The sequence below is a fragment of the Mycobacterium sp. genome (assembly GCF_032159765.1).
Taxonomy (GTDB): domain Bacteria; phylum Actinomycetota; class Actinomycetes; order Mycobacteriales; family Mycobacteriaceae; genus Mycobacterium.
On sequence record NZ_JAVHWM010000013.1, the window covers coordinates 1 to 45,830 of the forward strand.

Genomic DNA, 45,830 nt, shown 5'->3' on the forward strand with positions numbered 1-45,830 from the left:
GCCGACGAAGCCTGTGACGTGGGCTCGGACACCGGGTCACCCACATCGACCGATTACGGCCCTCATGGCAACAAGTTCACGGGTTCGATCGATGTCGTGACGATCGACATCGGCGGGGACAGCCACGATCACCTGGTCACGGCGGAGGACAAACTCAACATTGCGATGTCGCGGCAGTAGAGGAGCGTGGCGGGCGCGAGCAAACCCGCCGAGGAAATTAAGCTGTCTGGGTGACGTCCCCGCTCGCCCCCCAAGAGGTTGCTGTGCTCGACACCGTCGAACACGCAGCGGCCACCCCGGACGTTCCCCAGCCGTACCGCGAGCTGGGCCTCAAGGACGACGAATACGCACGGATCCGTGACATCCTCGGGCGCCGGCCGACCGACGCTGAGCTCGCGATGTACTCGGTGATGTGGAGCGAGCACTGCTCCTACAAGTCGTCCAAAGTGCACCTGCGCTATTTCGGCGAGACCACCACCGACCAGATGCGGGCAGCGATGCTGGCGGGCATCGGTGAGAACGCCGGAGTGGTGGACATCGGGGACGGCTGGGCCGTCACCTTCAAGGTCGAGTCGCACAACCACCCGTCGTACGTCGAGCCCTACCAGGGCGCGGCCACCGGCGTCGGCGGCATCGTGCGCGACATCATGGCAATGGGCGCGCGGCCCGTCGCGGTCATGGATCAGCTCCGCTTCGGCGCGGCCGACGCACCCGACACCCGCCGCGTGGTCGACGGCGTCGTGCGCGGTATCGGCGGCTACGGCAATTCCCTTGGCCTGCCGAACATCGGCGGCGAAACGGTGTTCGACGCGTCGTACGGCGGCAATCCGCTGGTGAACGCCCTGTGTGTCGGCGTGCTGCGCAAGGAGGATCTGCACCTGGCGTTCGCGTCCGGAACCGGGAACAAGATCATCCTGTTCGGCGCCCGCACCGGGCTCGATGGAATCGGCGGGGTCTCGGTCCTGGCGTCCGACACGTTCGGCGGCGACGAGGAAGGAACGCGGACTGGATCGAAGCTCGATCCCGCGAGCGGATCTCGGAAGAAACTGCCGTCTGTCCAAGTCGGCGACCCGTTCATGGAGAAGGTGCTCATCGAGTGCTGCCTGGAGCTCTATGCGGCCGATCTGGTGGTCGGCATCCAGGACCTCGGCGGCGCCGGATTATCCTGTGCGACATCGGAGTTAGCGTCTGCTGGCGGCCAAGGCATGGCCGTCGAGCTTGACAAGGTGCCGCTGCGGACCGCGAACATGACGCCCGCCGAGGTCCTCGCCAGCGAGTCCCAGGAACGCATGTGCGCGGTGGTCGAGCCCAGGAACGTCGATGCTTTCCTCGCGGTGTGCCGCAAATGGGACGTGCTCGCCTCGGTGATCGGGGAGGTCACCGACGGCGACCGCCTGCACATCACGTGGCACGGCGAGACCGTCGTCGACGTGCCGCCGCGCACCGTCGCGCACGAGGGCCCGGTCTATCAGCGACCGGTCGCGCGACCCGACAGCCAGGATGCCTTGAACGCCGACACGTCGACACGGTTCCCCCGGCCCAGCACCGGACCCGAGTTGCGTGCAACTTTGCTTGCGCTGCTTGGCAGTCCGCACCTGTGCAGCCGGGCGTTCATCACCGAACAGTACGACCGATACGTCCGCGGCAACACGGTTCTCGCCGAGCATGCCGACGGTGGTGTGCTGCGCATCGACGAACAGACCGGCCGCGGAATCGCGGTGTCCACCGACGCCTCCGGCCGCTACACGCAGCTCGACCCGTACGCCGGAGCACAGCTGGCACTCGCCGAGGCGTACCGCAACGTAGCCGTCACCGGCGCCACCCCGGTGGCCGTCACGAACTGCCTCAATTTCGGATCGCCGGAAGACCCGGGGGTGATGTGGCAGTTCTCGGAGGCGGTCAGGGGACTGGCCGACGGTTGCGCCGCCTTGGGAATTCCGGTCACCGGCGGCAACGTCAGCTTCTACAACCAGACCGGCACGACGGCGATCCTGCCGACTCCGGTGGTCGGTGTCCTGGGTGTGCTCGATGATGTATCTCGGCGCATACCAACCGATTTCGGCACCGAACCGGGCGAATCGCTGATGCTGCTCGGCGATACCCGCGACGAGTTCGACGGCTCGATCTGGGCCCAGGTGACTGCCGATCACCTCGGTGGCCGGCCACCCGTCGTCGACCTGCAACGCGAACGGCTGCTGGCCGACGTCCTAGCCGCGGCTTCACGTGACGGGCTGGTGTCCGCAGCGCACGACCTCTCCGAAGGCGGCCTGATCCAGGCCGTCGTGGAATCTGCCCTTGCCGGTGAAACAGGATGTCGCATCGTCATTCCGGACGGCTTTGAATCAGGCACAGCTTCGTTTTCGTTCTTGTTCTCCGAGTCGGCGGGGCGGGTATTGGTCGCCGTCCCCCGCACCGAGGAGAGCCGCTTCCAAGCGATGTGTGAGGCGCGGGCATTACCCGTCGCCCGCATCGGCGTCGTCGACCATGAGTCGAATGCGGTCGAGGTGCAGGGACTGTTCACCGTGTCTCTCGACGAGCTGCGCGCCACCTATGAGCGTGTGTTGCCGGAGCTGTTCGGCTAGCGATGGACGCAGACGCGGCGCCTGATGTCGCGGCCGACGCCGCTGGACCTGATGTCGCGGCCGGCGCCGCTCCGCCGGCCGTCGACACCGTCGAGGACACGGCTACACCCGCAGCCGAAACCGAGGAGCAGCGCGGACGCCACCCCCTGGTCGCGTGGCTGTTGGGGCTGCTCCGGTTGAACTTCCTCGGTGTCGCCACCGGCGCGCTGTTCTTCTGCCTGTCGATGACCCCGTCGCTACTGCCCAGGAGCTTCCTGTTCCAAGGGGTGGTCGGCGGAATCTGCGCCTCGATCGGCTACGGCATCGGAGCAGTGATCGGCGAACACGGGCGTCGCTTCCTGCGCCGAAGGCACTGGTGGCCCGGTCGTCGAGTGTCGCTCTGGCTCAACGTCGTATCGGCGGCCTTGTCGTTGACCGCCTGCGTGCTCGTGGTGATCCCGTCGGCCAGGTGGCAGCGTCAAGTATCGGCGCTGATGGGTATGCAAGGCCCGTCCACGCTGAGCTACATGCGAACGCTGTTGGTGGCCCTGCTGGTAGGTGGCCTGATCGTCGGTGTCGCGCGGATCATCCTCGACGCGATCAAGACCATCGCCCGGTATCTCATCCGGCGCTGGCGTCTGCATGACGAGGTCGCGCTGTTCATCGGTGCCGCGATCGTCGTCGCGCTGATCGTCCTTCTCGTCAACGGCGTTTTGGTGCGCGGGTTCATCTCAGGTGCCAACGTCATGTTTCAACCGGACAACCGCGAAACCCGGCCCGGCATCGTGCAGCCGACCCTGCCGGAAAGATCCGGCAGCCCAGACTCGGCGGCGCAATGGGAAAGCCTCGGTTATCAAGGCCGGGTCTTCGTCGGAACCGGACCGCATGCCGCCGACCTCACAGCGCTCAACGGCCGTCCTGCCAAAGAGCCGATTCGCCTCTACGCCGGCCTGGCGACCGCCCACGACGACGACGCGCGTACTGACATCATCGTCAGGGAGATGGCGCGAACCGGCGCGTTGAGCCGCAAGGTTCTCGTGGTGGTGCCGACGACGGGAACCGGATGGGTCGACCCGGTCGCAGCGCGGTCCATCGAAGCGATGTACAACGGCGACTCCGCGATGGTGGCGATGCAGTATTCGTATCTGCCCAGCTGGATTTCGTTCATCGCCGACAAGGAGCGGTCGATGTCGTCGGGCAAGAGCTTGATCGATGCCGTCCAGCGGGAGTGGGCCAAATTGCCGCCCGACCGTCGGCCCAAGTTGGTTCTCTACGGCGAGAGCCTCGGCTCGATGGCCGGCCAGGCAGCATTCGATTCGCTCCAGAACATTGAGGAAAAAGGATTTTCGTCGGTGCTTTGGGTGGGGCCGCCGAACTCGAGCCCACTGTGGCGAGACCTCACTTTCCACCGGGACCCCGGCACACCGGAGATCGAGCCGCGCTACGACTACGGGCGTGTGGTGCGGTTCTCCCTCGGCTACGATGTCGCGGATATTGCCGCACCGCCGTGGCCGGGCACCCGAGTGTTGTTCTTACAGCACGCATCTGACCCCATCGTGTGGTGGTCGCCGAACCTGTGGTTCAGCCGTCCCGCGTGGCTGGCCGAACCGCCGGGTCGTGACCGCACCGCGACCATGCGCTGGTACCCGATGATCACCTTCTGGCAAGTCGGGTTCGACATGACGAACGCGGTGGATGTGCCCGGGGGACACGGCCACAACTACGGCACGACGGTGCTCGACGGCTGGGCGGCCGTCGCGCCGCCCGATGGCTGGACGGAGGCGGACACCGACCGGGTTCGGACCTGGCTGGAAAACGTGAGGAGCGCCGGCGGTCCGGAGTACTGATGTCTGGCAGCACAATTCGGAAAGTTCAAGCGTTGAGCCTTGCCGCCGGCCTGGTGGCGTGGAGCTTGTTGCCGATCCGGCGGGGTCCGCTGACACAAGCCGTGCTGGCCACAGGGCTCGCGGCGATCACCAAGGCGCCGTTGGGTTTACGGCCACCTGCCGTGTGGGCGGGCTTGCGAGTGGGTGCTGTGGCGGCGTCGACGGTGGTGCTGGCGGTTGCCGCAGCGACGGCGATACGCCCCGTGCGTGGCGCGATGGCGCAACGCACTCCTCCGGCAACGCCGGTGACGTGGATGGCATTTCGCATTCCCGTCGGAACAGTCTGGTCGGAGGAGCTCGCCTACCGGGGAGCGCTCGCGACCCTGGCCGCCCGAGGTTTCGGCCCGCGACTAGGCCGGCTGCTGCAGGCCACGGCCTTCGGGCTGTCACACATCGCCGACGCCCGCAGCACGGACGAACCGCTGGTCGGCACCGTGGTGGTGACAGGCGTGGCCGGCTGGGTCTTCGGATTGCTTGCCGAGAAATCCGGCAGCCTGGCCGCCCCGATGCTCACACATCTCGCGCTCAATGAAGCGGGAGCCGCTGCGGCGCTGGCGGTGCAGTCAAGGAAAGGCGGCAACGAAGGTGAGCACTGATCGTTTGCGATCCGGCACATTCGTCGTCACAGGTGCGGCGTCGGGCATCGGACTGGCCACGGCCCGCCGGCTCGTGGCCGACGGCGGCACGGTGATCGGAGCCGACCTGAGCGCGCCGCCTGGCGACCTCGGCGCAAACTTCATCTTCGTCAGCGCCGACATCACCGACGAAACCGCCGTCGGCGCCGTCTTCGCCGCGGTGCCGGACCGCCTCGACGGCGTCGTTCACGCCGCAGGCGTCGCCGGCGGTGGGCCGGTGCACCTGCTGGGCCGGTCCGAGTGGGAGCGCGTGCTCGCCGTCAACCTCACGGGAACGTTTCTCGTGGCCAAAGCATCGCTCGCGCGGATGGTGGAGCAGCCGCGCCTGTCCGGCGAACGCGGGTCGATCGTGACACTGGCGAGCATCGAGGGCCTCGAAGGCACGGCAGGCGGCAGTGTGTACAACGCCTCCAAGGGTGGAGTTGTGTTGCTCACCAAAAACATCGCTCTGGACTACGGTCCGAGCGGTATTCGGGCGAACGCCATCTGCCCGGGCTTCATCGACACGCCGATGCTCGACTCCGTCATGGGCTTCGAGGGTATGGAGGGCCCGCTGCAGTCCATCACCGAAGAGCATGCACTCGGGCGTCGGGGCAGGCCGGAGGAAATCGCTTCGGTCGCCGCGTTTTTGCTATCGCCCGACGCGTCGTTTCTCACCGGCCAGGCCATCGCGGTCGACGGTGGCTACACCGCGGGCCGCGATCACGGTGTGATCAAGCTCTTCGGCCTCCCGGATTGACCGTCAGACGTTTCGGCGGTCGGCGACCAGCTTGTGCGGCTCGGTGTCGGTGTCGTCGATCCCGAAACTGATCACCCGCTGCGGCGTGACCCGGATGATCGCGGAGTCGAGCGCGTCGCCGGCCTCAGCAGTGCGCCCGTCGCCGGCGGCGGCCTGCTCGGCGATCCCGCGGACTTCCAGGCAGCGAACCCGCCACGGGTTGCGCGAGGCGATGTCATCGACGACGAACGCAACTTTGTTGTTGGCCGCGATGTTGCGGTACTTCTGGCTGCGCGACATGTGGTAACCGCCGATGTCGATGGTTTGCAGCTCGTCGTTGTAGGTGAACCCGACGGGACTGACCTGGGGCGTGCCGTTGGGCTGGATTGTTGCCAGCCGGCCGAGCTCAGCGCTGCGGAGGTACGCGATCTCGTGTGGTTTGAAGATCATGCCGCCACGGTAGGACCTGAAGTTCGGTTGATGTCAATGTGCCGGGCCCTTTGCTCTTCGCGCAAGCTCTCATCGGCGCTACGATCGGCCGGCAATGCCCGCTCGCCGCGCCGCCGACCCAGCACAAACCCGCTCCGCGGTACTGGCTGTAGCGGATTGGCTGCGTGACGGTTCCCTCCCGGTGCCCGCGCGTGGGGAGCTCGCCCTCGCGGTCCGGTTGACCGCACGCACGCTGGCCGCGGCGGCGCCAGGAGCAAGCGTTGAGGTGAGGATCCCGCCTTTCATTGCGGTGCAATGTATTTCGGGACCACAGCATCGACGTGGGACACCCCCGAATGTCGTGGAGACAGACCCCCGCACCTGGCTGCAATTGGCCGCCGGTCTGCTGACGGTCGCTGCCGCCGATGAATCCGGCGAGTTGCGGCTGTCGGGGTCGCGGGCGGGCGAGATCGCGTCGTACCTGCCGCTGGTGCGTCTCGAGTGACGTCCTGCGCGAGCAGACGCGGAATCGCACAAATCATGTCCATGGAGGGCGATTTGCGTCTGCTCGCGGGGGAGGCGAGTGACCTCTGGGACTGCTGCGCCCAGTGGGAATTTCGAGGCCGGGAATCGCTGTTAAACGTGGCACGACGCGCGTGCGCCGTTTTCGTTACTAGACGGTGATGACCGTAGACTCGAGGTGTCACCGAACCCCTCTGGGAGCAGCCCTATCGTGACCGACCAGCAGACGGACTCGCTCGACTCCGAGCCGCTTGAGACTGCGCCGCAGGAAGAATGCGGCGTGTTCGGGGTGTGGGCGCCCGGTGAGGAAGTCGCCAAGCTCACGTACTACGGCCTTTACGCCCTGCAGCACCGCGGCCAGGAGGCCGCAGGCATCGCCGTCGCCGACGGCTCTCAGGTACTCGTGTTCAAGGATCTCGGCCTGGTCAGCCAGGTGTTCGAGGAGCAGACGCTGGTCGCCATGGAGGGTCACGTGGCGATCGGTCACTGCCGGTACTCCACCACCGGGTCGACCACGTGGGAGAACGCACAGCCGGTGTTTCGCAATACCGCTGCAGGCACCGGCGTGGCACTCGGGCACAACGGCAATCTCGTCAACACCGCCGAGCTGACGAAGCGAGCACGCGAGCTCGGCCTGATCAACACCCGTGGCAACAGCGTCGCCACTACCGACTCCGACATCCTTGGCGCACTGCTCGCGCACGGCGCCGCCGACTCGACTCTGGAGCAGGCAGCCATGGAGCTGCTGCCCAACGTCCGTGGCGCATTCTGTTTGACCTTCATGGACGAGAACACCCTGTACGCCGCCCGCGATCCGCACGGAGTGCGGCCGTTGTCTCTGGGCAGGCTGGACCGAGGCTGGGTGGTGGCATCCGAGACAGCGGCGCTCGACATCGTGGGCGCGTCGTTCGTCCGCGACATCGAGCCCGGTGAGCTGCTGGCCATCGACGCCGACGGGGTACGGTCGTCCCGGTTCGCGAACCCCACCCCCAAGGGCTGCGTGTTCGAGTACGTGTATCTGGCCCGCCCTGACAGCACGATCGCTGGCCGCTCCGTGCACAAGACCCGCGTCGACATCGGACGGGCGCTGGCCCGCGAGCACCCGATCGACGCCGACCTCGTCATCGGCGTGCCGGAATCCGGTACGCCGGCAGCGGTGGGCTACGCCCAGGAATCAGGAATTCCCTACGGCCAGGGCCTGACGAAGAATGCTTACGTGGGCCGCACGTTCATCCAGCCGTCGCAGACCATCCGTCAGCTCGGTATTCGGTTGAAGCTCAACCCTCTTCGCGAAGTGATCCGCGGCAAGCGGCTCGTCGTCGTTGACGACTCGATCGTGCGGGGCAACACGCAGCGGGCACTGGTGCGGATGCTGCGCGAAGCGGGTGCTATCGAGGTGCATGTGCGGATCGCGTCGCCTCCGGTGAAATGGCCGTGCTTCTACGGCATCGACTTCGCGACGCCCGCCGAGCTGATCGCCAACGCCGTCGAGAACGAGGGCGAAGTGCTCGAGGCGGTGCGCCACGCCATCGGCGCCGACACACTGGGCTACGTCTCGCTGCACGGCATGATCGCGGCCACTGAACAACCCGCGACGCGGCTGTGCTCCGCGTGCTTCGACGGTAAGTATCCGATCGAGCTGCCGAGCGAAACAGCGTTGGGCAAGAACGTGATTGAGCACATGCTGGCCAACGCGGCACGCAGTTCAGCGTCCGTGCAGGCCGACAACGACAACGTCTCCGCGCTGCGAAGGCCGTAAGCTTTCACGCGACACCATGTCGCGCCGATTTCTCATCGCCTGTGGAGTGGCTCTGGCCACTCCCATCATCGGTCTGGTGGTGCTGCTCACTCGTCCCTCGATCGACGGCCACTGGCAGCATCAGCCGTCGCATTTCTGGATAGTCATGGGCGCTGCTGCGCTCGCGGCCGGGCTCGGGTGGTCGGTCGGCACGTCAGCACGTCGTCGATCCGACGCCCGGCTGGTGCTGGTTTCGATGTCTTTCGTTGCGGCAGCGGCGTTTCTGGGTTTGCACGCGCTCGCAACACCGAGGGTTCTGATATCTCATCCGAACGACGGCTTCGTGGTCGCGGTCCCGGTCGGGCTTGCGGTCGCCGCGGTGTTCGCGTGGTGGTCAGCAACTCGTCTGGAGGGACCGCGGGGCCGGTGGGTGATCGCACACATCACGGCAATGCGGTTTGTCCTTCTGGCCGTAGTGGCGGCGTGGGCGGTCTGGTCGGTGCTGGAAATTCCGCCCCTGGATGACCCGACGCCTGTCGAGTCGGGTTCGCCGTTGATGCTCGCATTCGGTGTGCCGACTGCCCTGGCGTTCGCGGTCGCGGCATGGCGCTACCTGGTGATCGCTCGCAGTCGCGGGGCCGTGCTGCTGGCTGCCGTCGCTGCGGCCTGGGTGTTGCTCGCCGAAACTGCTGTGGCCGTTGCGATCACTGACAACTGGCGTGCGTCGTGGTGGATGTGGCACGTCCTGATGATCGCTGCATTCGCGGCCATCGCCACCGCGGCAGCGCGGATGCCCGTCGACGAGCGCTTCAGCGACATGTACCTTGCCGACGTTGCGGCCGGAACCCGCGATGTCACAGTGCTTTTCGCGGACCTCGAGGGTTTTACCCGGTTCTCGGAAGAGAACCCGCCCGATGCGGTGCGGACCATGCTGAACACGTACTTCGTAGCCGTGCTTCCGAGCGTTCGTGCGTCTGGCGGACGGCTCGACCGCTTCATCGGCGACGCGGTGATGGTGACGTTCAACGTGTCAGTCGAACAGCCCGATCACGCCGAGCGTGCCGCTCGCGCGGCACTGGCGTTCCAGCAAGCGGCCCGGCACGTCGCCAACGACCATCCCGACTGGCCGAAATTCCGGGCCGGTATCAACACCGGCTCGGCGATTGCCGGTGTGGTCGGCGATGGGCGGGAACGCGCCTACACGGTCTTGGGCGACACCGTGAACGTGGCCGCCCACATCGAGTCTTTAGCCCCAACGGGCACCGTGGCGATCAGCGACGCCACCTACCGAGCGCTGCCTGCCGCCAACGTTGTGTCGCTCGGCACGGCCACACTGAAAACGCGTACCGAGCCGCTGCAGATTTGGCGGCTGGACGCCCTGCCGTAGGGCGCTATCAGTCGATGACCGCCCGGTCCATCACGGATCGGAAGATCGCCCGAAACGCCTTGCGGTGCCTGGAAAGACCCGCATACCAGTAGGCCCGACCAGGAATTCCCTTGGGATAGAACGTCATTAGCTGGTGATAAGCACTACCTCGGCCCGATACGGCAGCAACGCGCAATTGCAGCCAAGAGACGCCGGCCCGGCTTTCTTTGCGCATGCGCAGCAGGCGACCGGGCTCGCGGCACGTCATGTGCCAATCATGTTGAGCAGAACTGCTTTCCACGACCTTCCAGAGTTCATCAGCAGTCAGAGGCGTCCAGCCTGAACGTTTGAGGGTGTACCCGACGGCACCTGCCCATTCTGGATCAGCAGGCGTCGGCTCCGACGGCTCTGCTGACGAGGATGCGTCGAGCAAGCCATCAGTAAGTTCCTTAAGGGCCAACGACACCGAGTCTCGATATCCGATCAGTCCGTCGGGTGGAGGCGCAATCATCGCGTCGATGTCGTGGTCGCCCATCACCGCGTCGCAATGCAGCGATTCCACCAGTGGGCGGGCCAGACCGGACGGTATCGGCGTCACCAGCCCCACCCACCAGCTGGCGATCGTCGGGGTGAGGAACGGCAGAACGACGATCATGCGTCGATGCAGACCCGCGACGTCGGCGTAGATCTGCATCATCTGGCCGTACTCGAGCGCGTCGGGCCCGCCGATGTCCCAGGTTCTGGATTCGGGGACGTCGGCCGTGGCCGCCTCTACGAGGTAGTGCAGGACGTCGCGCACCGCGAGTGGCTGAATCCGGTTGTGCACCCACTTCGGGGCGGTCATCACCGGAAGAACATCGGTGAGATGGCGGATCATCTCGAACGACGCCGAGCCGGACCCGACAATGACGCCCGCCTGCAACACGACGGTTTCGATTCCCGACGCCATCAGGATCTCGCCGACCTTGGTGCGGGAGCGCAAATGTGGCGACAGTTGCGCGCCGCCGGGATGTAATCCGCCGAGGTAGACCAGCCGCCGCACGCCAGCGTCGCGGGCGGCGGCGGCGACGTTCTGCGCGGCGTTTTGCTCTTCTGCGCCAAAGTCTTTAGCAGATCCCATCGAGTGCACGAGGTAGTAGACGACGTCGGCTCCCTCGAAGGCAGCGGCCAGAGATCCGGAGTCGCTGAGATCAGCCCGCACCACTTCGACGTCGTCACGCCATGGGGCTGCCAACAACTTGCTCGGCGTTCGTACCGCCGCGCGAACGTCGTAGCCCCGGTCGAGAAGGCGGGGCACCAATCGGCCGCCGACGTAGCCGGTCGCGCCCGTTACTACACAACGCACGGTCGGATTCCCTCTCGCTTCTCATGGAGATTCGGAGCTACGCGCCACTTGGATTGCCGAGAGGCCCGACGACCAAACCGCGCCGGTCAGCTGAACCCGCAGCCCGGGTTGGGCGCGTCCTCCGACAGCGGGCTACCCGCCGGCAGTACGTACAGAATCTGCATCACAAGGGGAGTGTCGCCGACGTTGCGGCCGATGTGGACGTGGTCGGAACCGCTCGGTTCGAACACGCTGGACCCAGCGGGGTACACGCCGTCGACGGCACAGTTGGCTTGGTTGTGGGTGAGCGTGCCTTGCTTGATGACGCCGTAGAGCCTGCCGTCGTGCCAATGCCAGCCCGTGCTGCCGCCCGGAGCGATCGTGATCTCCCGGAACACGTAGTCGACCCCGTCGGCCGTGCGCTGCCACAGCACCGTCGCACTGACGCCGTCAGCTGCTGTCGCCGAACTGGTGGCTGGCAGCACTATCGAGGCCATCAAAACACCGCACAACACACCACCTCGGGTCCACCACATACCGGTACCCTTGCACGCGATGGGCGAGTGCGGACGCGAGCGGCCAAAAATCACTTCGCATGTGAGGGACGGGACTCCGTGACCGAGCGAGTCGACGACCAGTGAGCGGCAGGGAAAAGGAGCGTCCCGTTTCTTCTGCGGACGCGAGGAGCAATAAAACTGGAGCGGACGCGAGGAGCAATAAGGCGTCTGCGAGGAGCAATAAGACGTACGCTTCCGCGGGGGTGGACATCGAGGCCGGCGAACGCGCGGTCGAGTTACTTAAACCGTTGGCGCAGAAGGCCACCAGGCCGGAGGTGATTGGCGGGTTGGGCGGTTTCGCGGGCCTTTTCGCGCTGCGGGGCGGCTACCGCGAGCCGCTTCTTGCGGCGTCGACGGACGGAGTCGGCACCAAGACCGCGATCGCACAGGCGATGGACAAGCACGACACCATCGGCCTGGATCTGGTCGCGATGGTCGTCGACGACCTGGTGGTCTGCGGCGCCGAGCCCCTGCTTCTACAGGACTACATTGCGGTCGGCAGCGTCGTGCCCGAGCGGATCGCCGCGCTGGGCGCAGGCATCGCTGAGGGCTGTGTGCAGGCCGGCTGTGCACTGCTCGGCGGGGAGACCGCGGAGCATCCCGGCATGATGGAGTCCGACAGCTACGACATCTCGGCCACCGGCATCGGGGTGGTGGAGGCCGACGACCTACTCGGACCCGATCGTGTTCGTCCCGGCGATGTCGTGATCGCGATGGCCTCGACCGGCCTGCATTCCAATGGCTATTCGCTCGCTCGGCATGTCCTGCTGGAGATCGACCACATGGATCTCGCCGGCCACGTCGAGGAGTTCGGCCGCACGCTGGGCGAGGAACTGCTGGAACCTACCCGGATCTACGCCAAGGACTGTCTCGCGCTGGCGGCGGACACCCAGGTCAGGACGTTCTGCCACGTCACGGGAGGTGGGCTGGCCGCCAATCTCGCGCGCGTCGTGCCCAACGGGCTGCAGGCCGAACTCGACCGCGGCACATGGATCCCGGCACCGGTGTTCAAGATGATCGCTCAGCGCGGCCGGATCGACCGTGCCGAAATGGAGAAGACATTCAACATGGGCGTCGGCATGGTTGCCGTGGTCAGCGCGGACGACACCGACCGCGCGCTGGCGATCCTCACCGCGCGCCATTTGAACTGCTGGGTGCTCGGCACCGTGAAGAAAGCCAGAAAAGGCAGCACTCGGGTTGAACTTGTGGGACGGCACACGCGGTTCTAACCGCAGCGCGTCACGATCCGACTAGCGACGCCAGTCGTCGTCGTCGTCCCAGGCTTCATTGCCGTTGGTTTCAATGCCTTCGCTACCGGACAGCTCGCGTTGGAGCCGCTCGAAATCGGTCTGCGGGGAGCTGTACTTCAACTCCCGGGCAACCTTGGTCTGCTTCGCCTTCGCCCGGCCGCGGCCCATGGGGGGACCCCCTCGCGCAATAACGGAGCGGCCCGATGTGAAGGCGGCTCCGATCTGAGTGTGTGTTTGTTTGTCCTGACACCACTTTACCGTGCCCGCGCGCGCTGCGCTGGCAGGGCTTCCCGGTGCCGCGTCATCGGTTACCGCGGGCCCCCGCGCAAGCGGTCCACCGCCGCGCGGCCAGCGCGGATGCCATCGTCGGAGGGGATGCTATCGGCGTCGATGCTCGCCGGAACAGGGGCGTCCTCACCCCCAACTTGCAGCGGTGTCTCGGCGGTCAGCGTGCGCTTGACAAGAGCGAGCGCGACCGGGCCGAGGTCCACATGGTCCACCACTGTGCCCAGGCGTCCGACAGGGCGCCCGTCCGCGGTGACCGCTGATCCGGTAGCTGGCCGCGACACCGATCCGTCGAGGTGGGTCAGCACCAGCATGCGGGGCGGGCGACCGAGGTTGTGAACCCGCGCAACGGTCTCCTGGCCCCGGTAGCAGCCCTTGTTCAGGTTCACCGCAGAGCCGATCCATCCGACCTCATGGGGAATCGTCCGATCGTCGGTGTCGACGCCCAGACGTGGACGCAGGGAGGCGACCCGGTGTGCTTCGTACGCCCACACTCCGGCGCGGCGCAATCCTGCCGCCTCGAGCCGCTCGAGCCAGGCCTGAACCTGATCGTCGGGCACCACCAGGTCCAACGCTATCGACGGCCCATCGGGATGCGTCGGCATCCGGCGCACGAATCCGCCGTCGGGAACCGGCAACGCGGTCAGGTCGGCAGGCAGCTCGTCCACGCCGAGTGCGTCGAGTGTTCGCTTTTCGGCCAGTGCGGGACCGAGCAGGGAGAGCACGCCGAAGTCTGCGGCCTGCGGCACCACGTCCGCGCGGAAGACCATGCGGGTGAGGTATGCCAGCAGCGGCTCGGCTCGCCACGGTTCGGTATCGAGGTAGGTGACGCCCGCGAGGTCCGTTTGGAACCAGTGGTCCTCGACGCGACCTTGCGCGTCGAGGCTCAGGTTCTCAACGGTGGCGCCGTCGGCGAGATCGGCGACCTGCTGCGACGAGATGGTGTGCAGCCACGACCGACGATCCGGGCCCGTCAGCGTGATGACGCCGCGATGCGACCTATCGATGACCACGGCGTCGTCCAGGGCCGCACGCTGCTCGCCGAAGGGGTCGCCGTAATGCCATGTGGCACCGGCATCTGGGCCCTCGAATGGGGCGGGAACAGCTGTCACGCCTTTAACTGTACGGTCGAATTCCCGTCGCTTCGCTCGCCCCGGTCGCCCGTTACGGTGATGCCCATGCCAGTTGTCGTCACGCTCGACGGTGAATTCCACGACTTTCAGTCGCCGCTGCTCTACGCCGACGATCTCTCGGCGGTACGCGGCGACGGCATCTTCGAGACACTGCTGGTGCGCGACGGGCAGCCCTGTCTGCTTGACGCCCATCTGCAGCGGCTGACGCGGTCCGCCGACTTGATGGATCTGCCCTCTCCCGATCCCGACGCGTGGCGTGGCGCGGCAACTTCGGCTGCCGCGCGGTGGGCTTCAGAATGTCCCGACGAGGGCGTCATGCGCTGGGTGTACAGCCGGGGACGAGAAGGCGGCGGCCCGCCCACGGCGTTCATCACGGTCGGGGTCCTCCCGGAGAGGGTCGCCGCCGTGCGTCGCGACGGTCTGGCGGCGCTGACGCTGGCTCGCGCGATGCCGTCGACCGCGTCGGCGGTCCCATGGGTGCTGGCCGGCGCCAAGACTCTGTCGTACGCGGTGAACATGGCCGCCCTGCGATACGCCGACGAACGCGGGTGCGGCGACGTGATCTTCATCAGCACCGACGGCTATGTGCTGGAAGGACCGCGTTCGACGGTCGTCATCGCCGCAGACGGAGCACTGCTCACCCCGCCACCGTCGTTGCCGATACTGCACGGCACCACGCAGCAGGCGCTGTTCGGGGTGGCGACCCAGAAGGGATACCGCTGCGAGTACCGGCAACTCACGCCCGCGGATGTGCTTGAGGCCCAAGGTGTTTGGCTGGTGTCAAGCATCACGCTGGCCGCACGCGTGCATACACTCGACGGCAGGCTTCTGCGCGACACGCCGCTCGCCGGCGAGTTGGCGGAACTCGTCGATATGGCGATCGTCAGCGATCGTTAGCCGACCTGGCCGCCGAGTGTGGGGGTTTGCGGGTTTGATCGCGCCCGCGGTGCGGGCGCATTCCCCCACACTCGGCGACTACGCCAGCACGGCTCGTCAGAGGATGTAGAGCATCTCCTGGTAGGTAGGCAGGGACCAAAGGTCATCGGCCACAATGCCTTCCAGGACATCGGCTGGCGCTCTGACCGCGTCCATCAACGGCAGCAGGCTCTTAGCGTGGGCAGCCTCCTCGGCGGCGCTCTCGCCTCCGTGAGCGGCCAGCCCGGCTTTGAGCTCTGCCAGCGCAGTGGCCAGCTCCGAAATCGGCGTCGAGACAGCTTCCAGCAACGTCGTGTCGGGCTCCATTCCGGCCGCCTTGAGCGTCGCGACGTTTTGAGCCAGCTCGGTCTGGTACCGGATAGCCGCAGGCAGGACCACAGTGGAACCCAGTTCCAGCGTGAGCTTGGCCTCGACGTTGACGGTCAGGGCGTACATCTCGTAGCGGACTTCCTCACGGCTATGCAGCTCCCGTGCGTTGAACACGCCGTACTTCTCGAACACCGCGACCGCCTCCGGCTTCACCAGCTCCGGAATGGAGTCCAGCGTCGTCTTGAGATTCGGAAGCCCGCGCTCGGCGGCCTCGGTCTGCCAGTTCTCCGAGTAGCCGTCGCCGTTGAACACCACCGCGCCGTGCTCGGTGATGATCTCGGTGAGCAGTTTCTGCACCGCCACATCGAAGTCCTCGCCCTCGCCAACGGCCTTCTCCAGCGCCGTGGCCATGTAGTCCAGCGAATCGGCCATGATCGTGTTGAGAATGATCATCGGCACGTTGATGGTCTGCCCGGAGCCCGGCGCGCGGAACTCAAATCGGTTGCCGGTGAAGGCGAACGGGCTGGTGCGGTTGCGGTCGCCCGGATCGGTCGGCAGCTCGGGAAGAGTGTCGACACCGATGATCATGGTGCCCTTGCCCTTCGACGAGGTGGCTGCGCCCTTGGCGATCTGCTCGAACACGTCGGCGAGCTGTTCGCCCAGGAATATCGAGATGATTGCGGGCGGAGCCTCGTTGGCGCCGAGCCGGTGGTCGTTGGTGGCCGAAGCCACCGACACCCGCAGCAGACCGGAGTATTTGTGCACGGCCCGGATCACCGCGGCGCAGAACACCAAGAACTGCGCGTTCTCGTGCGGGGTGTCGCCGGGCACCAGCAGGCTGCCGAACTGCGCGTTGCCCATCGAGAAGTTCACGTGCTTGCCCGACCCGTTGACACCGGCGAACGGCTTCTCGTGGAACAGGCATTCCATGCCGTGCTTCTTGGCGATGCTCCGGAATGTGGTCATCAGCAGCTGCTGATGGTCGGCGGCGATGTTGGCCCGCTCGAACATCGGCGCGATCTCGAACTGACCGGGCGCGACCTCGTTGTGGCGGGTCTTGGCCGGGATGCCGAGCTTGAACAGCTCCCGCTCGGTGTCCATCATGAAGCCCAGTACGCGCTCGGGAATGGAGCCGAAGTAGTGGTCGTCGAATTCCTGGCCCTTGGGTGGCTTGGCGCCGAAGAGCGTGCGGCCGGCGTTGACCAAGTCTGGACGGGCCAGGAAGAAGTGCCTGTCGACCAGGAAGTACTCCTGCTCTGGACCGCAGAACGACACGATGTGGTCGAAGTCCTTGTGGCCGAACAGCTTCAGGATGCGCTCGGCTTGCGCACCCATAGCCTGCTGGCTGCGCAACAGCGGCGTCTTGTAGTCCAGCGCCTCGCCGGTCATCGACACGAACACCGTCGGGATGCACAGCGTGTTGCCGTTGGGGTTCTCGAGAATGTAGGCCGGGCTGGTCACGTCCCAGCCGGTGTAGCCGCGGGCCTCGAACGTGCTGCGCAGGCCGCCCGACGGGAAGCTGGACGCGTCGGGCTCACCTTGGATAAGCGTCTTTCCTGCGAACTCGGCCAGCGTCTGACCGTCGGACACCGGCTCGAGGAAGCTGTCGTGCTTCTCGGCGGTCAGGCCGGTCATCGGGTAGAAGACGTGCGCGTAGTGGGTGGCGCCCTTCGACAGCGCCCAGTCCTTCATCGCCGATGCGACCGAGTCGGCGACGGCAGGGTCAAGTTTGGCGCCCTTCTCGACCGTCGCGACGACGGACTTGTACACCGACTTGGGCAACCGCAGGCGCATCTCGGCCAGGGTGAAGACGTTGGAACCGAAGATCGCGCCGGGCTCCTCACTGGGATCGAAGCTGATCGCAGGTGGGACGTACGCCTCGACGCTGTTGATGGCCGTTAGGCGCACCGCATTTCCGCTCAACTTGGTTCCTATCGCTTTCTCGCCCGCTGCTCATTAACGGGACGGTTGACCGGCCTACATTAGGGACGGTCGATTCCGAACTTGTTACGCGCGCGTCAACGGCGCGATTCGTACGCTTTCGCTTGTGAAGAATGTCAGTAGCCGCGCGTGAAGAAACCCAGTAGCAGCGCGTTCAGGGGAGTGGTAGCTTCGCCGGTACACGAGGAAGGAGGTGGTCCGCGAATTGATTAGCTTATGGACACGTGAGGTGACTGCCGGCTAGCAGCCGCGAGCGAGGAAACGCGCCCGCAGGCGCTGGTAATTCCCCGCAGTCACCCGGCCCCCGAGCCCCCGGTGTGTCCAACCGGGACGATGGCTCGGGGGCCGCTTTATGTTCGGAGCTAGGGCCCCCGAGTCAGTCGGCGGGGTCGGGGAGGTTCTTGCAGGTCTTCCTGTACGCGAAACCCTCGCCGACCCACTTCTGCCACTGCGTGCGGGTCATGTTCGTCACCAACTTGGCGCAGAGCGTTGCCGGATCTGCTGACGACGGCGACGGCCAGAACCGCACCGAACCGTCGCTCGCTCCGGTAGCCACCAGACGTTCGTCGCGACTGAAGACCACGGTGTGGACCGTAAGGCTGGGACTGATGATCGGACCGATGGGGTATCCAGTCTGCGCGTCCCATAAGCGCACTCCGGCGCGTCCGGCAGTGGCGATGCGACGACCATCGGGGGTGAACGCGATGTCCCCGATGGCATCGCTATTTTGCGCGTCCACCCTATACTTGACCGGGTCGCTGACGGGCTTGGCCGACGACACATCCCATATCTGCAACGTGCCGCTGTAGTCCCCTGCGGCGACGAAGCGCCCATCCGGGCTGAACTTCAGGCTGTTGATCTGACGCTGCTTGTCCTTGAGTTTCGGGCCGCTCGGTCGGCCGGTGCTGACGTCCCAGACCTGCAACGCACCACCAGCTCGGTCCGAGACGATGGAGCGACCATCGGGGCTGAACGCCAACGCGTCGATGCTCTCATCGACGTCGATCACTGGTGTGATCGCCTGATTGCCGTCGACATCCCAGATCTGGAAGCCATGACCGCTGCCAATAGCGAGCCGTTTGCCGTCCTCTGTAAGAGCGAGGCGCGTGACATAGCCATCGTTCGCCACCGCAAACGGCCCGGCGACCCGCTCGCGGCTTTCGACATTCCAGATTTCGGTCTTCCCGTGGCCCGATCCGACGGCGACGAGGCGCCCGTCCCGGCTGAACGGTAGAGAAGTGCTGCCCGCGTTCACCAAATGATCTGGTCCGCTGATCACACTGTCCGTTTCGACGTCCCATACGCGAATTCCGCGGTGACTTATGGCTGTCAGACGGTTCCCATCCGCTGTGAACGCCATGCCGAAGGCCCTGTCCTCGTAGAGCGGGAAATCGCTGTTCCACAGACGGATCGTGTTATCGCGGCTCAATGACGCGGCGGTACGCCCGTCGCCTGACACGGCGACGCCTTCGACCGTGCCGAGGTGACCCGCGAGCCGTGCCTCGTCACTGTTCTGGGAGATGTGGAGGATCCCCACATCGTTCTCGAAAGCAGCGAAGACGCGCAGGCCGTCCGGCGAAATTGCGATGGACCGTGGCTGACGAATTAGGCGGCGGGGGTCACCTACCACCTGGCCGGTTTGTGCGTTCTTGAACTCGATGACGCCGTCGGCCTGCGCAACCGCAGCCATGAGGCCATTGGCGCTCAACCCGACTTCGAGGTTCATGTATGAGTCGTGCGATTTGCCCGGGACCGATTAACGGATAAGCGAACCGTTGCCCGAATCCCACAACCTCACACTGCCGTCCGCACTCGCAGATACGATCTGCGCGTCTGTGACGACTAACCGCCGAATCGCGTCGTACTGATCAGAACGGCGATCCGGGTGCGCTTTGGCGGGAGGGCCTACAGGCTGCCCGTCGCTGAGATTCCAGAGTTGCACGTTCCCGTTCCCGTCACCGACCACAAGGCGATCGCCGTCGCGACTGAATGCAGTGGCTGTGGCGTTGGCACCGATGGGTGGGGCCCGGCGCTGGCCGGAGTCAGCCTCCCAGACCTGTATCTGCGAAGCGCCTGAAACCGCAATCGCCTTTCCGTCTGGGCTGAATTCGATGTGGTTGACCCCCTTCAAGCCAGAATGTAGTTGCCCCCAGGGTTGTCCGGACGTTGTGTCCCACAGGCGCACGCTCCAGTCGCCGCCTGGCAACTGTTGTGCCGCTGCGACTTTCGCGGCATCCGGACTCAACTGCAATGCGCTCAGGGTGAGTGGTGACAGGGGGTCGGCCAAACTGATGACCTTCTTGGTGTCAGCATTTTGAATGATTGTGTTGTACAGGGCATTTTGAGACTTTTCGGGAGAAAGTGAGTACGCGGCAAGTTGGCGATAGTACGCCTCGGTGGTCCCGCCCACTGCGGTCCCGGCAAGTATCGCGTCAACCTCGCTGAGCAGGCGCATAGTTGTTGCCTCCTGCAGCCGGGCCTCAGCATCCTTCGCGTAGCTGCGTGCCTGGATGAAGAACACCGTGGCCGCCAACGCGACCGCAACGGTCGAAGCCAGTGCAGCCCATAGGATCCGCGAACGCCGACGCAGAGCGCCTGCGTGTTGCTCGGCCAGCGCCTGCCGTTCCTGAGCATTGTGTAGGTCGGCGTCGCGTCGTTCGTCTTCGGCTTGGCGGCGTTTGTTCTCTGCTTCACGTGACGCCGCGAGGAAACCCTGGGCCGTGCTTAAGCGCCGGCCAAATCCAGGAAGCGTCAAGAGCTTCTCGGCTCCGCTTAGCCGTAGGCCAGTCAGTAGCCACGCGTTATCACGTCCGTGCGCCTGCCAAGCGTCGGCGGCGCGTTCGAGATCGTCGGCAGCCAGGAGGTCGGCGCGACGCTCGCGGAGCCAGCTTGCGAGCTCGTCCCACTGTCGAAGCAGACTTTCGAGTGCTACCTCGACAACCACGTTGTCGCCGCGCTTGTCCTTGACGATCAGTCGCTTGTTCACAAACGCATCGATGTACGGGCGGGATGCCTCCGGCAGATCTGCGTAGTTCGCTGTCCTGCGCAGTGGCTCACTGCTGTCGGCGCCGAATGTCGCCAAGAATGGAATGAACGCCGCCCGAACGACATTGAGCTGCGATTCTCGCTCGGCGGGGTCGCTCGAGAAGATGTCGTCGATCTGAATTTGGACGGCGCGATCAACCCCGCCGATTTTTTCGTACTGCTCTACCGTCAGACGCCCCGTGCTCGCGTAATCCCTAAAGAGCCGCGAAAGCGTGAGCGAGAGGAGGGGAAGCGCATCTCCGCCTTTCGCATCAGCAACGAGCCGGTCGACCAATTGAGGTGACAGCTCTAGCGGATGACCAGCTTGTGTGGCGCGCAGTGCCGGGCCAGTAATGACCTCCTTAAACTGGTGGACCGGCATCGGTTTGAGCTCGTCGAACAAGAGGCTTCCCATTGCCGATACTGCCGGGTCGATCTGCATAGCTGTGTACCGATCGGTGCGGATCGTGGCCGCGATGATCAGGCCCAGCTCGGCGTCGTTGAGGACCTCGGTCACTTCGCGCAGAAACGTGAGGAACTCTCTTGCCGCACAAACGGATTCGGCGCTGAACAATTCCTCGGCCTGATCTAGCGGCAGTATCAGTGTCGGCGGCTTAGGGGTGACCTGGTCATCGGCCGAGTAAAAGAACCGTCCGGCCACAGCATCACGGATCTCGTTGAGAAGCGTTGCAACCAGCGCCGAATTGCCCTCCGCACAAGCCTGTTTGATGTCGCCGAGCGGGGGATCGACCAATCCATACCGTTGCCGGGCCGCGCTGATCGAAGCCGATAGGCCTTGGTCGCCCGTCAACGGATCTTGTTCCGGGCGAACGATGTTCAGTGGAGCGAAACGACGATCTTCGCGTCTGAGCCTGGGCAACAGCCCCGCACGGAGAAACGAAGACTTCCCGGTTCCAGAGGGGCCCAGGACGACAAAGAAGGACTTGCGACCCGCGTTGCGCATCCCCCTCAGTTGGTCAAGAGCCTGAACCAACTCGCCGTCGCGACCAAAGAAGACACCGGCGTCGACCTCTTCGAATGGCTCCCAGCCGCGGTAGGGAGCCCTGCCGGGTTGAGACGGCGGCGGCCAAACGAACGATTCGGCTTCAATCCCAGCACCCCTGATCGCGTCACGAAGGCGATAGAGCCCGTCGGTGGCGAATTTCACCGGCGGCCCCTTGCCGACGTCGATCAGGGTTGTGTGCCCGCCGCCGAACAGGTCGCAACGTTGCCACTCTGCCGTCAACTGGTCACCTGTGGAGGGCTCGAGGCGTGCGCAGAGGATCTGCTTGTTGAGGGTCTCGGCAACGCGATATTCGACGAAGCATTCGCTGGAGCTTTCCCAGTTCTTGGACAGTAGGCAGATGACCGCTTCGCAGCGAGTGCTGGCCCGGCGCAGCGCTTCCTTCCATCGCTCGCCCGCTTGAATACCGCCGGTGGGGTCTGCGTCCAGGAGGATCTCGTTGGCGAGTGGCGGATCCTGCTGCGTCAACCACTCCTTGAGGGCGACAGCCTCCCTCAGGTCTTTGCTCGAGTGGCTCAAGAAGACTCGCGACACGCGATTATCTTCCGTGCGACAGGCGCGAGCCACAGTGGTTTCAGCAAATCGAGTAGATCAACTACCTCACCCGGCGTACCGCGTCAGCCGGGCCGACAGATGCGGCACCAAGCCGCCGTCGGCGTCGACCCGCTCCTCCACGTATGCAAGGTCACCGCCCTCGACGATCCCGTAGAGCCGCTTGGCTCCCCCGACCAACACCCCCGACTTGCTGCGGGCCAAGGCGTCGGTCGCCAGTTCCCAGGACGACTGGCTGAGTGGGCGCCCGTAAAACAACTCGACGTACCCGGCGGAATGCGCCAGCAGCAGCTCGATTGCCTGTGACTCGCGCGGATCGGTGGGGTCATTGACGAACCGCCAGAATCCCGTCTCACGTAGGGCGGCCTCGTGATACTCGCCCTTCTCGTCGAGACGCCAGGACCGTGCGTCCCAGTTGAGGTAGTCGCGTCCGTCGTGCGAGACGATGATCTGCTGGCCGAACCGGTAATCCCCACTGGCGCCGCGGCCTTCGCCTTCGCCGCGCCACACGCCGACGAGTGGCAGCAGTGCCAGCAAGGCATCGTTGAGGTTGGCGCCCTCGCGCAGATTCGCGGTATCGGCGGGTAACGGAAGATCTTGGAAGACAGGGATATTGCGTGCTGCGGTGATCTTGGCGCGTTCCGCTGCCGCAGCGACTGCCCGATCGCCAGATCCAGGGTCGGCTGACGTCACGACTCGTCGGAAATTAGCCGGTAGACCGCATATAGCGCGAACCACGCGATCAGCCCGGTGCACGCCGCCAAGAGGATCTCGAAGAACAGCACCATGTGGTCGAGTCTAGTGCCCAGTCCTCGGGCGGCGTCATGCATGCGGCGATGCCGCCGCCCGAGGGACTACGAGGCCGCTATCAGGCGACTTTGACGTCGACCTCGTGGACGCCCGCGCCGTGCGGGGCCACGACCGCGTCGCCGCTGCCGACCGACGACAGCGCGCGTACGCGCCACGAGCCGGGTGCCGCGAAGAAGCGGAAGTCACCGGTCGCCGACGCGACGACCTCGGCCGTGAACTCGTCGGATGAATCCAGCAGACGCACGAACGCGCCGCCGACCGGTTGCCCGGATCCGTCGACCACGCGGCCGGTGATCACCGTCTCCTTTTCGACGTCCACCCCCGCTGGCAGGGTCTGTCCTTGTTTCGGTGCAGAGCACATATCAGCTTCCCAACTCGATCGGGACCCCCACCAGGGAGCCGTATTCGGTCCAACTGCCGTCGTAGTTCTTGACATTCCCGTGCCCGAGGAGCTCACGGAGCACAAACCAGGTGTGAGACGAGCGCTCGCCGATTCGGCAGTACGCAATCGTCTCTTTCGAGTCGTCAAGGCCCGCTTCTGCGTACAGCGTGCGCAGATCGTCATCTGACTTGAATGTGCCGTCCTCGTTGGCGGCCTTGCTCCACGGCACGTTGAGGGCGCCGGGGATGTGGCCAGGCCGCTGGCTCTGCTCCTGCGGCAGATGCGCAGGGGCAAGGATTTTGCCGGAAAACTCGTCGGGGGAGCGGACGTCGACGAGGTTCTTCTCCCCGATCGTGGAGATCACTTCGTCACGGAATGCGCGAATGCTGTTGTCCGGCTGCTTGGCGGTGTAGCTGGTGGACTCCCGCTCGACGGTGTCAGTGGACAACGGACGACCGTCGAGTTCCCACTTCTTGCGTCCGCCGTCGAGCAGCTTCACGTCGTCGTGCCCGTAAAGCTTGAAGTACCAATATGCGTATGCGGCGAACCAGTTGTTGTTGCCGCCGTAGAGGACCACGGTGTCGTCGTTGGCGATCCCGCGGTCGGACAGGAGCTTCGAGAACTGCTCGGCGTCAACGAAATCGCGCTTGACTTGATCCTGGAGATCGTCGCGCCAATCGAGTTTTATTGCACCTTCGATGTGTCCGGTGTCGTATGCGCTGGTGTCTTCGTCGACTTCGACAAAGACGGTCTTCGGCGCGTTGAGATTGCTCTCAGCCCAGTCAACTGTGACCAGGACTTCGGAGCGGGCCATGAATTTCCTTTCGTTGCTTGATAATTGGTGGTCGATCAGGTAGCCGGACTCCGGCGGAATCTAGCGATCAGTGGATACAGCTGGCAGCCAAGACAAATGGCGAACGCCGCGTTGAGGAAGGCGGCGACAAGGGCCATCGCGGTTGCCGCGAGGCCGACCACCGACTGGCCTGTGGCAAAACCAGCGACGCCGATCACCGCAAAGATGAGGCCGACGAGCTGGGCGAATTTCAGCGGCGGCACCGGCTCGCGCTCGGTCACCGGCGCGAGCCGGGGTGCGACGAGGTGCGCGAACACCATCCCGTAGGGGCCCCGGCGCGGGCCACGCCACGCGGTGATCGCGAAGACGACGGCCTGTGCACCCAACAGTATGGCTGTGGCCGGCATGCTGACGGCCGAAACCAACAACACCACCACGAGGACCGCGCTGGTCACCCATGCGGCGAACCGGGGACCGCGGACATCTACTTCAGTGGTGTTGGTCGGCATAGAAATACTCCTGTGCTGGACGAGCTGGCTGGTAACGCACGGCCCTGGCCGCTAGCGCGGATGCGCGCTCAGCGACAACAGCAACAGAAACAACCCGCGGTGCGGCACAGATCTACTGCGCGGCGCTTGGTGAGCAGCTGCTCAAGGCGGGCGAACACGGGGCCAGCTTACCCAATGGACATGCTCTCAAGCCAATAACGGGATCAGGGCCGACCGCAGGTCAGCAGCCGTGGGTACACCTGAGGTCCGATACCGCTGGCGTCCGTCGTCGTCGAAGACGAACGTCGTCGGCAGCGAGAGCACCGAAAACCGCTGCGCCGCGCCCGGATCGGCGTCCAGGTCGATCTCCACGTGGGACACACCGGGCAGGTCGCCGCACACCTGGTCGACGACCCGGCGGACCGCCGCGCAGGGGCCGCACCAACTGGCGCTGAAGTGCACGACCGTAGGCCCCGAGTCAGACAGGCCCAGATCGGTGGTGTCGACCTCGACTGGTCCCCTGCCCTCCCGCAGCACGCCCGAACGCCGGTTCACCAGCACCCCGATCAGCACGGCGACCACGAGAGCGGCGACGATCACACCGGCTGACGTGGCCAACGACCAACTCATGTCACTGTGAACTGATCGAGGCGCACCGTTAGTCCCTCGGCGATCCCCTCGATGATGACGTCTGAGCCGCGCGCGCCCTCCCGGGTCGGCGCAACACCGAACGGCAGCTTCTGATCCGGAAGGCTCGTGCTGAACGCGGCAAGCACCGCGCTCAGTTTGTTCTCGGGGACATCCCGCTTCGCCGTGCCGGGTCGAGTCGTGATTCCGGTCGCCCTCACGACAAGCGTCGTGTTGGCCGGACCGGCCATCGAGAGGTCTACCGAGACGCTGACCTTCTGGTCGAATCCGGCCGATTTCGGGGTTCCGGTGAAGATCAGGCCGACGCTGCTGGAGATGCCGGACTCAGTCGTGCCGCCCGTGGCGTCGTTGGCGTCCCTGGGCGGGCTGTCGACGGTGAGGTCGGTGATGTGCATGTAACGGCCCAGATGCACCGAATCGATGATGATCCGACTTTCGAGCTTGCCGACGGGCAGCAGAGCGCGCGGGCGGACGAGCCAGGACGCCTCGGACAGGTCGAGATCATGAAACGTGGCCTCCAGCGTGGCCTTCCCGAGGACGGGACGTTCGACCAACGCTGCCTTTATCTCCACCTCGCGGTAACGATGACGCACCACCTGTGGAATGAACGGAAAGCCCAGAATCGCGACCGCAGGATCGAAATCGAGCTTGGCCTCGGTTCTCACAGTGCGAGAGAACCGGTACTCGGCGTAAATCGCGGTGCCGAAGTCGGCGGCCACCGCCCCGCCGGCGAGCACGACGAGCGTGACAGCGATCCCGATCGCCAGTGCGCGCACCCGCACATTCTGTCCTACGAGCTGTCCGACGAGGACGCGACGATCCCCGGACGGTTTGCCCAACGAGCGCCACGAACGCCCTGCCGACGGCGAAGTCGCAGGTCGCGGGTTATCGTTATGTATCGTCAGTCCGACGCCGGGCTGACAACAGCCGTACGTCAAAGCGTCGTACACCTTCGTGCTGGAGGGTGTGTTGGATCTATTACTCCTCACCGCGGACTCACGTCCGGAGTCGGTGCTGCCTGCCTTGTCGCTGTTGCCACACGGCGTGCGCATCGCCCCGAGCGAGGTGTCGTCGCTGCTCGAGACGGGTAGCGCCGACGTCGCGATCGTGGACGCGCGATCCGACCTCGTCGCCGCCCGGGGGCTGTGCCGGTTGTTGGGCACCACCGGAACGTCGGTGCCGGTCGTGGCAGTGGTGAACGAGGGCGGCCTCGTCGCGATCAATGTCGACTGGGGGCTCGACGACATCCTGCTGCCCGGGACCGGACCCGCCGAGGTCGACGCGAGGCTGAGGCTGCTGGTGGGCCGCCGCGGCGGCGCGGCCAGCCAGGAGAACCTCGGCAAGATCACACTTGGCGAGCTGATTATCGACGAGGGCACCTACACCGCACGGCTGAGGGGCCGTCCACTTGACCTGACGTACAAGGAGTTCGAGCTCCTGAAATACCTCGCTCAGCACGCGGGACGGGTGTTCACCCGCGCGCAGCTGCTCCAGGAGGTCTGGGGGTACGACTTCTTCGGGGGCACCCGCACCGTCGACGTCCACGTGCGGCGCCTGCGGGCAAAGCTGGGCCCTGAGCACGAGTCACTCATCGGCACAGTGCGCAATGTCGGCTACAAGGCCGTACGACCGGCGCGCGGCAGGCCGGCCAGCGAGTCCGGAGCCGGTGACGAGGTCGAGGGAGATCTCTCCGCCGACGACGACGAACACGACGACTTCGATGGCCGCAGGCCCGGTGGGTCGCCGACGCCCGACGGTCTTCGGTCGAGCGGCCTGGCGTCCGAGGGTCTTCGCGGCCAGGGGCTAGCGGATCCTCTCCGCACTCCGTGACCCGCCTCGGCTGGCAGGACCGGCTGTCCGCGGACCACATACGCCAGATTCGTGACGTGATCGCGGCTGCCGCACGGGCAGACGGGATCGCCCCGGTGGGCGAGCAGGTGCTACGAGAATTGCCTTTGCGCCGCACGCACCACCTTCTGGTCGAGGATGACGGGCGCGTCGTCGGCTATCTGAACCTCGCGCCGGTCGACGGTGCCGCGCCGCCGATGGGGGAGCTGGTGGTGGCGCCCGATTGCCGCCGGCGAGGCATTGGTGCGTCGATGGTGCGAGCGGCGCTGGGCAAGGCAGGCGATGAGACCCGGTTCTGGGCGCACGGCAATCTCGAACCGGCGCGCGCCACGGCAGCCGCGCAGGGGCTCAAGCCGGTCCGCGAGCTGTGGCAGATGAGCCGCCCGTTAAGCGATCTGCCGCCGGTCACGGTGCCGGACGGGATCATCGTGCGCGCGTACGCCGGCCCGGACGATGACGCCGAGCTGCTGCGGGTGAACAACGCGGCGTTCTCGTGGCACCCCGAACAGGGCGGATGGACGCCGGAAGCGTTTGCTGAGCGCAGCGCAGAGCCCTGGTTCGAGCCTGCGGGGCTCATTTTGGCGGTCGACGAGAGCACCGGGCGGCTGGCCGGATTTCATTGGACCAAGATGCATCTTGATCAGCCGGGTCTCGGCGAGGTGTACGTAGTGGGTGTCGACCCCGACGAACAGGGCCGCGGGCTAGGACGCACGCTGACGCTGGCCGGTTTGCATCACCTCGCAGCGCGGCAGAAGGGACACGCCGAGCCGACAGTGCTGCTCTACACCGAAGCCGACAACGCCGCGGCGGTACGCACCTACGAGCGGCTGGGGTTTGCGGTTTCGGGCGTTGACACAGCTTACGCACTACGCTGAAGCCCGCGTGAATGTGTGCTCGCTGCAACATCTTTCTGCGAGTGACCGGCTCGCTTGCCTCTTCGCTATGTGTTCATTGACTGAAAACTTCCTGAGCGCGCCCGAACGCCAATGATCAGCGCCAGAATCCGGCGCAACCTCGGCTGGTCTGGTTCATCTTTCGTTCATCTTCCTTAGGTGGGGTATTCACAGTCGGGCCATAGGTTCGGGTGCCGGGCAGCGATCGTCCTGCCCGACGGAACGTTTGTTCCGTGGTTCGGCCCGACCCGGTGGCGGAGCTACCTTTTCGTCACCCTGATTCGTCAAGGAGTTATGTGAAGCTCAACAAAATTGGCGCTGCCGTGGGCGTGCTGGCCGCCAGTTCGCTCGTGCTGTCGGCGTGCGGCAACGACAACAACACCTCTTCGTCTTCGTCCTCTTCCAGTTCTGGCGGCTCAAGCGCCAGCGGCTCGCCCGCGGCGGCGAAAGTCGACTGCGGGGGCAAGAAGACGCTGAAGGCCAGCGGATCCTCGGCGCAGGCGAATGCGGTGACGCAATTCGTCAACGCCTACGAGGCGGCCTGCGACGGCTACACGCTGAACTACACATCGAACGGCTCAGGTGCCGGCGTCAAGGAGTTCATCGGTGGCCAGACCGACTTCGGCGGCTCGGATTCGCCGTTATCCGCCGACAAGGGCGAGGTCGCGGACGCGAAGGACAAGGCCTGCAAGGGCGCGGACGCCTGGAACCTTCCCGTCGTGTTCGGCCCGATCGCGGTCACCTACAACATCCCGAATGTCAGCAATCTGGCGCTCGACGGGGCGACCGCAGCCAAGATCTTCAACGGCAGCATCACCACGTGGAATGACCCCGCAATCGCCGCGCTGAACTCAGGCACCACGTTGCCGGGCGATCCGATTCACGTCGTCTTCCGCAGCGACGAGTCCGGCACCACCGACAACTTCCAGAAATATCTGGATGCCGCGTCGAACGGCGCGTGGGGCAAGGGCGCAGGCAAGACGTTCAACGGTGGTGTCGGTGAGGGCGCCAAGGGCAACGAGCAAACCGCGGCGGCCATCAAGAACACCGCGGGTTCGATCACCTACAACGAGTGGTCGTTCGCGAAAGGCCAGAACCTGTCGATGGCCAAGATCGTGACGTCGGCAGGCCCCGACGCCGTGGAGATCACCGCTGACTCAGTCGGCAAGACGATCGCAGGCGCCAAGGTCAAGGGGCAGGGCAACGACCTCGTGCTCGACACGGCATCGTTCTACAAGCCGGCTCAGGCCGGTTCGTACCCGATCGTGCTGGCGACGTACGAGATCGTGTGCTCGAAGTACCCGGACGCCGACACGGGCAAGGCGGTGAAGGCCTTCCTGCAGGCAGCCACGGGCGCGGGCCAGAATGGGTTGGCAGACAACGGGTACGCTCCAGTGCCGCCGGAATTTCAGTCCAAGCTATCTACCGCCATCAACGCCATCGCTTGATTAGGGTTCAGCCATGGCTCTCGAACCCGATATTTCGGGAACTCCGGGGGTGCCGCCAACAAAGGCGGCACCCCTCGGAGGGGAAAGTTTGACCTTGCCCGATCAGCTGGAATTCACACAGCCCCCGACGTCGATCGGCGCCGGTTCCCGCAGACTGGGCGACCGGTTGTTCAAGTCGATCGCCGTCGCGGCGGGTCTGACCATTGTCGTCGCGATCTTGTTGATCGCGATCTTCCTTCTTGTGCAGGCCATACCCTCGCTGAAGGCCAACGAGGCGAACTTCTTTACCAGCGCGACCTTTGACACCACGGATGCACGGCATCTGAAGTTCGGCATCCGCGATCTGTTCATGGCCACGGTCCTGAGTTCGATGTTCGCGTTGGCCATCGCGGTTCCGATCGCGGTAGGCATCGCTCTGTTTTTGACCCACTACGCACCCGCACGGCTGTCGCGCCCGTTCGCCGTCCTGGTCGATCTGCTGGCCGCTGTGCCGTCGATCATCTTCGGCCTGTGGGGCATCGGTGTCCTCGCTCCGCAGCTCGTGCCTGTCTCGGAATTTCTCAACAAGCACCTGAATTGGTTTTTCCTCTTCGGCAACAGCAACATTTCGCTGGCCGGGGGCGGCACCATCTTCACCACCGGCGTCGTGCTTGCGGTGATGATTCTGCCGATCATCACCTCGGTCAGCCGTGAAGTCTTCCGGCAAACCCCGATTCCTCACATCGAAGCTGCGCAAGCACTCGGTGCCACCAAATGGGAAGTCGTGCGGATGACGGTGCTGCCATACGGACGCAGCGGCGTCATCGCGGCGTCGATGCTTGGTCTGGGCCGTGCGCTCGGCGAGACCATCGCGGTCCTGCTCATCCTGCATGCGGCGTCCAAGCCCGGAACGTGGTCACTGTTCGACGGTGGTTTCACCTTCGCGTCGAAAATCGCTTCAGCCGCCGCAGAATTCAGTTCTGCACTGCCCACCGGCGCCTACATCGCGGCTGGCTTCGTGTTGTTCGCGCTGACGTTCGTGGTCAACGCGGCGGCTCGCTTCGTCGCGGGCGGAAAGGTCAACGGATGAACGCCACCACGCTCGATCAGCCGGTGAAAGGGCGCACGTTCCAACCGGTATCTGTCGGCAGGCGTATCAAGAACCAGCTCGCGACGTCGCTGGTCACGCTCGCGTTCGGTATCGCGCTGGTACCGCTTTTCTGGGTTCTCTACATCGTCATCGAGCGGGGCTGGCGTGCCGTCATCACCTCGCATTGGTGGACGAATTCGCTCAAAGGAGTGTCACCACAGAGCTACGGCGGAGGCGTCTACCACGCCATATACGGCACTATCGTCCAGTCTGGGATTGCGGCTGTTCTCGCCATCCCCCTCGGGATGATGGCCGGCGTATTCCTTGTCGAGTATGGACGCGGCCCGCTGGCCCGGACGACGACGTTCATGGTCGACGTTCTTTCGGGCGTTCCGTCGATCGTCGCCGCGTTGTTCATCTTCAGCCTGTGGATCACCACTATCGGCTTTCCGCAGAGCGCGTTCGCGGTGTCGCTGGCGCTGGTGCTCCTGATGTTGCCTGTCGTCGTGCGGTCGACCGAGGAAATGCTCAAGCTGGTGCCCGACGAGTTGCGAGAAGCCAGCTACGCCTTAGGTGTTCCGAAGTGGATCACGATTGTTCGGGTTGTCGTGCCCACCGCCCTGCCCGGCATCATCAGCGGTATTCTGCTCGCCATTGCCCGCGTGATCGGCGAGACCGCACCGGTGCTGGTGCTCGTGGGCTACGCCCGCGCGATCAACTTCGACGTCCTCGACGGAAACATGGCGTCGCTGCCGCTGCTGATCTACACCGAGTTGATTACCAACCCCAACCCTGCGGGCCAGTTCCGAATGTGGGGTGCCGCGCTCACACTGATCCTTCTGGTCGCCTTCCTCATGGTGCTTGCCGCCCTAGCGACCCGCCTGCTTACTCGTAAACGCTGATACGACAGGACCTTTGAAGTGGCTAAACGTATAGACCTCAAAGACGTCAACATCTACTACGGCAATTTCCACGCCGTCGCCGATGTCGCGCTCGCCGTGCCGCCGCGCAGCGTGACCGCGTTCATCGGACCCTCCGGATGCGGCAAATCGACGGTGCTGAGATCGCTGAACCGGATGCATGAGGTGACGCCCGGTGCGCGCGTTGAGGGCTCTGTTCTGCTCGACGGTGCCGACATCTACGCCGCCGGAGTCGATCCCGTCGGCGTCCGCCGCACCATCGGCATGGTGTTCCAGCGGCCCAATCCTTTTCCGACGATGTCGATCAAGGACAACGTCACTGCCGGTGTGCGACTTCAGGGTTCGCGCAAGGGCAAGAACCTGGATGAAGTCGCGGAGCGGTCACTGCGGGGTGCGAACCTCTGGAATGAGGTGAAGGATCGTCTCGACAAGCCCGGCGGTGGCCTTTCGGGCGGCCAGCAGCAGCGACTGTGCATTGCCCGCGCAATCGCGGTGCAGCCCGACGTATTGCTGATGGACGAGCCGTGTTCGGCGCTCGACCCGATTTCGACGCTGGCGATCGAAGACCTCATCTCCGAACTCAAGGTCGACTACACGATCGTGATCGTCACCCACAACATGCAGCAGGCCGCGCGCGTCAGCGACCAGACCGCATTCTTCAATCTCGAAGCCACCGGCAAACCCGGCAAGCTGATCGAGATCGACGACACCGAGAAGATGTTCTCCAATCCGTCCCAAAAGGCCACGGAGGACTATATTTCCGGGCGGTTCGGCTGATCATGGTGACAGTCATCACGGTCGCGGGCAGGCAATAAGGCTCCGGAGAGGAGCAGGTCCGCAGGATCTGACCATCGAGATGCGACAGGTTGGCGCAGGGATGGGTGCGACTGAGTATGGGGGTGCGGTTTCGCGGGTACGCGGCACGTTAGTGCTCGCCGAGACCGACGCGGAGACCGCTTCGGAGTTGATGGATGCCGCTTCGGGTTTCGGCATCAAGACGATCTGGTGTCGTGATGGGGCAGGCGCACTGCTGGCCGTCGGCGCGGAAGCCCCTGACGTGCTTGTGATTTCAACTGACACGGACACCATCGACGCTGCGAGCATGGTCGCCGCGATCCGCAACCACTCTGACATACCGATCCTCGTGGGTGCCGCGCCCGGTGAAGAAGGTTTCGTGCACCGAGCCCTGACAGCCGGGGCGTCTGCGGTGATCTCGCGGCCGTACGACATTGCCGCGATCGCGCCCTTCGCGGTCAGAGCGAACAGCGAAGTCCACGAGGCCACAGAGGTATTGAGCGCCGGACCGATTGAGGTCGACCAGCGCGGCCGCGAGACGCGCGTTCACGGTCGTTTTGTTCAGTTGACTCAGCGCGAGCTGGATCTACTCGTATTTCTGATCAAGCAGCGCGGCAAGGTGGTCAGCAGCGAGGAGATCAGCCGCGAGGTGTGGGGTCGTTCCCCTGACACGAACACCGTTGCGGTGCATGTCAAAAGACTGCGCAAAAAGCTCGGTGACGACCCCACCCACGGCGCGTTCATCCGCACTATCAGGGGCGCGGGGTACCGGTTGGCACCGTCTGTCTGCGACTAGAGGCCTTACGGTCACCCCGAGACGACGCCCTCGTCCTCGGGAAGTTTTCCGGTCGCCTGGAAGAACACCCGCCGGCCGATCTCGACGGCGTGGTCGGCGAAACGCTCATAGAAACGGCTGAGCAGCGTCACATCCACCGCCGCCATCACGCCGTGCTTCCAATCCCGGTCCATCAACACGCTGAACAGGTGCTTGTGGAGGTCGTCCATCGCGTCGTCTTCTTCGCGTAGGCGCGTCGCCAAGTCAGGGTCTCGGCAGACCACGACCTGCTGTGCGGCGTTACCCAACTCGACCGCCACTCTTCCCATTTCCGCGAAGTAGCCATTGACCTCTTCGGGCAACGCATGCTGTGGGTGCCTGCGGCGGGCGATCTTGGCGACATGCAGCGCGAGCGCACCCATCCGATCCACGTCGGCGACGATCTGGATCGAGCTGACGATTGCCCGCAAATCGCCCGCTACGGGGGCCTGTAACGCCAACAGCACGAAAGCGGCTTCCTCGGCCCTGGCGCTTCGGGAGGTGATCTGGTCGTGTTCGGAGAGTACCTGCTCGGCCAGTGCCAAATCGGCTTGCAGCAAAGCCTGCGTGGCTCTTTCCATCGCGACGCCGGCCAAGCCGCACATCTCGCCAAGCTGCTCTGTGAGAGCGTCCAATTGCTCGTGATACGCGGTCCGCATGAATCCAGACTACGGTCTGACGTCGATCCAGGTCACGACGACTCGAATGAACTCACGGTGAACGCGCTGAGGCTAACTTCCGCTCACTCGCAGGAGGCGTCGGCGGCGTTGGTGACGCTGAGGTCCTCCGGCAGCTTCGTGGGTGTCACGCTGGCATTCTGGGTCAGACGGACCGTGACCGACGAGCCCGTCGGCAATGGCTGGCTCACGCTGTTGAAGTCGGATCCGAGCACCACCTGCACGACATCGGCCATCCCGGTTACCCGCTGGATGCTGGGCTTTGGGAACACCGACGCCACCGTCGCCGCGGCCTGCTCGTTGCCCGGCGAGAAGAGCACCGTGGTCGACGCGAGGGTGGTCGGATAGTCGTCTGGCACCGTGACTTTGAAGCCGTGCTGCTCCAATTCGCCTGCGGCTGTAGCGCCGAGCCCGTCCTGGCCGGTGGAATTCGAGACGTGCACGGTGATGCCCTGCGGTGCGGTGGTTACGGCATCGACGAGCTCGCCATTTTCGTGCGACGTTGCGGCCGACGACGGGCTGCTGCTCGCAAGCGGCGTATTGGCGTGGGTGGTGGGCGTGGTGGTTTCGTTCTGGTCGTTCTCGCCGGGCAGCGGGTCGTCGTTGATGATCGCGTCGAACAGCGCGCGGTTGTCCTGGGTGCGCAGCGGCTCGTTGCCGTCGGCGTCCGTCTCGCCGGTCGGCACCGTCAGGAACGTGACGTGCCCGGCGGACATGCCCTGAATGGACTGACCGAGGTCCACAAGATCCTTGGTTCCGACGTTGTCCACGCTGCTGTCGTCGATGAACGTGTTGACGACGTCGTTGAGCTTTTGGAGGCTGAAGAACACCTCGTTGGAGATCAGCGACCGCAGCAGTGACGACAGGAACAGCTGTTGGCGTTTGATGCGCCCATAGTCGCCGTTGGTCTCGGTGGTGACTTGGCGGGCACGCACGTAGTTCAGTGCGGTCCGACCGTCGATCGTCTGCCAACCCGCCTGCGGGAGAACAGTGCCAAGCTCGTAGTCCTTCAACGGCGTAGTGCTGCACACCCTCACGCCACCAAGAGTGTCGACCATCTTGGCGAATCCGGAGAAGTCGATGGCCATGAACCGGTTGATCGACAGTCCCGAGAGTTTCTGAAGCACCTTGACCAAGCACTTCGGACCGCCGTACGAATAGGCCGAGTTCAGTTTGGTTTCCGTGTACAACTGCTTGGGCCCGTAGGTGCCCGTCTGTTCGTCGTAGACCGGTCCGTACTTGCCGGTCTGGGAATCCCATGCGTCGCACAGCATCGGCGTGATCGCGAGGTCGCGCGGAAACGATACGGCGACAACGCGCTTGCGGCTGGCGGGAATGTTGACCAGCATCACGGTGTCGGACCGTGCTCCGCCGGCGTCCTCGCTGTTGCCTGCGCCCATGTCGGCATTCGCGCCGAACCGGCTGTCGACACCGACGATGAGGAAGTTCTCGTCGCCGTACTGCGCGCCGGGGTCGACGATGTCACGGGAGTTGGGATCGAGCGCGGCGATGTAGTTGAGGCGATGGTTCTTCGACGCGCTCCATTGCCACGCACCTCCCGTCGCGACGAGCGCGACGAGCGAAACGAGTGCGATCGCGATCCGCCCAGCCACCACGAGGGGATGGTGCGGCTTGTGTTTGGGCTTGTCTCGCTTCTCGGGGACAGCCGAAATTACTCTTGTCGCGTTCTCGGGCTTGCCGAGCAGCAGCGCCTGCGCCTTGCGCCGCTGGGCGGCCGCGGTGAGATCCGGCACGTCTGCCGCACGCAGCTTCGGAAGCTGCGCAGTGACGGCGTCATCCCAGTCCGGGGCATCGAGATGGTCCTCAGCGACGGGCCGACGACGGGAACGGCGAGGCCGCGAGTCGCCGGCTGCGGGAGTTACACCGCTCACTTTCGCGATCAGGTCGGCCACCGACACCCCGTCGGTGTGGCTACCACCGGAGGGATCGGGATCCTGGCCGTTGGTCGCGGGGGTTGGTTCCGGACGGAAACTCCGTGAGCGCTCCCACGGCGCGGCACCGGGTGACGGCCGCGGTTTTCGGGTAAGCCATTCCTGGGAGCCGTCTACATGACCGTGACGCGGGCCGGGAGTGGCAGCGGGAGGATCCCTGTCGCCATCACTCATGTCGTACCGGCCTCCGTCAGAGATCGATAAAAGCCAATCCGCGGTCGTGCAGCAAGCGGCTCGTTATGCGTCTTAGCAGCAAAAGGTGAACATCCGGCGTCGTTGCGGGATGCAACCAGGCTTACATCGTACTGAGACATTGTCAGTTGCGTTATATCGGAACCGTCTCGGTTCAGCCTCCGGAATGCATGACGTCCGCCCCGACAGGCACCGCGCAGTCATCTGGGTCTGACAACCAGCCGTGCGGCAGTGCGACGGACGCGGCCGAACCTTGCCGGCCCCGAGGGCCGGTCGCCGCGTCCGGGAAGGGGACGCCGCCGTCGAGCCTGCTCAACAGCACATCCAGCTCGGCCAGCGTCTTGACGAGCGCCAACGCGCGTCGAAGGTCTGGCCCGGCGGGGAATCCGTGCAGGTACCACGCGATGTGCTTACGGATATCCCGCATGCCTTTGTCCTCACCGAAATGGCCGATGAGTAGCTCCGCATGCCGCCGCATGATCCACGCGACCTCGCCAAGTGTGGGCGGCTCGGCGGACGGAGCGCCCGCGAGCACCGTGGACAGCTCAGCGAACAGCCACGGCCGGCCGAGGCAGCCGCGGCCGATCACCACGCCGTCGCACCCGGTAGTCGCCATCATCGACACCGCGTCCTCGGCGTCGAAGATGTCGCCGTTGCCCAGCACAGGGATCGTTCCAACGTGCTGCTTGAGCGCTGCGATCTGAGCCCAGTCGGCGGTCCCCGAGTAGCGTTGCGCCGCCGTACGGGCGTGCAGTGCGACTGCGGCGGCACCCTCGAGTTCGGCGATGCGCCCTGCGTCGAGATGGGTGTGATGAGCGTCATCGATACCGATCCGGAACTTCACCGTCACTGGAATGTCGGTGTCCTCGACGGCGCGCACGGCGGCCGCGATGATCTGGCCGAACAGTCTGCGCTTGTACGGCAGCGCCGCCCCGCCGCCGCGCCGGGTGACCTTCGGCACCGGGCAGCCGAAATTCATGTCGATGTGATCGGCTAACCCCTCGTCGGCGATCATCCGGGCGGCGGCGTAGGTGGTATCCGGGTCGACGGCGTACAGCTGCAGCGAACGCGGTTGCTCATCGGGCGCGAACGTCACCATGTGCAGCGTCGACGGGTGCCGCTCGACGAGGGCACGGGCCGTCACCATCTCGCACACGTAAAGTCCGCTGACAGTGCCCGCGCGGGCGACCTCCAGTTCGCGGCACAGCGTGCGGAACGCGACGTTCGTGACGCCTGCCATCGGCGCCAGAACCACAGGGCTGCGTAGAGCAAGCGGCCCGATGCGCAGTGTCGTCCGCTCTTCGCGCAAGCGGCTCATCGCCGCCACGGCCGCCGTAGCCGTGTTCATTATGTGCCGGCGGACGCCAACGCCCTTTTGGCAGTGAGCTTTTCGGCCCTGCGAGCCTCGCGCTCGAGGCGGCGGCGCTTGGAATCCTCGAACTTGTCGCAGGCTTGCTCGAGCTCTTGGATGAGGAGTCCCAGGTCGTCACGCATCGCGGCAGCCTCGCCGGTGAAGTCCTCGCGCTCAAAGATGCGCCACTTCTTCAACACCGGCCTGACCACGTCGTCGAGGTGGATACGCGGGTCGTAGACGCCGCCGACAGCGATGATGACGGCCTTGCGCCGGAACTCCGGCACCGTGTAGCCGGGCATCTTGAAGTTGCGCAACACGCGGTGCAGCGACGTCATCGCCTGGTTCGGCGCGATCTCCAGGCCTGCCTCCGACACGTCGCGGTAGAAGATCATGTGCAGGTTCTCGTCTGCGGACACCTTGGCGAGGAGCTGGTCTGCGACCGTCTCGTTGCACGCCTTGCCGGTGTTTCGGTGCGAGACGCGGGTGGCCAGTTCCTGGAACGTCACATAGATGACGGAGTCGAACAGGCTGTCGGCGAACAGGTCGCCCTGCTGGTTCTGGCCTGGGCTGAAGCCACGGGTCACCTGCTCGACGCGGAGCTTCTCCAATTCGACAGGGTCGATGGCGCGGGTGACGACGAGGTAGTCGCGCAGGGCGATGCCGTGGCGGTTTTCCTCGGCGGTCCAGCGGTTCACCCAGTTGCCCCAGGCTCCGTCCATGCCGAAGTTCATCGCGATCTCGCGGTGGTACGACGGCAGGTTGTCCTCGGTGAGAAGGTTCTGGATCATCGCTACTTGCGCGACTTCGGACAGCTTCGATTCCTCGGGGTGCCAGTCCTGGCCGCCGAGCGCGTAGTAGTTTTTGCCATCCGACCACGGGATGTAATCGTGGGGGTTCCAGTCCTTGTGCATCGACAGGTGGCGGTTGAGGTTCTTTTCGACCACCGGTTCGAGTTCGTGCAGAAGGTGCACGTCGGTCAAGTTTTCAGACATGTGGGTGTTCCTCCTCCTCGTGCCTGGATCCCGCCCAGTTATCTGTACCTGTTAGTTGCAGTCAATATATCTGTGTCGGCCGGTGACATTCAAGTTCCACACCGGATCAACAGCTTTGGCGTGCTGCGCCCACAACAGCGGCGCGGTACTATCCGCATGGGCATCCGCCCAGCTCAACACGGGCGGTATTTTGCTCCTCGCGCCCGCAAAGCGAGCGCCGCAGCCACATTACGGAGGTCGTGAACACGTGAGGAAGCTCATTACAATCGGGGTGGGCGCGATGGGCGCAGCCGGCGTCGCGATTGCGCTGGTAGGCGCGGGAACTGCCGCGGCGGCACCGGATGTTTCGGGACAAACGTATGCGAAGGCAAAGCAAGCGCTCTCCGGCGCAGGGCTGACCCCCATCATCGCGACGCGCGTCGGGGACCGCGTCAGCGAGGACGATTGCATCGTGGACCGGGTCCAGGACGCCAACTTCGTCAGCGGCACCGGCACCGCGGCCGCGTCGACGGTCAAGGTCTATCTGAACTGCTACGGCAGTGTCGCGGCGAACAACAAGCCTGGTTACTCGAATCAGGACCCGATGGGCAAGACAGTGAAGTCGAAAGAGGAAGAGGCGGCGTCGGGGGGCTGACCCCTAGGTCGTACGCGAGGCCTGAGGAAAGCCGGCGCCGCTGAAGACCAGGTTCACGCAGTAGTCGATGAATTCGTCGCGCGTCGCATTGAGCCTGCCGTTGAGGTAAGCGGTGAACAGCCCGGTGAGGGCGCCCATCAAACCGGTCGCCACCATGTTCTGCAGCACCGGGTCACTGATCGTCGTGAGCTTGTGCTGGACCAGATCGATGAAACGCGGCATCCACTCAGCGCCCGACCGGACCAGGACCGGCTCGACCTGAGGCGCCAAGAGCAGTACGCGGCCGCGCACGGGGTCGTCGACCATGAGCGCAACGAATCGCTCGACGGCCTCACGCGGTGTGGTGGCCGAAACCAACGTGGCCATTGCGCTGGCACAGACGTCGTCGTATGCGGCGCGAACGAATTCGTCTCTGTCCGTGAAGCTTTCGTAGAAGTAGCGCTCGGTCAACCCGGTTTCGCGGCACACTGCTCGTACCGTCAGAGCAGGTCCGCCTTCACCGCCGAGCAAGCTCACGCCGGCCGTGACCAACGCGTCGCGGCGAAGCGCCTGACGGTCTTCAATCGGGACGCCCGACCAGCGACCCCTGCGTTGACCGTTCGCCACCACTCTCCTAGACTAGTGTTCTGACAACGCACGTAGTCAGTTTTCTGGCTTTGGCGCTGATAGGAACCCACCTGTGAGTCAAGATACGTCTGCGAGCACATCGCTGACCAGCGACGCCGTCGCCTCCGGCTGTCCCGCGGCCGCGGGCGGTTACGACGCGCCTCCCGCGCCGCTGGGTCCGGGCTCGCTGACGTGGAAGTACTTCGGCGACTGGCGAGGGATGCTCCAGGGCCCGTGGGCCGGATCGATGCAAAACATGCACCCGCAACTCGGCGCGGCCGTCGAGGAGCACTCGACGTTTCCCCGTGAGCCGTGGCCACGCGTGCTGCGATCGCTCTACCCCATCGGGGGAGTGGTGTTCGATGGCGACCGCGCACCGATCACGGGGGCGCAGGTGCGCGACTACCACACCGATATCAAGGGCGTGGACGCCAAGGGCCGCCGGTATCACGCGCTGAACCCCGAGGTTTTCTACTGGGCGCATTCGACGTTCTTCATGGGCACGATTCACGTGGCCGAGCGGTTCTGTGGCGGGATCACCGAGGACGAAAAGCGTCAGCTGTTCGACGAGCACATCACGTGGTATCGGATGTATGGCATGAGCATGCGCCCGGTGCCGGCCACGTGGGAGGACTTCCAGGTGTACTGGGATCACATGTGCCGCAATGTGCTGGAGGACAACAAGGCCACCCGCGATGTGCTTGACCTTGCGCACTACCCGAAACCATGGTTTGCGCAATGGGTTCCGGACATCCTGATGTCCCCACTGCAAAAGCATGTGGTGGCGCCGTTGATGGTGTGGCTGTGCGTCGGGCTCTACGACGAGCCGGTGCGCCAATTGCTCGGCTACACGTGGTCGGCACGAGACGAGTGGCTGCACCGGCGACTTGGAGATCTGGTCCGCGCTGCGTTCGCCTTCTTGCCGAAGCGAGCGCGTAAGCACCCGCGCGCGCGTGCCGGCTGGGACCGCGCGACCGGACGAATCGCCGCTGACAGCCCCCTGCCGCAGACTCCTGCCCGGAATTTGCCGCCGCTGGACGAGCGCGGCAAGCCCACGCACTACTGCCCCGTCGACGTGGTTTAGCGCCGGACTAGACGGTCAACGTAGGCAAGGTGAGTGCCCCCGAGTTACTCGGTGGCCGCTACGAGCTCCGCGGAGTGCTGGGCCGTGGCGGCATGGCAGAGGTCCGCGACGGCTGGGACATCCGGCTGGCTAGGCCGGTTGCGGTGAAGATCATGCATCCGGGCTTTGACAACTGCCCAGGGAGTCGTCGGCGATTCGAAGCCGAGGCGCGGGCTGCTGCCAGGTTGAACAACTCGCACATCGTCGCCGTCCATGACAGCGGCGAGCACAACGGCATGCCGTTCATCGTGATGGAGCGCCTGCCGGGCGAGTCACTGCACGACAGAATCGTTTGGGGTCCGTTGCCACAACCCTTGGTCAGAGCGGTGCTCGATGACATCCTGTCCGCGCTGACCACCGCGCATGGCAGCGGGATTCTGCACCGCGACATCAAGCCGGCGAACATCTTGTTTACCCCATCAGGCGAAGCGAAGCTGAGTGACTTCGGGGTCGCGAAGAGCGGTCAGGTCGCCCTCACGGCGACCGGGCAGATCTTCGGCACGATGGCATATCTGAGTCCCGACCGCGTGTCCGGTAGGCCTGCGACCGCGGCTGACGACATCTACGCCGTGGGGGTCGTCGGATACGAGGCGCTGACGGGCCGGAGACCCTACATGGAGCAAGACCTCGCGGTGCTCGCCGCGGCGATCCTGCGACAAGATCCACCGCCGCTGGCGGCGTTGCGCCCCGACGTCGATCCGGCACTTGCGGCCGTCGTGCAGCGCGCGATGGCGCGCGACCCGGCCGCGCGGTATCCGAGCGCTGTAGCGATGCGCGCGGCGCTGGCGGGTCAGGCACCGGTGGCAGTTGGGCCCGCGGGTACCCGCGTGATGGAATCACCGCTTCTGACGCCGATGCCGATGGCGCCGCCATCGACGGCAAGGCCAACCCCGCGCCGCTGGCGGTTGATGCTCGGCGCGGCCGTGGCGATGATTCTCCTCGCCGCGATTGTCATTGCGCTCGGTTCGCAGGAGACGGCATCACCGCAGCAGGTCACCACAAGCACCACCGTGCCGCCCGCGCCGACTACGCCGTCGGCATCACCGACCGTGCCACCGACAGCCACTGAGGTCCCGCCGGCGCCCAACCCGCGGAAGCCACACAAGGGCCCCGGGAAGCACTGAGAGGGCGGTTGAGCGCGGATGAGACACCGTAGCGAATAACCCCCCGCATCACGCGCCAATCAATCGCGGCGTCTTATTCTTGTCGGAGGACTTGGCTATCTCACGAAGTTCGAACGAGGAAGACCGATGACTGCGATCACCAGGTATGTCGCATTGGGGGACTCATTCACCGAAGGGATCGGGGATCCGAATCCCTACAGCGCCAACGGACTTCGTGGTTGGGCCGACCTCGTCGCGGTGCAGCTGGCGAACGGCAACCCTGACTTCCGTTATGCCAATCTCGGGGTGCGGGGACGCACCATGGGTGACGTCATCGACCATCAGGTCAACGTGGCAATCGAGCTTAAGCCTGACTTGACAACGATTTACGCGGGCATGAACGACTTGCTAAAACTACGAACAGATCTCGACACCATGATGGCCCGCTACGCCGACGCGCTTGCCCGACTCAAGCAGACGGGCACCCGCGTGGTGACGTTCACCGCAGCGGACATCGGAACGGTGCCGGTGTTCCGCCGGTTGCGTGGCCGTGCCGCGATCTACAACGAACTCTTGCGCGCGATCGTCGACGACCTCGGCATCGAACTCGTTGATTTCTGGCGCTTCAACGAGTTTCGTGACGCACGCATGTGGGACGACGATCGCATTCATCCGTCTCCGTTGGGCCACAAGCAAATTGCCGCACGTGTGCTCGACGTGCTCGGCATCCCTCATGCGCTGACCGATCCGAACGGATTGAACATGGACAACTGGGTGCCCATCTCCCGCCTGCGTTCTGACCTGTATTGGGTTGCGGCGTTTGCGGTTCCCTGGGTCATGCGCAGGCTGAGGCGTCTGACCCCCGGTGCCGGCGTCGAGCCCAAGCTCGCCAGCCTCTCCTCGGTGTTCTGAGGTTCGGCCGCTGCGATCAGTGCCCGATGCGGTCGGTCATCTTGTGCGCGATGGTCACCGCCTGATCAGCTGATTTCGGACCGCACGCCTGCACGTCGATGATGACGTTGCTGGCGAGGGAAAGTGCATGCTGGCAAGACTTTTCAGTTTCATTTCGAGTGAGCGTCATGCTCAGCTCGTTGGTGGATTTGGTGAGATCTCCGAATCGGTACCTCAGCGTCGGCTGGTCGTTGATGGTGAGGTTGACGGTGTGGTTGGTGCACTTTGACCAGCGGTCGGTTGATTGGTCGAAGACCGTCTTCGCGGCTTCGGGCGTCGGGTAGGCGATCGCTGCCTGAGCGACGCGGTACTCCCAGGTGTCGTTGTCGGGCTGGCGCATCATCTGAATACGGGCTCCGGTCAGCCCGCTGTCGCCGTAGATTTCCTTCTCGCCGACTTGCCAGATGCCCAGGCAGTTGGTGTTGGTCATCACACTGTGGTTGTCGGGGAGCTCAGAAGATATCTGGCCGGGCGTCAGCCCGGTGGTGCCCATGATGGTGTTGACGTCGTTGGCGTTGAGCAGCAAGCCGTCGAGGTCATTCGGGACCAGTACCTTCAGCGGGGCACTGGTCTCGTTTTTCGCGGGGCTGCTGCATGCGGTCAGGGCGGCAAGGACGACGAGCGCGGCGGCCGCACTGAACGATGACGGTTTCACCGGTGTTGCTTAGCGGCAGAAGGTGACGAGGACATGTCCGATAGTCAACACGCCGGATGTTGTGCCTTCTGCCCAACCCCGGTCGACTTGCGAAATCTAGCGCCCGACCGCCGCATTGCAGGCCGGCGGCTGTCCATGGCTCGCCGAGATCAGACTTGATGCACGCTTTTCACTCGCACGCGTGTCATAACTCTGATCTCGGCGCCCGCGGTGATGTCGCAACGAACGCCGGCCGGCGCGTCGCGCTAGCCCCAACCTCCCGACATATACGTCGGTGACGTCGTCGTCGTGCTGGCAGGCGCCGGTGCGGCAGCTGTTGAACTGCTTGGTGGTGCAGTCGAAGTCGCTGTCGGTGCGGGCGCCGCGATGGGCGATGGATCGACCGTATTCCAGCTCTGAGACGTTTCGACCACGGCGAAAACCATTGCCGCCAAAGCGATAAAACCGGGAACGACAACCATCAGCGGGTGCTTGTACCAGCGAGCGTCACGCGGTTGTTTGGATGTTTCAAGCGAATCGTAAGTCATAGTGTCGGATGCTAGATCGATGTCTGCAGTTCAGGAAAGGCTCAGGCACTCAGAAGCGCGAATGCACAGCGAATCAGCAGACTAACAGCGAATTTGACAGTGGATCAAAAGGATTCACCAAGGAGCTGTTCATATCGTGTCTGCAACAACGTAATTCGCAGTAAACAATGAAGGGGAGACGCGCGCCACGCGCAACGCGCTACTTCAATTTGCCTGTCAGCGCGGCGTATCCATCCTGGGAGAGGTCTGTATCGCGGTGACTCTCGATACGCCCTTGCTCAGGGTCATTCTGCGCCAGGGGGACATTTTTTCGCACCGGATTTTTCGGTGCCGATTCGGGCGGGCTGGCCTCGAAGAAAGACTGCCCGAAAGGGAAGTGCACACGGCTCTGGTGACCTCGCGCCGACGTTGCTGTAATCGCAAAGTGGACATCGCGCGCGAGCCGGCTGCGCCCGCACGTGGCGAGCGACCGCGAGTAGAGGCTTACCGTCGAGCACCGCGGAACCCGGCGCAGCGCATTCTGGGGCTGCAGCGTGCAGCGGGAAATACGGCAGTGGCAAGCTTTCTCTCCCCGCGCGCCTCGGTGCAACGCGCAGCACCGATTGATCTCCCTGCGGGGGGATCGGTGGGAACCTCGGCGACAAACGGTCGCGAAGCGGTGTTGCTGGTGTTGGACCGGCTGTACGGAATGTGGGCGATCGAGGCGAAGGACCACGACGACACCAAGGCCGCCGTCACCGCGCTTCCCTCCGGTGCAGCGGTCACCGATCCCGGTCAGTTGCAGGTGATCGACCGCGCACTGACGCGGTTGGAGGATCCGTCACTCGCGGCCCCGGTGGCCAAGGCGCAATTTGTGTTGCCGATCAGCGCAGGCGTCGGACGCGACCAGCCCAACGTGCCGGCCGACGTTGCGATGGTGCAGAACGCACTTGCCGCCAAGGACCATATGAGCCACGACGACTGGGTCAGAGAGAACGGCGCGGCGACGTCAGGCAAACCGCTGACTGCCGCGGATCTTCCGGCGACATATATAGGCATCATCAAGCTCAAACGTCAGGCCGTTGCTGACACGGGTCGACCGGGCTGGTTCCCGATCATCCGATCCGACGAGGGCGTACCCGGAACGGGCGGCGTCGACAAACTCGCGGACCGCACCTTCACTTTCGGGGAATTCATGATCTTCGTTCCCACTGCCGCGACGAAGGTTACGAGCAATCAAGTTCACGTGTTCTTCTCCGCCGGAGGGGTGTTGGACGCCGCTTCGCATGTCGAGCATCACGGCTTGCGTGGCGCCGCCGAAACCGGCGGATGGATCCTGTTCGGCGTGCAGGGTGACGTCGGCAAGACCTTCACGATCAGCGAAGGTCAGGTGAAGGCCGGGCTGGAATCCATTGGTCGCGCGGGCCAAATATCCTCGTTGCGGCTCAGCGCGCACAGCCGCGGCAACGGCAGCATGGCCCGCACCTTGCGCGAGGTGCTGTTCACTCCGAGCCTGATCGACCATGTGAACGTGCTCGATGGGTCCGACTTCTCGAAGGCTCTGAACGAAGGGTTCCGCCGCAGCAAGGTCCCCGCCAGCCGAGTCACTGCGGACGTCGTCAACACAGGAAACTTCGACAGGAAGGGCGTCAAGAACCTCGGCATCGACTCGGCGGGAATCAGGGCGCTCGGCTATGCGCGGTTGATCAACGACGCCGTCGCCACGGGTCGGGTCACGTCAGTGCCGGCGGGAGTCCAAGCCAAGATCAGTGCGCTGCCGCTTCCGCCCAGGGGATCGTTGAGTGCTGTCGACCCCGTGCCACCCGGGAAAACGCCCATCAACGCATTCATGAAGAAGAACAAGGCTGCTCTGGCCGCTCTGCGGGAGGGCGAAGGCAGTTATGCCAACGTTGGGCAGGAATCCCGCATCAAGGACACGTCGGCTTATGCATTCGTCGAATGGAACAACCTGCTCAACCTCAATGAT

The 45,830-nt window shown here is 64.7% G+C and carries 43 protein-coding genes and 1 pseudogene; 22 read left to right on the forward strand and 22 right to left on the reverse strand.

Annotated elements, in window-relative coordinates; translation table 11 throughout:
* From QOH60_RS01450 to QOH60_RS01470, 5 genes are all read left to right on the forward strand, one after another.
* Nucleotides 1–180 (forward strand): hypothetical protein (locus QOH60_RS01450; protein WP_526416338.1); only part of this gene is annotated, 180 nt, incomplete at its 5' end.
* Nucleotides 181–263: 83 nt separating this feature from the next.
* Nucleotides 264–2,582: a phosphoribosylformylglycinamidine synthase subunit PurL gene (purL, locus tag QOH60_RS01455; RefSeq protein WP_526416408.1), complete on the forward strand. Its 2,319-nt coding sequence runs from the start codon at nt 264–266 to the stop codon at nt 2,580–2,582.
* Between the two features lie 2 nt (nt 2,583–2,584).
* A complete protein-coding gene (locus QOH60_RS01460; RefSeq protein WP_526416340.1) occupies nt 2,585–4,408 on the forward strand; it encodes an alpha/beta hydrolase in 1,824 nt (607 codons plus the stop codon).
* A gap of 14 nt (nt 4,409–4,422) precedes the next feature.
* Nucleotides 4,423–5,043, forward strand: coding sequence for an Rv0804 family intramembrane glutamic endopeptidase (locus QOH60_RS01465; protein ID WP_526416410.1), 621 nt, complete (start codon nt 4,423–4,425; stop codon nt 5,041–5,043).
* On the forward strand, nt 4,976–5,821 hold the full coding sequence (locus tag QOH60_RS01470; protein WP_526416342.1) for an SDR family NAD(P)-dependent oxidoreductase: 846 nt from the start codon (nt 4,976–4,978) through the stop codon (nt 5,819–5,821). Before QOH60_RS01465 ends, QOH60_RS01470 begins: the two co-directional genes overlap by 68 nt.
* Before the next feature lie 3 nt (nt 5,822–5,824).
* On the opposite strand, the gene QOH60_RS01475 is transcribed toward QOH60_RS01470, so the two are convergent.
* Nucleotides 5,825–6,250: a PPOX class F420-dependent oxidoreductase gene (locus QOH60_RS01475; RefSeq protein ID WP_526416344.1), complete on the reverse strand. Its 426-nt coding sequence runs from the start codon at nt 6,248–6,250 to the stop codon at nt 5,825–5,827.
* Nucleotides 6,251–6,344: 94 nt separating this feature from the next.
* Between QOH60_RS01475 and QOH60_RS01480 the strand changes: the two genes are divergently transcribed.
* From QOH60_RS01480 to QOH60_RS01490, 3 genes are all read left to right on the forward strand, one after another.
* Entirely contained in the window at nt 6,345–6,734 is a 390-nt protein-coding gene (locus QOH60_RS01480) for a sterol carrier family protein (protein WP_526416346.1), read from the forward strand.
* 228 nt (nt 6,735–6,962) lie between these two features.
* On the forward strand, nt 6,963–8,510 hold the full coding sequence (purF, locus tag QOH60_RS01485) for an amidophosphoribosyltransferase (protein ID WP_526416348.1): 1,548 nt from the start codon (nt 6,963–6,965) through the stop codon (nt 8,508–8,510).
* 16 nt (nt 8,511–8,526) lie between these two features.
* A complete protein-coding gene (locus tag QOH60_RS01490; protein ID WP_526416350.1) occupies nt 8,527–9,876 on the forward strand; it encodes an adenylate/guanylate cyclase domain-containing protein in 1,350 nt (449 codons plus the stop codon).
* Nucleotides 9,877–9,883: 7 nt separating this feature from the next.
* On the opposite strand, the gene QOH60_RS01495 is transcribed toward QOH60_RS01490, so the two are convergent.
* Together QOH60_RS01495 and QOH60_RS01500 are read right to left on the reverse strand one after the other, a co-directional pair.
* Complete coding sequence (locus QOH60_RS01495) at nt 9,884–11,200, reverse strand: NAD(P)H-binding protein (protein ID WP_526416352.1); 1,317 nt, start codon at nt 11,198–11,200, stop codon at nt 9,884–9,886.
* Nucleotides 11,201–11,286: 86 nt separating this feature from the next.
* Complete coding sequence (locus QOH60_RS01500; protein ID WP_526416354.1) at nt 11,287–11,676, reverse strand: cupin domain-containing protein; 390 nt, start codon at nt 11,674–11,676, stop codon at nt 11,287–11,289.
* Nucleotides 11,677–11,816: 140 nt separating this feature from the next.
* Here QOH60_RS01500 and purM point away from each other — a divergent pair, with 140 nt between their 5' ends.
* Nucleotides 11,817–12,965, forward strand: coding sequence for a phosphoribosylformylglycinamidine cyclo-ligase (gene purM, locus QOH60_RS01505; protein WP_526416356.1), 1,149 nt, complete (start codon nt 11,817–11,819; stop codon nt 12,963–12,965).
* Between the two features lie 21 nt (nt 12,966–12,986).
* Here the strand turns inward: purM and QOH60_RS01510 are convergent, their stop codons facing one another.
* Nucleotides 12,987–13,154, reverse strand: coding sequence for a DUF3073 family protein (locus QOH60_RS01510; RefSeq protein ID WP_526416358.1), 168 nt, complete (start codon nt 13,152–13,154; stop codon nt 12,987–12,989).
* 140 nt (nt 13,155–13,294) lie between these two features.
* Entirely contained in the window at nt 13,295–14,383 is a 1,089-nt protein-coding gene (ygfZ, locus tag QOH60_RS01515) for a CAF17-like 4Fe-4S cluster assembly/insertion protein YgfZ (RefSeq protein ID WP_526416360.1), read from the reverse strand.
* Nucleotides 14,384–14,449: 66 nt separating this feature from the next.
* On the opposite strand from ygfZ, the gene QOH60_RS01520 reads away from it, so the two are divergent.
* Nucleotides 14,450–15,301: an aminodeoxychorismate lyase gene (locus QOH60_RS01520; protein ID WP_526416362.1), complete on the forward strand. Its 852-nt coding sequence runs from the start codon at nt 14,450–14,452 to the stop codon at nt 15,299–15,301.
* 96 nt (nt 15,302–15,397) lie between these two features.
* On the opposite strand, the gene QOH60_RS01525 is transcribed toward QOH60_RS01520, so the two are convergent.
* The 11 genes and pseudogenes from QOH60_RS01525 to lmeA form a co-directional block, all read right to left on the reverse strand.
* Nucleotides 15,398–17,572, reverse strand: a complete 2,175-nt coding sequence (locus QOH60_RS01525; protein ID WP_526416364.1) for a glutamine synthetase III family protein — start codon at nt 17,570–17,572, stop codon at nt 15,398–15,400.
* A gap of 394 nt (nt 17,573–17,966) precedes the next feature.
* Nucleotides 17,967–19,316 (reverse strand): WD40 repeat domain-containing protein, encoded by a 1,350-nt coding sequence (locus QOH60_RS01530; RefSeq protein ID WP_526416366.1) that lies wholly within the window; start codon nt 19,314–19,316, stop codon nt 17,967–17,969.
* Nucleotides 19,317–19,346: 30 nt separating this feature from the next.
* Nucleotides 19,347–21,782: a WD40 repeat domain-containing protein gene (locus QOH60_RS01535; protein WP_526416412.1), complete on the reverse strand. Its 2,436-nt coding sequence runs from the start codon at nt 21,780–21,782 to the stop codon at nt 19,347–19,349.
* A gap of 51 nt (nt 21,783–21,833) precedes the next feature.
* A pseudogene (locus QOH60_RS01540) lies at nt 21,834–22,205 on the reverse strand (TIR domain-containing protein); the annotation flags it as partial.
* Nucleotides 22,206–22,238: 33 nt separating this feature from the next.
* Nucleotides 22,239–22,916, reverse strand: coding sequence for a nitrobindin family protein (locus QOH60_RS01545; protein WP_526416414.1), 678 nt, complete (start codon nt 22,914–22,916; stop codon nt 22,239–22,241).
* Between the two features lie 142 nt (nt 22,917–23,058).
* Entirely contained in the window at nt 23,059–23,361 is a 303-nt protein-coding gene (locus tag QOH60_RS01550; RefSeq protein WP_526416368.1) for a DUF1416 domain-containing protein, read from the reverse strand.
* Nucleotide 23,362: 1 nt separating this feature from the next.
* Nucleotides 23,363–24,196, reverse strand: coding sequence for a sulfurtransferase (locus QOH60_RS01555; protein ID WP_526416370.1), 834 nt, complete (start codon nt 24,194–24,196; stop codon nt 23,363–23,365).
* A gap of 35 nt (nt 24,197–24,231) precedes the next feature.
* Nucleotides 24,232–24,684 carry a DUF4395 family protein gene (locus QOH60_RS01560; RefSeq protein ID WP_526416372.1) on the reverse strand — a complete coding sequence of 151 codons (453 nt, stop codon included), beginning with the start codon at nt 24,682–24,684 and terminating at the stop codon, nt 24,232–24,234.
* A 68-nt stretch (nt 24,685–24,752) separates the two neighbouring features.
* On the reverse strand, nt 24,753–24,842 hold the full coding sequence (locus QOH60_RS01565) for an Ms5788A family Cys-rich leader peptide (RefSeq protein WP_526316216.1): 90 nt from the start codon (nt 24,840–24,842) through the stop codon (nt 24,753–24,755).
* A gap of 28 nt (nt 24,843–24,870) precedes the next feature.
* A complete protein-coding gene (locus tag QOH60_RS01570; protein WP_526416374.1) occupies nt 24,871–25,293 on the reverse strand; it encodes a thioredoxin family protein in 423 nt (140 codons plus the stop codon).
* The gene (gene lmeA, locus QOH60_RS01575; protein WP_526416376.1) at nt 25,290–26,087 is read right to left on the reverse strand and encodes a mannan chain length control protein LmeA; all 798 of its coding nucleotides are present in this window, start codon (nt 26,085–26,087) and stop codon (nt 25,290–25,292) included. The genes QOH60_RS01570 and lmeA overlap by 4 nt, the downstream gene beginning before the upstream one ends.
* Before the next feature lie 190 nt (nt 26,088–26,277).
* Between lmeA and QOH60_RS01580 the strand changes: the two genes are divergently transcribed.
* The 7 genes from QOH60_RS01580 to QOH60_RS01610 all read left to right on the forward strand — a co-directional run bounded on the left by QOH60_RS01580 (nt 26,278) and on the right by QOH60_RS01610 (nt 33,080).
* Nucleotides 26,278–27,141, forward strand: coding sequence for a winged helix-turn-helix transcriptional regulator (locus QOH60_RS01580; RefSeq protein ID WP_526416416.1), 864 nt, complete (start codon nt 26,278–26,280; stop codon nt 27,139–27,141).
* Nucleotides 27,138–28,034, forward strand: coding sequence for a mycothiol synthase (gene mshD, locus QOH60_RS01585; protein WP_526416378.1), 897 nt, complete (start codon nt 27,138–27,140; stop codon nt 28,032–28,034). Before QOH60_RS01580 ends, mshD begins: the two co-directional genes overlap by 4 nt.
* A 314-nt stretch (nt 28,035–28,348) precedes the next feature.
* A complete protein-coding gene (pstS, locus tag QOH60_RS01590; RefSeq protein ID WP_526416380.1) occupies nt 28,349–29,500 on the forward strand; it encodes a phosphate ABC transporter substrate-binding protein PstS in 1,152 nt (383 codons plus the stop codon).
* Between the two features lie 94 nt (nt 29,501–29,594).
* Complete coding sequence (gene pstC, locus QOH60_RS01595) at nt 29,595–30,569, forward strand: phosphate ABC transporter permease subunit PstC (RefSeq protein ID WP_526416419.1); 975 nt, start codon at nt 29,595–29,597, stop codon at nt 30,567–30,569.
* Nucleotides 30,566–31,471 (forward strand): phosphate ABC transporter permease PstA, encoded by a 906-nt coding sequence (pstA, locus tag QOH60_RS01600; protein WP_526416382.1) that lies wholly within the window; start codon nt 30,566–30,568, stop codon nt 31,469–31,471. The genes pstC and pstA overlap by 4 nt, the downstream gene beginning before the upstream one ends.
* A gap of 18 nt (nt 31,472–31,489) precedes the next feature.
* Nucleotides 31,490–32,266: a phosphate ABC transporter ATP-binding protein PstB gene (pstB, locus tag QOH60_RS01605; RefSeq protein WP_526416384.1), complete on the forward strand. Its 777-nt coding sequence runs from the start codon at nt 31,490–31,492 to the stop codon at nt 32,264–32,266.
* 67 nt (nt 32,267–32,333) lie between these two features.
* Nucleotides 32,334–33,080: a response regulator transcription factor gene (locus QOH60_RS01610; protein ID WP_526416421.1), complete on the forward strand. Its 747-nt coding sequence runs from the start codon at nt 32,334–32,336 to the stop codon at nt 33,078–33,080.
* Between the two features lie 11 nt (nt 33,081–33,091).
* Here QOH60_RS01610 and phoU read toward each other — a convergent pair whose 3' ends face one another.
* From phoU to QOH60_RS01630, 4 genes are all read right to left on the reverse strand, one after another.
* On the reverse strand, nt 33,092–33,757 hold the full coding sequence (phoU, locus tag QOH60_RS01615) for a phosphate signaling complex protein PhoU (protein ID WP_526416386.1): 666 nt from the start codon (nt 33,755–33,757) through the stop codon (nt 33,092–33,094).
* 83 nt (nt 33,758–33,840) lie between these two features.
* Nucleotides 33,841–35,901, reverse strand: a complete 2,061-nt coding sequence (locus tag QOH60_RS01620; protein ID WP_526416388.1) for an LCP family protein — start codon at nt 35,899–35,901, stop codon at nt 33,841–33,843.
* Between the two features lie 172 nt (nt 35,902–36,073).
* Entirely contained in the window at nt 36,074–37,237 is a 1,164-nt protein-coding gene (dusB, locus tag QOH60_RS01625; protein ID WP_526416390.1) for a tRNA dihydrouridine synthase DusB, read from the reverse strand.
* Nucleotides 37,238–37,266: 29 nt separating this feature from the next.
* Nucleotides 37,267–38,265 (reverse strand): acyl-ACP desaturase, encoded by a 999-nt coding sequence (locus tag QOH60_RS01630; protein WP_526416392.1) that lies wholly within the window; start codon nt 38,263–38,265, stop codon nt 37,267–37,269.
* 247 nt (nt 38,266–38,512) lie between these two features.
* Between QOH60_RS01630 and QOH60_RS01635 the strand changes: the two genes are divergently transcribed.
* Complete coding sequence (locus tag QOH60_RS01635) at nt 38,513–38,899, forward strand: PASTA domain-containing protein (protein ID WP_526416394.1); 387 nt, start codon at nt 38,513–38,515, stop codon at nt 38,897–38,899.
* Nucleotides 38,900–38,902: 3 nt separating this feature from the next.
* On the opposite strand, the gene QOH60_RS01640 is transcribed toward QOH60_RS01635, so the two are convergent.
* A complete protein-coding gene (locus QOH60_RS01640) occupies nt 38,903–39,505 on the reverse strand; it encodes a TetR/AcrR family transcriptional regulator (protein WP_526416396.1) in 603 nt (200 codons plus the stop codon).
* A 73-nt stretch (nt 39,506–39,578) separates the two neighbouring features.
* Here QOH60_RS01640 and QOH60_RS01645 point away from each other — a divergent pair, with 73 nt between their 5' ends.
* From QOH60_RS01645 to QOH60_RS01655, 3 genes are all read left to right on the forward strand, one after another.
* Nucleotides 39,579–40,589: an oxygenase MpaB family protein gene (locus tag QOH60_RS01645; protein WP_526416398.1), complete on the forward strand. Its 1,011-nt coding sequence runs from the start codon at nt 39,579–39,581 to the stop codon at nt 40,587–40,589.
* Between the two features lie 29 nt (nt 40,590–40,618).
* Nucleotides 40,619–41,752: a serine/threonine-protein kinase gene (locus QOH60_RS01650; protein ID WP_526416400.1), complete on the forward strand. Its 1,134-nt coding sequence runs from the start codon at nt 40,619–40,621 to the stop codon at nt 41,750–41,752.
* A gap of 126 nt (nt 41,753–41,878) precedes the next feature.
* Nucleotides 41,879–42,643: an SGNH/GDSL hydrolase family protein gene (locus QOH60_RS01655; protein WP_526416402.1), complete on the forward strand. Its 765-nt coding sequence runs from the start codon at nt 41,879–41,881 to the stop codon at nt 42,641–42,643.
* A 16-nt stretch (nt 42,644–42,659) separates the two neighbouring features.
* On the opposite strand, the gene QOH60_RS01660 is transcribed toward QOH60_RS01655, so the two are convergent.
* On the reverse strand, nt 42,660–43,337 hold the full coding sequence (locus QOH60_RS01660) for a sensor domain-containing protein (protein WP_526416404.1): 678 nt from the start codon (nt 43,335–43,337) through the stop codon (nt 42,660–42,662).
* Nucleotides 43,338–44,489: 1,152 nt separating this feature from the next.
* Between QOH60_RS01660 and QOH60_RS01665 the strand changes: the two genes are divergently transcribed.
* Nucleotides 44,490–45,830 (forward strand): hypothetical protein (locus QOH60_RS01665; protein WP_526416406.1); only part of this gene is annotated, 1,341 nt, incomplete at its 3' end.

Coding starts and splice junctions, on each gene's coding strand:
- QOH60_RS01460 (WP_526416340.1), top strand. CDS start 2,585: ATGGACGCAGACGCGGCGCCTGATGTCGCGGCCGACGCCGCTGGACCT.
- QOH60_RS01470 (WP_526416342.1), top strand. CDS start 4,976: ATGAAGCGGGAGCCGCTGCGGCGCTGGCGGTGCAGTCAAGGAAAGGCG.
- QOH60_RS01475 (WP_526416344.1), bottom strand. CDS start 6,250: ATGATCTTCAAACCACACGAGATCGCGTACCTCCGCAGCGCTGAGCTC.
- QOH60_RS01480 (WP_526416346.1), top strand. CDS start 6,345: ATGCCCGCTCGCCGCGCCGCCGACCCAGCACAAACCCGCTCCGCGGTA.
- QOH60_RS01490 (WP_526416350.1), top strand. CDS start 8,527: ATGTCGCGCCGATTTCTCATCGCCTGTGGAGTGGCTCTGGCCACTCCC.
- QOH60_RS01500 (WP_526416354.1), bottom strand. CDS start 11,676: ATGGCCTCGATAGTGCTGCCAGCCACCAGTTCGGCGACAGCAGCTGAC.
- QOH60_RS01510 (WP_526416358.1), bottom strand. CDS start 13,154: ATGGGCCGCGGCCGGGCGAAGGCGAAGCAGACCAAGGTTGCCCGGGAG.
- QOH60_RS01520 (WP_526416362.1), top strand. CDS start 14,450: ATGCCAGTTGTCGTCACGCTCGACGGTGAATTCCACGACTTTCAGTCG.
- QOH60_RS01530 (WP_526416366.1), bottom strand. CDS start 19,316: ATGAACCTCGAAGTCGGGTTGAGCGCCAATGGCCTCATGGCTGCGGTT.
- QOH60_RS01550 (WP_526416368.1), bottom strand. CDS start 23,361: ATGTGCTCTGCACCGAAACAAGGACAGACCCTGCCAGCGGGGGTGGAC.
- QOH60_RS01555 (WP_526416370.1), bottom strand. CDS start 24,196: ATGGCCCGCTCCGAAGTCCTGGTCACAGTTGACTGGGCTGAGAGCAAT.
- QOH60_RS01560 (WP_526416372.1), bottom strand. CDS start 24,684: ATGCCGACCAACACCACTGAAGTAGATGTCCGCGGTCCCCGGTTCGCC.
- QOH60_RS01570 (WP_526416374.1), bottom strand. CDS start 25,293: ATGAGTTGGTCGTTGGCCACGTCAGCCGGTGTGATCGTCGCCGCTCTC.
- pstA (WP_526416382.1), top strand. CDS start 30,566: ATGAACGCCACCACGCTCGATCAGCCGGTGAAAGGGCGCACGTTCCAA.
- phoU (WP_526416386.1), bottom strand. CDS start 33,757: ATGCGGACCGCGTATCACGAGCAATTGGACGCTCTCACAGAGCAGCTT.
- QOH60_RS01620 (WP_526416388.1), bottom strand. CDS start 35,901: ATGAGTGATGGCGACAGGGATCCTCCCGCTGCCACTCCCGGCCCGCGT.
- dusB (WP_526416390.1), bottom strand. CDS start 37,237: ATGAGCCGCTTGCGCGAAGAGCGGACGACACTGCGCATCGGGCCGCTT.
- QOH60_RS01630 (WP_526416392.1), bottom strand. CDS start 38,265: ATGTCTGAAAACTTGACCGACGTGCACCTTCTGCACGAACTCGAACCG.
- QOH60_RS01655 (WP_526416402.1), top strand. CDS start 41,879: ATGACTGCGATCACCAGGTATGTCGCATTGGGGGACTCATTCACCGAA.